The sequence below is a fragment of the Allobosea sp. BE125 genome (assembly GCF_031456075.1).
Classification (GTDB): domain Bacteria; phylum Pseudomonadota; class Alphaproteobacteria; order Rhizobiales; family Beijerinckiaceae; genus Allobosea.
The window spans coordinates 1-57,340 of the sequence record NZ_JAVDTY010000012.1; the positions used below are offsets into that span (position 1 = coordinate 1).

Below are 57,340 nucleotides of genomic sequence, written 5' to 3' on the forward strand. Positions count from 1 at the left end.
TCCAGAAAACTCGGCTGCCCTGAAACCCGGTGCATCGCGATCAATCCCCTTTATCCAAAGGGAATCACGACACTGCCGGTTATGCAAAGGTCTCTTACAGGAGAGGGGTTCCTCGCGCCCTAATACCCCGACTACTTGAACCCACCCAGAAACGCATCGAGGCACCCGCCGATCGCCTCGATCGCGTAGCCGCCCTCCTGCACCACCAGTGTCGGCAGACCGAACGCCTTCACCTTCGCGCCGATCGTGCCGAAATCCGCCGCGTCGAGCTTGAGCACGCCGATCGGGTCGTCCTTGTGGGCGTCGTAACCGAGCGCGATCACCAGCGCCTCTGCCCCAAAAGCCTTGATCGCCGCGCCGGCCTCGTCGACCGCCGCCGCCATCGCCTCTCCACCCGCGCCATGGGCCAGCGGCAGGTTGAGGTTGAAGCCCTCGCCCGGGCCGTTGCCGGTCTCGTCGGCATAGCCGGTGAAGAAGGGATAGTAGTTCACCGGGTCGGCATGGACCGAGATCGTCAGCACATCGTCGCGACGGTAGAAGATCTGCTGCGTGCCGTCGCCGTGATGGGCGTCGACATCGAGGATCGCGACCTTGCCGAATTTCGAACGCAGGCGCTGCGCCGCGACAGCGGTGTTGTTGATGTAGCAGAAGCCGGTGGCGCGGTCGGCGCGGGCATGGTGGCCCGAGGGGCGGCAGAGCGAATAGACCGCGCGCTCGCCGGACAGGATGGCGTCGGCGCCGGCGACCGCCGTCTCGGCCGAACGCAAGGTCGAGGTCCAGCAATGCTCGCCGACCGGGACCGAGAGGTCGCCGAGATACCAGCCGAGCTGGCCCATGATCCCGGTCGGCCGGCAAGGCGGCCGGACGGATTCGTCGGTGCGCCCGCTCCAATAGGGGAAGGTGTTGGGCCAGGCCTCCGGCCCGCGCTCGGGCAGTTCCAGCCAGCGCGGCCAGAGCGTCTCGAGGAAGCGCACGAAGCCTTCGCTGTGAACGGCGAGAATCGGGTCGGTGCCGCTGGCGGCCGGCTGCTCGGGCGTGACGCCGTGCTTCTTCAGCGCGCCGAGCAATTGCGCCGTGCGCTCGGGCAGGTCCTTGGGCGCGACGATCTGGCCGAAGCGCATATATTGCTGCGGGTCATGGAGCGACTGGTCGGGGTGATAGAAGGCGCGCATGCGTGAGACGGTCCCTGGAACGAACGAAGGCGGTATAGTTGAGCAGAGGGAACGGATGCTAGCAAAGCCTGCGCCGCGCCGTCAGGCCGCAGCGACGCTGCCCCGCCCTGCATCAGTCGAGGGGGCCGCCGGCATCAGGCTTAGCCTATTGACGAGCCAGGGCGCGCCGCAGCCATGACGCCCCGCAGGAAGCCTTGCTCCCGCCGAACACCTCGAGAAGCACCGCGCAGAGCGCGGCCAAGCCATCAGGACGTGGTTTTCGGCGCGATCAGCGCCGCGAATTCGGCGGCGAGCTCGGCGACCTCGTAGCGGCCGGGGCGATACCAGTCGGTCGAGCCGTTCAGCGCGCCGAGCAGGAAATTGCGCAGCGCCTCGGGCGCGCGCTCGGCCGGCAGCACATCCGCCGCCTGCATCTCGGCGACAAGGTCGCGCCAGACCTCCTCATAGGCGCGGCGCACCCGGCGCACGCTGTCGGGCGCGGGCGACGCCCCGAAGGTGAAGGTCTTGATGCTGGCCGAGGTGTAGTCGCCATGGCCGTGGAGCGCGGTGAGATGCGCGCCGATCGCCGCCTCGAGCCGCTCGCGCGGCGTGGCCTCGGCATGCCCGGCCAGGGCCGCGACGACCGCCTCATGGACGAAGCGGACGCCGTCATTGACCACCGCCTCGACGATCTCCTCCTTCGAGGCGAAATGGTAGTAGAGACTCGCCTTGCGGATGCCGACGGCCTCGGCGATCTCGCGCAACGTCGTCTGGTGGTAACCGCCCGAGCGCAGCAGGCGCGCGGCGGTGTCGAGGATGAGCCGGCGCGAACCGCCTTCGGCGGGCTCGCGGGCGCCCTTTTCTACCGCCACCATCACCGCGTGTCGTCCCGGACAAGCGGCAAAGCCGGGCCGATCCGGGACCCATGCCTGAACCTTTCAAAAAAGCGTTCTGGCATGGGTCCCGGGTCTCCGCGGAGTTTATCCTTGGGCCGATCGAAGATCGGACCCGGGGGCTGCGCCCGGGACGACGGCGCGCGTGACAGAAAGGAAGAGCGCCTGCTCACAGCCGCTTCGCGACCTCTTCCAGCATCACCTCGGTGGCACCGCCGCCGATCGACTGGACGCGCGCGTCGCGGGTCATGCGCTCGATCGTGCTCTCGCGCATGAAGCCCATGCCGCCATGGAACTGCAGGCATGCATACATCACCTCGTTGACCAATTCGCCGCAATAGGCCTTGACCATCGAGACCTCCCTGGTCGCGTCAAAGCCCTGCATGTCGAGCCAGGCCGCGTGATAGACGAGCTGGCGGCCGGCCTCGACCTTGCCGGCCAGCGTCGCCAGCTTCTGGCGGATCGCCTGCTTGTCCCAGAGCGGCGCACCGAAGGCCTTGCGGGTCTTGACGTAGTCGAGGGTGAGATCGATCGCGGCCTGGGCCTCGCCGATCGCCATCGCGCCGATCACCGTGCGCTCGTTCTGGAAGTTGCTCATGATCGCGTAGAAGCCACGCCCCTCCTGGCCGAGCAGGTTCTCGGCCGGGATGCGGCAATCCTCGAAGACCAGTTCAGCGGTGTCGGAGGAGCGCCAGCCATGCTTGTCGAGCGCGCGCGAGACGCGGAAGCCCGGCGTGCCCTTCTCGACCAGGAAGATCGAGACCGATTGCGACGGCTTGGCCGCAAGGTCGGTCTTGGCCGCGACGCAGTAGAGATCGGCATGGACGCCGTTGGTGATGAACATCTTTGCGCCGTTGAGCACGTATTGGTCGCCCTCGCGCCGGGCCGTGGTGCGGATACCCTTCACGTCGGAGCCGGCATCGGGCTCGGTGACGGCGACCGCGACGATCTTCTCGCCGGCGATGATGTCGGGCATGAATGTGTCGCGCTGGGCCTGGCTGCCGGCATTGAAGATATGGACCGAGGCCATGTCGGTGTGGACGAGCGCCGTGATGGCTACGCCCGAGAAGGTCGAGCGGCCGAGCTCTTCGGCCAGCACCACGGTCGCCAGCGTATCCATCTCCGAGCCGCCATATTCGCCGGGATAGCGGATGCCGAAGAAGCCGAGCGCGCCCATGCGCTTCAGCACCTCGCGCGGCACGAAGCCGGCTTCCTCCCAGGCCAACCCATGCGGCTTGATCTCGGTCTCGACGAAGCGGCGGACCTGGTCGCGCAGCGCTTCATGCTCCTCGGTGAAATAGGGCGAGCGGCGCGGGGCTTCGCTGCCCGCCTTGATCGTCTCGGCTGCCGTCATGGTCTGTTCTCCCGCGCTTGACCTGTGCGCTTCAATCCGCCTACCTAACGGACGGTAGGTGAATTTGCGACGACGTTCAACCCGTCATTGCGAGCGCAGCGACGCAATCCAGGAGGTCTCGCTCGATCCCCTGGATTGCTTCGTCGGCTTCACCGCCTCGCAATGACGGTTGACGGCGGCGCGACAGGAACAGAGCCATGAACGACACCAATCGGGTGGAAACAGCCAGCTCCCCTCCCCCGCTCGCCGCGATGCTCGACACTCTGCGCGAGCGCCATGCGCTGGTCGCAGCAGGCGGCGGCGACAAGATGCGCGCCCGCCACGAGCAGCGCGGAAAAATCATGGTGCGCGAGCGCATCGATCTCCTGCTCGATCCGCAGACGCCCTTCCTCGAACTCTCGCCGCTCGCGGCCTGGGGGCTCTATGGCAACGAGGTGCCGGGCGCCGGCATCGTCACCGGCATCGGCATGGTGCAGGGCCGCGCCTGCATGCTGATCGCCAATGACGCGACGGTGAAGGGCGGCTCCTTCTTCGCCGAAACCGTGCGCAAGCATCTGCGCGCCCAGGAGATCGCAGAGGAGCATCGCCTGCCCTGCCTCTATCTCGTCGATTGCGGCGGCGCCTATCTCCCCGAACAGGACCGCGTCTTCCCCGATCGCGATCATTTCGGCGGCGCCTTCTACAACCAGTGCCGGATGTCGGCGGCGGGCATCCCGCAGATCTCGCTGGTCTTCGGCGGCGCGACGGCGGGCGGGGCCTATATCCCGGCGCTGTCGGACGAGGTCATCATGGTCAAGGGCACCGGCCGCATCCATCTCGGCGGTCCGCCGATCGTGAAGGCGGCGATCCATGAGGTGGTGGACGGGGAGACGCTGGGCGGGGCCGAGATGCACACGCAGGTCTCGGGCGTGGCCGACCATCTCGTGCTGACGGAGATGGAAGGGCTCGCCAAGCTGCGCGAGATCGTCGGCTCGCTCGACGGTGCAGGCAGGCTGGTCGAGCCGCCGCATGAACCTGCCCCGCCCAAGCTCGACCCGGCGGACCTCGTCGACCTCGTCCCGACCGACCTGCGACGCCCTTACGACGTGCGCGACGTCATTGCCCGCATCGTCGACGACAGCGCCTTCAACGTCTTCAAGCCCGACTATGGCGCGACGCTGGTGACGGGCTTCGCCCGCATCCACGGCCACCCCGTCGGCATCATTGCCAATAACGGCGTGCTGTTTTCTGAAAGCGCAGTGAAAGGCGCGCATTTCATCGAGCTCTGCGACCAGCGCCAGATTCCGCTCATCTTCCTGCAGAACATCACCGGCTTCATGGTCGGCACCGAGGCCGAGCGCGGCGGCATCGCCAAGCATTCGGCCAAGCTGGTCTATGCCGTCTCGAATGCCCGCGTGCCGAAATATACTGTGCTGATCGGCGGCTCCTATGGCGCAGGCAATTACGGCATGTGCGGACGCGGTTTCCGGCCGCGCTTCCTGTTCTCCTGGCCCAATGCCCGCATCGCCACGATGAGCCCGGAGGTCGCGGCCAATGTCGTGACGGAGCTGCGCCGGCAGTCGCTCAAGGGCGCCACTGACGAGGCCGCCATCGCTGCGCTCGACGCCAGGACCCGCGCCCAGTTCGAGGAGCAGAGCGACCCCTATTACGCCACTGCCCGGCTCTGGGACGACGGCATCATCGAACCGGCGCAGACGCGCGACGTGCTCGGCCTGTGCCTCTCGCTGGCAGCAGGCGAGCCGCGCGATACCTCGCCCCGCCCTGTGTACCGGATGTGATCGCCGCCATGTTCGACACCATCCTGATCGCCAATCGCGGCGAGATCGCCTGCCGCATCATCAAGACCTGCCGGCGGATGGGCATCCGCACCGTCGCGGTGCATTCGCAGGCCGACCGCGATGCGCTGCATGTGCGCCTTGCGGACCTGGCAGTGGATATCGGCCCCGCACCTGCCCGCGAGAGCTATCTGCGCGCCGACAAGATCATCGCGGCGGCGCTCGCCACCGGCGCGCAGGCGATCCATCCAGGCTACGGCTTCCTGTCCGAGCGGCTCGACCTGATTGCCGCCTGCGAGGCCAACGGCATCAGCTTCATCGGGCCCTCCAGCGCGGCGATCGACGCGATGGGCGACAAGATCCGCTCCAAGCAGATCGCGCGTGACGCCGGCGTGCCCGGCGTGCCCGGCTATGACGGCGCCGACCAGTCGCCTGAGGTCTTGCGCAGGGAGGCACTGCGCATCGGCCTGCCGGTGATGGTCAAGGCCTCCGCCGGCGGCGGTGGCAAGGGCATCCGCAAGGTCGAGCGCGAGGACGAGCTCGACGGCGCCATCGTCGCGGCCGCGCGCGAGGCGCAAGCCGCCTTCGGCGACGGCCGGCTGCTGATCGAGAAATTCGTGACGCGGCCGCGCCATGTCGAGGTGCAGGTCGCCGGCGACAGGCACGGCACCATCGTCCACCTGTTCGAGCGCGACTGCTCGGTGCAGCGCGCGAACCAGAAGCTCCTGGAGGAAGCGCCTGCGCCCAATCTGCGGCCGGAGACGCGCGCGACCCTGCACGAGCACGCGCTCAGGCTCGCGCGCGCGATTTCCTACGACAATCTCGGCACGGTCGAGTTCCTGGTCGATGCGGCGACGCAGGCCGTGTTTTTCCTGGAGATGAACACCCGCCTCCAGGTCGAGCATCCCGTCACCGAGGCGATCACCGGGCTCGACCTGGTGGAATGGCAGATCCGGATCGCGGCCGGCGAAACGCTGCCGCGCAAGCAGGGCGAGATCGCCTACACCGGCCATGCGATCGAGGCGCGCTTGACGGCCGAACGCGCGGATGAAGGGTTCCGGCCCGATACGGGCACGATCCGGCTCTGGCGCGAGCCCGCGGGCCTGCGCATCGACAGCGGCGTTGCTGCAGGCAGCGAGGTCTCGCCGCATTACGATTCGCTGCTCGCCAAGCTGATCGCGCATGCGCCCGATCGCCTGGCCGCCATTCGCAAGCTCGCTGACGGCCTCGACCGCCTGAGCGTGCTCGGCGCCGGCACGATCCGGCCCTTCCTCGCGGATGCCTTGCGCCAGCCCGCCTTCGTCACGGGCGAGGCGACGACCTTGTTCATCGCCGAGACCTGGCCCGGCGGCTGGACGCCCCGGCCTGTCGACGAGGCCATGCGCAACGCCGTCGCCGCGGCAATCTGGCTCACCGCCAGCAGGCCGGCACATGGCTGCGGGCCCTGGAACGCGCTCGCCGGCTTCAGGCTGCTTGCTCCGGCGGGACGCCCCGCCACCGCGCATCTGTCAATCCAGCTGGGAGGAGATGCGGTGCTGCTTGCCGTCGAAACCCATGACGGCTTCCTGCGCGTTGCCAGCCCCGGCAGCGTGCATGACGTCGCCGTCAGCAAGGCCGGGCCGGATCGCTGGAGCGTCACCGTCGATGGCGTGAACTCAGCGGCGGACGCGATCTGCGATGCGGAGGGTGGGTGGCTCCGCCATGGCGGGTTCGAAGGCCGGATCGGGATCGCGTTGGCCGCAGTCGCCGCAGCGGCGCAGCGCGGTGCGAGCGGCGAGACCGGCGACACGCTGCGCGCCAGCATGCCGGGCACCGTCGTCTCGCTTCATGTGGCGGAGGGCGACAGCGTCGAAGCCGGGCAGATCGTCGCCGTGCTGGAATCGATGAAGCTGTTCATGGAGCTGAAGAGCCCGGCTTCGGGCACGGTCAGGCGGCTGGGCATACGGGCCGGCGCCACCGTCGCGGCCGGCGATATGCTGATCGCGGTGGAGAGCACCTGACCGGCATGGAGGCCAAACGGGGCCGCCCATAAAAGACGGGCCGTTCAGGAGCGACCAAGATCGGCGAGGCGACGCTCGAAGGCTCGCTCTCGCCGTTTCGCGCCATCTTCCCCGAGAAAGAGTTCGGGACCGTCAGCGAACTGCTCTACACGGCCAAGGCGCGCATTCCCTATGGTGCGCTGGCGTTCGAATTCGCATCGAGCCGGACGGTCGAGGACACCACGCTGCCCTTCTCCGCCATCGACCTCGTGACGGCCCATGAGATCAAGCTCACCGCCAAGATCAATGAGGCGAACGCGGTGGCGCTGAGCCTGCGCCGCAAGACCGACAATTATCTCGGCCTCGAGGCGCTCTCGGACCAGAAAAGCATCGGCATCGACTATCAGGGCGCCCTTGGCGACGGCCTGACTGCAACCGCCTCCGCCTCGCTGCGCAAGACCAAGGAAACCGGCCTTGAGCCGGTCACCTCCTTCAGCCTGATGCTGGGGCTGCAAAAGCAGATCGATTTCAGCAAGCCCGGAAAGCCGGAGAAGGCGGGGGGCTGAGGACGCGGGGGCGAGGTACGCGCCATCCGGGCGGCCAGAGCCGGATGCCTGCGCCGCAACTCAAGCTCTTGCAAATTTCCCTCGATTCCCGGGTCTGTCAAAACAGCTTGCCGAATCACGGCGCTACCTGAGATTGCAATGAGACTGGCCTGATATCGAGGTTAACCATGCAGTTTCGCGCGCTTGCTATCGTAGCAACCTTGGGGGCTTTGGGAGGCTGCGTGACCGCTGAAGAGCGTCAGGCTATGTATTCGACGCCCGCCCCACCTCACCATGCGACTGCGGGAGCGCGCAAAGCTGTTGCCGTGATGGCGATACGCACAAATAAATACCCTCCCAAGGTGCTCTTAGTTGCCGTCAAGGAAGCCAAATACAGTGTTTTTCATGTGGCCGATCCAAAAATCGGGAGCGGAGCGCGCACGATCTACTGCGTTTGGGCGCCGATCACGCCAATGATTTTTGGCAAGGAGGTCAACGTTCCCATAGGCGACGTTTTCTCGGCGTCGGTCAGGGTTATGGACAATGAGAAGGGGGGCCTCAGCACATGGGCCGTTGGCGGCGGCTCATGCTCGAAAGCAGCCACGGAGCCGTTTCCCGAATTGTTTGAAGTCGCGCGGGCACTCGTAGAGGCGGAAAAGAACCGCCCTCCCCCACCACCACCGCCGGAAAAGTAGCGCTGACGTCTGACTGCCGCCGGTCGCAATGCACGCCAACTACAACTGCTCGATGAGCTTCGCAGGCCAAACCGGCTTTTCCAAGCGCTTGCCGAACGCGACCTGGCGATCCTTAGGATCACCTTCCGGGCTCACCAATTCCCGATTTGGAGGGCTGGTTCCGGCAGCACCATACGCAACGCCTTGGACCGCCCCTTTGTGCCAAGGCGCGGCTTCCGATCGATATTGGCTGGGATGATCAACAACCGCGAAGGGTTGGATGGTGCCGCTTGAGGGATTCGAACCCCCGACCCCCTCATTACGAATGAGGTGCTCTACCAGCTGAGCTAAAGCGGCGACACGCGAGGCGTCTACCAGCCCTGCCGATTCTTGGCAAGGCGAAGCGGGCGATGCGAGAGCAGGATTCGAAAAAGTGGGTACCGGTTTTTCGCATTGATCCTGCTCTCACTCTTAGATGAGAGACGGATTCAGATGTCAGATGGGATCACTCCGTGATTCCATCTGACATCATCCGGCTCTAGCGCCCGGTTCAGGATTTCCGCAGTTTTTCCGTCTCGGGCTTTTCCTGGCCGAGCGCAACGATGCCGCGGCGGATGGCGCGGGTGCGGGTGAAGTGCTTGTGCAGCGTCTCGCCATCGCCGAAGCGAATCGCCCGCGTCAGCACCGAGAGGTCCTCGCTGAAGCGGCCGAGCATCTCCAGTACCGCCTCCTTGTTGTGCAGGAAGACGTCGCGCCACATCGTCGGATCGGATGCCGCGATGCGGGTGAAATCGCGGAAGCCGCCGGCGGAGAACTTGATCACCTCCGACTGCGTCACCGCCGCCAGATCCTCGGCCGTGCCGACGATGTTGTAGGCGATCAGATGCGGCAGATGGCTGGTGATCGCGAGCACGAGGTCGTGGTGCTGCGCGGTCATGATCTCGACCAGCGCGCCCATGCCCTCCCAGAACTGGCGCGTCCGGGCAATCGCCGTCGCGTCCGTGCCCTCCGGCGGGGTCAGGATGCACCAGCGGTTGAGGAACAGGCTGGGGAAGCCGGCGTCGGGGCCGGAATTCTCGGTGCCGGCGACGGGATGGGCCGGAACGAAATGCACGCCCTCGGGCAGATGCGGCATGACCGCCTCGACCACCGCGTTCTTGACCGAGCCGACATCGGAGAGGATCGCGCCGGGCTTCAGCGCAGGCGCGATCTCGACCGCGACAGCACCGCAGGCGCCGACCGGCACGCAGAGGATGATGTGGTCGGCATCGCGGACGGCGTCAAACGCCGTTTCCGCGATCTCATGGCCGAGACCGAGCTCGCGCGCCCGGGCGCGCACGGCCTCGTCGCGATCGGACAGCACGATCCGACCGGCGAGGTTGAGCTCCTTGGCGGCATGCGCGATCGAGGAGCCGATCAGGCCGATGCCGATGATGGCGAGGCGGCCGAAGATCGGCTCGCTGCGACGCGGCGCAAAACTCTCGGACGGGGTCGTCATGCTTTGTCCGCGACGACAGGCTGGCCCGCGAGGAAATCGGCGAGCGCCGCGACGACGAGGCGGTTGGCCTCCTCCGAGCCGATCGTCATGCGCAGCGCGTCGGGCAGGCCGTAAGCTGCGACCGCGCGCAGGATCAGCCCGCGCTGGGTCAGGAAGGCGTCGGCCTCCTTGGCCGTCTTGCCAGATGTCGCCGGGAAATGGATCAGGATGAAGTTACCGACGGAGGGCGTGACGGAGAGCCCGAGCTTCTCCAACTCGGCCGTGGTCCAGGCGAGCCATTTGTCGTTGTGCTCGATGGCCGAGGCGACATGGGCCTCATCGGCGATCGCCGCAGCGCCGGCCTCGATCGCCGCGCCGTTGACGTTGAACGGGCCGCGGATCCGGTCGAGCGCATCGACGACATGGGCCGGCCCATAGAGCCAGCCGAGCCTGAGATTGGCGAGGCCGTAGATCTTGGAGAAGGTGCGCGTCATCACGACGTTCTCGCTCTCCGCGACCAGTTCGAGCCCCGAGGCATAGTCGTTGCGGCGGACATATTCGGCGTAGGCGGCGTCGAGCACCAGCAGCACATTGCCGGGCAGGCCGGCATGCAGGCGCTTGACCTCGTCGAAAGGCAGATAGGTGCCGGTCGGGTTGTTGGGGTTGGCGAGGAAGACGATCTTGGTCTTCGGCGTCACTGCCGCCAGGATGGCGTCGACATCGGCAGTGAAGCTCTTCTCCTTGACGACGACCGGCTTGCCGCCCGCGGCCAGGATCGCGATGCGATAAACCAGAAAGCCGTGCTCGGTGAAGACGCCCTCATCGCCATCGCCGAGATAGGCCTTGGTGACGAGCTGCAGCAATTCGTCGGAACCGGTGCCGCAGAGGATGCGGTTGGCATCGAGCCCGTAGCGGCCCGCAATCGCCTCGCGCAGCTTGGTCGAGGAACCATCGGGATAGAGCTCGAGCTTGCCGCTGAGCGAACCATAGGCCGCGACCGCCTTGGGGCTCGGGCCGAGCGGGGTCTCATTGGAGGAGAGCTTGTGCAGCTTCACGCCGGCAGGCGCTGCGGACTTGCCCGGCACATAGGCCTGGATGTCGAGAACGCCGGGGCGGGGCACGGGGCGGGAGGCGGCATTGGCCATGATCGTCGGGACCTTGCGAAAGACGGCTTTTAAATCAGCGGACGGATTTGACGGCGAAGCGGGCGGCGTGGCTGCCGATCTCGGAAAAATCGCTGAGGCCGGCGGGCTCCAGCGCCTTGCGGATCGCGCTCTGGTCGACCTCGCCGGAGGCGGCGACCAGGAGCGAGAGATGCGAGCCGTCAGCGGCCGAGGCCGAGACCTCGGCCAGATGCTGGGCGAGGCCCGAACGCAAGGCCTCGGACCAGCGCTCGACACGCGCCGCATAGAGCACGATCTCGCGCACCGCAGCATCGGCCAGGGGCTTGGCGACACAATAGACCGGCGTGCCGGCCGGATGGTCCGGCCGCTCGATGAAGGGCAGGCGCGCGATGATCTTGGGTGCGTCGCTGCCGATCAGATCGCGCCACCAGATGCCGGCGCTGGCGCCCTGGTCCATGCGGAAGATACCGAGATCGCCGGCCGAGTCGGCAACCGCCTTGATGACGGCGCGCGCATCTTCATGCGTGACGAAAGGCACCGTGAAACCGAAATGGAAGCGGGCGGAATCGCGCATCGCGGCGTCGCCGCCCGAGACATCGGCATGGACGGAATAATTCGCCTGCACATAGGTGAAGGTCGCGATGATGATGCGCCAGATACCCTCGATCGTGTCGAGCGGCAGCAAGCCCTTATGGCGCAAGGCGAGGCGCTTCATCATGTCGGCCTCGCGGCCGGGGCGGAAGGCCGAGCCCGAGACTTGCGTGTTCTTGATCGCGATCAGCGTCTCGATGATCGAGGAGCGCTCCATCAAGAGCGCATGCATCTCGCTGTCGATGCGATCGATCTCGGCGCGCAGATCGGCAAGGGTGGTCGGAGCGGCTTCGGTCATGATGGCTGCGCGATCGGAGGGACAGCCCTCATCCTGAGGAGCCGCGAAGCGGCGTCTCGAAGGATCGTTCCAGCAGGCACTGGAGCATCCTTCGAGACGCAGCCTGAAGGCTGCGCCTCAGGATGAGGGCTTTAGGTTCTGCTTAGGCTCTTAGCGCCGTCGCGGGGCCTTGGCAAAGCCGTCGCGCGCATCCACGCATTGACAGAAAGCTTGCGCGCATTGACAGAACGCTTGCATCGCGGCATCGCTAGAGTTCGATCTTTCGAACAAGTTGACCGGCAAGACAAATCATCCTGTCAAAGCGGACGATGATGAGCGATCTCTCCCCCAGCCTTGCAGATCCGTTGAAGGAGGCCAACGAGCCTTCGAGCCTGGTTGCGCGCTTCGGCCCGGACACGCCGTTGCTGATGGATTGCGGCGTCTCGCTGGACCATTGGCAGATCGCCTACCAGACCTATGGCTCGCTGAACGCAGCCCGGTCCAACGCCATCCTGGTCTGCCACGCTTTGACCGGCGACCAGCATCTCGCCAGCCGCAACCCGATCACCGGCAAGGGCGGCTGGTGGACGGCGATGATCGGACCGGGCAAGCCGATCGACACCGAGCGCTTCTTCGTGATCTGCTCCAATGTCATCGGCGGCTGCACCGGCACGACCGGCCCGGCCTCGACCAATGCCGCGACCGGCAAGCCCTGGGGCCTGCAATTTCCCGTCGTCACCATTCGCGACATGGTGCGCGCCCAGCGGCATCTGATCGACTCGCTCGGCATCGAGAGCCTGTTCTGCGTCGCCGGCGGCTCGATGGGCGGCATGCAGGTGCTGCAATGGGCGGCGAGCTATCCCGAGCGGGTGTTTTCGGCGCTGCCCCTGGCGACCGGCGCCAAGCACTCGGCCCAGAACATCGCCTTCCACGAGGTTGGCCGGCAGGCGGTGATGGCCGACCCCGACTGGCGGGGCGGGCGCTATCTCGAAGAGGGCACACGCCCCGCCAAGGGCCTGTCCGTCGCCCGCATGGGCGCGCATATCACCTATCTCTCGGAGCCGGCGCTGCACCGCAAATTCGGCCGCAAGCTGCAGGACCGCGAGGCGCCGACCTTCTCCTTCGATGCGGATTTTCAGGTCGAAAGCTATCTGCGCCATCAGGGCGTCAGCTTCGTCGAGCGCTTCGATGCCAATTCCTATCTCTACATGACCCGCGCCATGGATTATTTCGACCTCGCCGACGACCATGGCGGCGTGCTGGCAAAAGCCTTCGCGGGCACGAAGACCCGCTTCTGCGTCGCCTCCTTCACCTCCGACTGGCTGTTCCCGACGGCGGATTCACGCGCCATCGTGCATGCGCTCAACGCCGCAGGCGCGTCGGTCTCCTTCGTCGAGCTCGAGAGCGACAAGGGTCACGACGCCTTCCTGCTCGAGGAGCCGAACCTCTTCGCCACGACGCGCGGCTTCATCGGCGCAGCGGCGCGGGCAAGGGGGATTTGAGACGATGGCCCTGACCGATCTCCACACCAACCGCATCGACCTGAAGCTCGTCGCCGAGATGGTGACGCCGGGCTCGCGCGTGCTCGATGTCGGCTGCGGCGACGGCGAATTGCTGGCGCTGCTGGCTGAGAGCCGCCATGTCGATGCCCGCGGCATCGAGCTCTCGCGCGAGGGCGTGGCCGGCTGCGTTGCGCGCGGGCTCTCCGTGATCCAGGGCGACGCCGACACCGACCTCGCCGATTACCCCGACGACAGCTTCGACTATGTCATCCTGTCGCAAACCATCCAGGCGACACGCAATCCGCGCCTCGTGCTGGAGCAGATGCTGCGGATCGGCCGCCGCGCCATCGTCTCCTTCCCGAATTTCGGGCATTGGCGGATGCGCACGCAGGTCTTCTTCATGGGCCGCATGCCGGTGACGGATTCCCTGCCCTATGCCTGGTGGGACACGCCCAACATCCATTTCTGCACGATCCGCGATTTCGTGACGCTCTGCGACACGATCGGCGCGGTAAAGGAGCGCGCCGTCGCCCTCGACGCCGCCGGCGGCAAGGTCGGCGTCAGCGCGCCCTGGTGGCTCTGGAACCTGTTCGGCGCCCAGGCGGTATTTTTGCTGAAGCGGGGATAAGGTCCGATGTGGTCGCATACGCCGCGGAGGACCGATGGCTTTCACCGTCTGGTACAATACGCGCTGCCCGGTCTGTAACGCCGGGATCGGCCGGCAGCAGCACCGCCTGATCGAAGCCGTCAAGGCCGGCACGATCGCGTTCCGCGACATCAACCTCGAGCCCGAAGCCCTGGCGGCGCACGGCGCCACCCTCGACGACATCAGACGACGCCTCCATGCAACCGACGATGCCGGCAGGCTGGTGGTCGGTGCCGACGTCGCCATCGAGACCTGGCGCCGCACCCCCGGTGAAGGCTGGCTCGCCACGCTGTTCGGCAATCGGCTGACGCTGCCGCTGACACGCTTCGCCTATGACCGTTTTGCCGATCTGCTTTACGCCTGGAACCGGCGAAAGGGACATTGGTAAGGCGGCAAAAAGGGTTGAAATCGTCATGCTCGGGCTTGACCCGAGCATCTCCTGCCCGAGATCCTCGGGTCGCCGCTACGCGGCGCCCGAGGATGACGCGGCTTTCGCCGCGTCAGTTCAACGCCACGCCGGCCGGCCGCTTCTCCTTCACGGCTGCGACGTCGCCCAGCATCAGGCTGGTCGGGCCGACCGTGACCGGCACGGTCTCGCCATCATGGACCTTCCCGGCCAGCAACAGCTCGGCCAGCGGATCCTGCACGGACTTCTGGATCACGCGCTTCAGCGGGCGCGCGCCATAGGCCGGGTCGTAGCCCTTCTCGGCCAGCCATTCGCGGGCCTGTTCGGACAGCTCCAGCACGATCTTGCGGTCGGTCAGGAGCTTGGCGAGGCGGGTCATCTGGATATCGACGATCGCGCCCATATCCGCCCGCTGCAAGCGGTGGAACAGGATGATGTCGTCGATGCGGTTCAGGAATTCCGGCCGGAAGGCCTGCCTGACCACGCCCATGACCTCGTCGCGGACCGCGTCTGAATCCTCGCCCTCGGGCTGGTTCACCAGATACTCCGAACCAAGGTTCGAGGTCATGATGATCAGCACGTTGCGGAAATCGACCGTGCGGCCCTGGCCGTCGGTCAGGCGCCCGTCGTCGAGCACCTGCAGCAGCACGTTGAAGACATCGGGGTGGGCCTTCTCGACCTCGTCGAACAGCACGACCTGATAAGGCCGGCGCCGCACGGCTTCCGTCAACGCCCCGCCCTCCTCATAGCCGACATAGCCGGGAGGCGCGCCGATCAAGCGGGCGACCGAGTGCTTCTCCATGTATTCGGACATGTCGAGGCGCACCATGGCGGTGTCGTCGTCGAACAGGAACGCCGCCAGCGCCTTGGTCAGCTCGGTCTTGCCGACACCGGTGGGGCCGAGGAACATGAAGGAGCCGATCGGCCGGTTGGGGTCCTGCAAGCCGGCGCGAGCCCGCCGGACCGCCGTCGAGACGGCTTCGACCGCCTCGCGCTGGCCGACGACGCGCGCCGCCAGGACCTCCTCCATGCGCAGCAGCTTTTCCTTCTCGCCCTGGAGCATGCGATCGACCGGCACGCCGGTCCAGCGGCTGACGATCTGGGCGACATGATCGGCCGTGACCGCCTCCTCGACCATGCCCGAGGTGTCGCCGATGGCCTCGATCTCGCCCAACAGCTTCTCGAGTTGCGGGATCTCGCCATAGGCAAGCTCGCCGGCGCGCTGATACTCGCCCTTGCGCTGCGCCTGCGCGAGTTCGTTGCGGGCGTTGTCGAGCTTGGTCTTGATCTCGGCAGCCTGGCCGAGCTTGTCCTTCTCGGCCTTCCACTTCGCAGTGATCGTGGCCGAGCGGGTTTCCAGGTCGGCAAGCTCGGATTCAAGCCGCTTCAAGCGCTCCTTCGAGCCGGCGTCGCTCTCCTTCTTGAGCGCCTCCTGCTCGATCCTGAGACGCACGATCTCGCGGTCGATCGTGTCCAGCTCTTCCGGCTTGGAATCGACCTGCATGCGCAGCCGCGCCGAGGCCTCGTCCATCAGGTCGATCGCCTTGTCAGGCAGAAAGCGGTCGGTGATGTAGCGGTTCGACAGCGTGACGGCCGCGACCAGCGCCGAATCCGTGATGCGGACGCGGTGGTGCTGCTCGTATTTCTCCTTCAGGCCGCGCAGGATCGAGACCGTGTCCTCGACGCTGGGCTCATCGACGAAGACCGGCTGGAAACGCCGCGCCAAGGCCGCGTCCTTCTCGACATATTTGCGATACTCATCGAGCGTGGTCGCGCCGATGCAATGCAGATCGCCGCGCGCCAAGGCAGGCTTGAGCAGGTTGGAGGCGTCCATCGCCCCATCCGCCTTGCCCGCGCCGACAAGCGTATGCATCTCGTCGATGAAGAGGATGACGCCGCCGTCAGCGGCCGAGACCTCGTTCAGCACCGCCTTCAGCCGCTCCTCGAACTCGCCGCGATATTTCGCTCCCGCGATCAGCGAGCCCATGTCGAGCGAGAGCAGTTCCTTGTCCTTGAGGCTTTCAGGGACATCGCCATTGACGATGCGCAGCGCCAAACCCTCGGCGATGGCGGTCTTGCCGACGCCGGGCTCGCCGATCAGCACGGGGTTGTTCTTGGTCCTTCGCGACAGCACCTGGATGGTGCGGCGGATCTCCTCGTCGCGGCCGATGACCGGGTCGAGCTTGCCCTCGCGCGCCGCGGCGGTGAGGTCGCGGGCGTATTTCTTCAGCGCGTCATAGCTCTGCTCGGCCGAAGCGGAATCGGCCGTGCGGCCCTTGCGGATCGCCTCGATCGCCGTGTTGAGCCCCTGCGGATTGACGCCCGCCTTGGCGAGCGCCTTGCCGGCCTCGGAATCCTTCTCGACGGCGAGCGCCAGCAACAACCGCTCGACCGTGACGAAGCTGTCTCCTGCCTTCTCCGCCGCCTTCTCCGCCGTGTCGAAGACACGGGCCAGGCCCGGCGTCAGATGCGGGCCCGAGGCACCGCCGCCCGAGACCTTCGGCAGCTTGGCGAGCGCCGTGTCGGTAAGCTGCAAGGCAAGCTTCGCGTCGCCGCCGGCGCGCCCGATCAGGCCCGCCGCCATGCCTTCATTGTCGTCGAGCAGCGCCTTGAGCAGATGCTCCGGCGTGAATTGCTGGTGGCCCTCGCGCTGCGCAATGGTCTGCGCCGCCTGCAGGAAGCCCTTGGACCTGTCAGTGTATTTCTCGATATTCATTCGGTTTTCTCCGCCCGCCGGTTACGCCCCGTAGCGACGCTGTCCGGCTGCCTTTCGTCAGGATAGGGCTCCCTCAGGGACGCCCTTCCCGACAGAGATAGGTGTGGCATCCGCGCAACGTAAGAGGGGATGAGACGCAAAGCATTGACGGCGATCAAATCGCGAGGGCAGCTTTCGCTCATGGCGGGGACAAAACGGCAGCAGGCGATTCGCAAGGCGCTGCGGGCGCTCGCGCCCGGCATCCCATTATCGGACGCCGAGGCTGTCCTGGCGCTTGCCGAGCGCCGCCACATGAAGGACCTGCCGCCCGCGACCGCGCTCTGGCTCGCACTGGGCAGCCATGTCCGCCATGTCCATACCGATTACGAGCAGCTGCTCGCCGACGGTTATGAGCGCGAGGCGGCTCGCTTCTTCATCGCCGACGAGACCGACGCGGTGCTTGCGGGCTGGGGCTGCCAGCGCTCCGTGAGCGAGACTGGCGAGGCGGAGGAGGAGGCGCTCAAGGCGCATCTGCAGCGGTGATGATCGAACCGATGCAAGGATTTCATCGATCATCCCACTCTAAGGCCGCTATCTTGCCTATCCCGGCCATCCTGCGGACATAGACTCCATGCGCATCGCCTCGCTTTATCGCTATCCGGTCAAGGGGCTGTCGCCCGAACGCCTGTCCCGCGCCGCGCTGACCAGGGGCCAGTATTTTCCGGGAGACCGCCTCTTCGCGATCGAGAACGGCCCCTCCGGCTTCGACCCGGCGGAGCCGGTCCATCAGCCGAAGATCAAATATCTGATGCTGATGCGCAACGAAGCGCTGGCGCGCCTGCGCACGCGCTATGACGACGCCAGCGGCGACCTCGTCATCGATCATGAGGGCAAGCAGGCGCTGCGCGCCAGCACGGTCACCACTGAGGGGCACCAGCGGATCACGGCCTTCTTCGAAGCCTTCATGCCCGACGAATTGCGCGGGACGCCGCGCTGGCTCGGCGCACCGACAGGCTACCGCTTCACCGATTCGCCCAAGGGCTTCGTCTCGATCATCAACCTCGCCAGCGTCGCCGAGCTGGAAAGCCGCGTCGGCGCGCCTCTCGATCCCCTGCGTTTCCGTGGCAATGTCATGGTCGAGGGGCTGGCGCCCTGGGCCGAGTTCGACCTCGTCGGGCAGGAGCTCGCGACGAGCTCGGGCGCGCGGCTGCGCGTGACCAAGCGGATCGTGCGCTGCGCCGCGACCAATGTCGATCCGCAGACGGGCTTGCGCGACCAGCAGATCCCCAAAGCCCTGATGGACGCTTATGGCCATGCCGATTGCGGCGTCTATTGCGAGGTCCTCGAAGGCGGCACGCTGGCGGAAGGCGAGGCGCTGAACCATGCGCCTGCTCCCGTGCAAACGGCCCTCGGCATTGCCTGACGACATGAAAAAGGGGCCCTCGCGGGCCCCTCATTTCTTACAGCGCAGTGAGGGCAAACCTCACTCCGTGATGTTGTCTGCGTCCGATCCGAGCGCATCCATGACCTCGCGCGGCGAGCGGCGACGGCCGCGCGGGCGCTTGGCGGCGGCCTCGACGGCCGGAGCCTCTTCCGTATCCGCAGGCGCCTGCGCGGGCGCTACGGTGACAGGCTCCTCGACAACCGCGACCGGAACCCTGACCGGCGTTGTCAGGAAGGACGGCAGCGCGCCCGAGACATCGTCAGCCGGCTCGGCTTCGACCTCGCGGCGGGGGCGACGCTCGGGGCGCGGTGCGCGCTCGGGACGATCCGTACGCTCGGGACGCTCCGCGCGCTCGAAGCGACGCTCGCTTTGCGCGGGAGCCGCGACCACCTCGGGCTGCTCGGACGACACGACCGGGATATCGGAGCGCGGCGCATCGGGACGGGGCGCATAGCCACCCTGGTTGTTCTGGCCGCCCTCGGGACGGTCGAACCTGCGCTCGCCACGATCATTGCGATCGTTCCGGTCGAAGCGGCGATTGCCGTTCCGATCGTTGTTCTGGCGGTCGTTATTCGGGCGGTCCTGGTTCGGACGGTCCTGCTGATTGCGAGGCTGCCGATCGAAGCGCTGGCCGTTGTTCTGCTGGCCGTCGCCTGAATCGCCATCCTGGCGCGGCGCGCCATTGGCGGAGTAGCCGTTGCCGTTGCCGTTCATGCCGCCATTGCGGAAATCGGGCTGCTGGCCACCTGGCTGGAAGGACTGGCCATCGTCATCCCCCTCCTCTTCGCCTTCCTCGGAATCATCGACGAAGCCGCGATTGGGCGGGAAGCTGTGACCGAACTGCTGTGACATCTGCTCCTGGGCCGCCAGCAGGATGCGGTAATAATGCTCCGCATGCTGGAAGTAGTTCTCGGCCGCCACCGGATCCCCGGAGGATTGCGCGTCGCGCGCCAGCTGCAAGTACTTCTCGGCAACATGCTGCGCAGTGCCGCGAACCTTGACGTCCGGCCCGTTCGACTCATAGCCGCGCTGCAGCGGATTGGGAGTTTTCCGATTGCCGTTGTTGTTGCTGTTATTATTGTTGTTGTTACGGCCGCGCATACGCCGGTTCTGACCTGGTCTCATTCGCGTCTGTCTCGCGCTCTATGTTCAAAGCAACCGTTGGATCGTCATGCGCGCTCCGGTGCACAGCGGGTTGCGACGCTGCACCGGGTGGAGTTGACCTGAAGGGGCGATACGCCGTTCCTGGTCTTCACGCGCTCTTTCCAAAAGGGCCTCTCCGCCCCATGAGCCGATTGGCGTCTTAACGCCTTCGGATGTCTAATCTGGTCTGTCAGTCACGTCGATCGTCGGACGCTTCCGGAAGCTAGGCCTTGCCACTGAGGGGGCTGGCCAAGGCTCGGTTCTGACAACACCAGCTTCGGCTGCGATCTACATAGCGGTTTTCCTGCCCGCCTCCAAGCAAATTCGCACGAATGCCTGTGCATATCATTCAAGCGTGAAGATCAGGGCGCGCGGGTGCCCGCCAAGATCGCGCCGCGAGCCGCGATGGATCAGCCCGACCGCTGTCATGATCGCGACCACATCCGCCTCCTGACCCGCTCCGATCTCAAGCACGACCGCACCTCCCGGAGCGATCCGGGAGGGCAGGCCCGCGGCGAGCGCCCGGTAGGCGACGAGCCCGTCCGCCCCGCCATCGAGCGCGCGCAACGGGTCATAGTCCCTGACGGCGGCATCCAGCCCGGCGATGTCTCCGGCCGGGATATAGGGCGGGTTCGAGACGATGAGGTCGAAGCGTTCGCTCAAACCGGCCATCCAGTCACCCTGGCGGAAGTGCGCGCGCGCGCCGACGCCATTGCGCTCGGCATTGCCCGCAGCCGTGTCGCACGCCTCCTGCGAGAGATCGACGCCGACGCCGCGCGCCGCCTTGCATTCGCTCAGCAAGGCGACCAGCAGGCAGCCCGTACCGGTGCCGAGATCGAGAATCGAGATGGCCTGGTCGCGGCGCTCTGCGAGCACGCCAAGCGCTGCCTCCACGATCGTCTCGCTGTCGGGACGCGGCTCCAATGTTGCCGGCGACAGGCGAAAGGGCAGGCTCCAGAACTCCCGCTCGCCGAGAATGCGCCAGACAGGCTCACCCGCCAGCCGCCGCGTCGCGAATCCATCGAGCCTGCCGAGCATGGCGCCGTCGAGTGGCTCGAGCGGATCGAGATCCGCATTCTCGCCCATCGCCGCCTCGACCAGGATGCGCGCATCCAGCGCCGCGGTCTCGACACCGGCCGCGCGAAGACGCGCGGCGAGATTTCGCCGCGCGTCGAACATGCTGGGTATTTTGTCGTCTGCGCCAGAGGCGTCCGAGTTCACATACCTTCCATGCGCTTGCGCATGCAGATCGCCATCTTCTGGCGGATTGCGGAGCGGCTCTCGCGCGTGCCGCGCATTTCCATCTGGCAGAGTCGGCGCGCCTGGCTCTGCGTCATGGATTTCCCGAGCGGAGCCGAGGGGCCCGCCGTGATGCGCCGGAACGTGCGCTCCTGCGCCTGCACCGTGCTCGCCACTGTCAGCATCATCATGCCCGCCAGTGCTATGCCCGAAACGAGTTTGATCATGGTCGCCTCCCGCCTTTTGTTGATTTGACACAGGATCAACGCCCAAAGGCCGCGGAGGTTTCATCGCCATGCTCAGGCGCCGTTTTCGGTGGCGAGCAACCTCGCCTGCTGCTCGGCCGTCAGCGCATCGATGATCTCGTCGAGCACGAGCCCCTGCATCATTTCGTCGAGCTTGTAGAGCGTCAGGTTGATGCGGTGATCGGTGACGCGCCCTTGCGGGAAATTATAGGTGCGGATGCGCTCGGAGCGGTCGCCGGAACCGATCTGGGAACGCCGGTCGGCGGCACGGTCGGCATCGGCGCGGCTGCGCTCGATGTCGTAGAGCTTTGCCCGCAGCAATTCGTAGGCGCGGGCCTTGTTCTTGTGCTGGGAGCGCTCGTCCTGGACCACGACCGCGATGCCGCTGGGAAGATGGGTCAGGCGGACAGCCGATTCCGTCTTGTTGACGTGCTGGCCGCCGGCGCCGCCGGCCCGCATCGTATCGATGCGGATTTCGTCGTCCTTCAGGACGATGTCGACATCGCCGGCGAGCGGCAGCATCGCCACCGTCGCCGCCGAAGTGTGGATGCGCCCGCTCGTCTCGGTATCGGGCACACGCTGGACGCGGTGCACGCCGGATTCGTATTTCAGCTTCGCATAGACGCCCTTGCCGGCGATTTCGGCAATGACCTCCTTGAAGCCCCCGACCGTGCCCTCGCTTTCGGACATGAGGTCGACGCTCCAGCCCTTCTGGGCGGCATAGCGCTGATACATGCGCAGGAGATCGCCGGCGAAGAGGGAGGCCTCGTCGCCGCCGGTGCCGGCCCGGATTTCGAGGATGACACCGCGCTCGTCGGCGGCGTCCTTGGGCAAAAGCGCGATCAGGATCTCGCGGGCGCGGGTCTCGATCTCGCTGCGCGCGGCGTCGCGCTCCTCATAGGCCAAGTCGCGGAATTCGGAATCTGTGGCAGGATCCTCGATCAGCGCCTGCGCCTCGTCCAGTGTCGTGAGCGCCTGCCGCCAGGCGGCGATGGCTGTCACCACCGGATCGAGCTCGGAGAGCTCCTTGGCGAGCTCGACGGTCCGCACCGCATCGGTCGCGCTGTTGATCTCGGCCATGGCGGCGGCATGGCGCGCCACGATGGCATCGAGACGATCTTGTGGAAGCTGAAGGGACATAACGGAACTCGGACAGATGACATCGTGAGGGTTCGGGCAGCGAAGCGCGCGTCGCTAGAGCAGGAGCGTCGCTAGACCGGAACCTTGAATTCGGCGGCGAGCGCCGCCAGTTGCGGCCGCAGGCTGGCGACACCGTCCGGCGAGGCCAGCATCCAGTCGAGCCGCTCGCGCAGCCTCTCCACGTCGAGCGCGCGCAGCATCGCCTTGACCGGGCCGACCGAGGCCGCCGACATCGAGAAGGCGCGGTAGCCGAGGCCGATCAGCGCCATCGTCTCCAAGGGCTTGCCACCCATCTCGCCGCAGACCGTGACCGGGCATTTCGCCTCGGAGGCGGCCTCGACGATGCTGCGCAGCGCCCGCAAGGCGCTCACGCTCAGCGGATCGAAACGGTCGGCGACGCGCTTGTTCTCGCGGTCCGCCGCGAACAGGAACTGCATCAGGTCATTGGTGCCGATCGAGAGGAAATCGGCCTCGCGCGCGATCTCCGCCAACTCGAAGAGCAGCGAGGGCACCTCGACCATGACACCGAGCTGGAGGCTGAGCGGCGGCGCATGGCCCTGCTTGGCCAGCATCGCCTGCTCGCGCTGGACAATCATGCGGGCGCGCTGAAACTCGTCGACGGTCGCGATCATCGGCAGCATGATCTTCATGTCGCGGCCGGCGCCGGCGCGCAGTAGCGCGCGCAGCTGCGCGCGCAGAAGCCGCGGCTTGTCCAGACCGATGCGGATGGCGCGCCAGCCCAGGGCCGGGTTCTCCTCCTCGACGCGCTCCATATAGGGCAGCACCTTGTCGCCGCCGATATCGAGCGTGCGGAAGGTCACGGGCCGGCCTTGCGCCTGGTCCAGCACGGCGTTGTAGAGGGCCTGCTGCTCGCTGGTCGTCGGCATGTGCTCGGCGACCATGAATTGCAGTTCGGTGCGGAACAGGCCGATGCCCGAGGCTGCCGTCGCCTCGATATTGGGCATGTCGACGAGGAGCCCGGCATTGATCTGGAGCAGGATCGGGACGCCGTCCTTGGTGACGGCGGGCATGCTCTTGAGCTTGCGGTACTGCTCCTGCTTGCGGGCGCGCAGGCGCGCCTTGTCCTTATAGGCGTTCTCGACGTCGGGCTGCGGCCGGATCTGGACCTCGCCGGCCTGGCCATCGACGATGACGGCATCGCCCGCCTGGACGAGCGCGGTCGCGTTGACGATCTCGCCGACGGCCGGGATGCCGAGCGCGCGCGCCACGATGGCGATATGGCTGGTGGGGCCGCCCTCCTCCAGCACCAGGCCGCGCAGATGGGCGCGGTCATAGTCGAGCAACGCGGCAGGGCCCATCGAGCGCGCGATCAGGATGGCGTTCTCGGGCAGCTCCTCGCGGGCGACGCCGTTGGCCTTGCCCATCAGCGTGCGCAGCAGGCGGTTGGCGAGGTCGTCGAGATCGTGCAGGCGCTCGCGCAGATAAGGGTCGGTCTGGCGCAGCATCTTCGCGCGCGTGTCGGACTGGACGCGCTCGACGGCTGCCTCTGCCGTCAGGCCGGTCATCACGACCTCGCGCATGCGCCTGAGCCAGCCCTGGTCATGGGCGAACATGCGGAAGGTCTCGAGCACCTCCCTGTGCTCGCCGGTATGGGCGACGTCGCCGCGCTCGAGCAATTCATCGATCGAGGCCCGCATCTCGGCGATGGCGGCTTCGAGACGCTTGACCTCGCCCGCCGGATTCTCGGCGATCAGGTTGGTGATGGCGACGCGCGGCTCGTGCAGCACGGCATGGCCAAGACCGACGCCATCGGCAAGCGAGACGCCGATGCCATGGATCGGGCGGTCGAGGCCGATCGAGGCGCCGGGCGGCGCGAGCGATTTCAAGCCGCCGGCCGCGATCATCTCCGCCATGATCATGGCGGTGGTCTGCAGCGATTCGATCTCCTCCTCGCTGTAGAGCCGCGTCGCGCGGTTCTGGATGACGAGGACGCCCATGACCGCGCCGCCGCGCAGGATCGGCACGCCGAGGAAGGAGCGGTAGATCTCCTCGCCCGTCTCGGGGCGGTAGGAGAAGGCCGGGTGGTTTTGCGCGTCAGACAGCGCCAGCGGCTCGGCCTCGCGCGCAATCAGGCCAACGAGGCCCTCGCCGGCGCGCATCAAGGTGAGATGGACCGCCTCGCGGTTGAGGCCCTCGGTGGCGTAGAGTTCGAGCGAGCCGTCCTCACGCAGGACGTAGACCGAGCAGACCTCGGCGACGAGATTGCCTGCGATCAGGACGACGAGCCGGTCCAGCCGTTCCTGCGGGCTGATCGACGCTGCCATCACCTCGCGGAGGCGGCGCAGCAGAACGCCTGGTCCTCCGAGAGCGCCTCGCATCAATCCCAGCCCTCCGCCCGCCTCCTCAGCCATTGCGGCCGATGTCCATCGCAGACCTGACACCTGTCGTGGCCGAGTCGCAAGCGAACCTCGGTTCCAGCCGCTTCTAGCGAGGCAAGGGCCTGTTCGGCAAGGGCTGTGCGCCGGGGCCAGGCCTTATCTTCGGCAAATCGTCAGTTCCGCGGCAAGAGCAGGATGCGAAAAAGTGGGAACCGGTTTTTCGCATTGGTCCTGCTCTCACTGTTGTATCCGTCTCTAGGCCGGTCCAAGCGCGGCGCCGTTGCGCGCCGGCGTGGCGGCGACAGCGGGTTTCACCGAAGCCCGGCCTTTCGGCTTCGCTGCCGGCAGAGCCGCTTCCCGAGCCGTCTCCCCCTGGCCTTGGCCCTCCATGTCGGGCTGGGCCGCCGGCCTCACGACCTGGAGCCGGGGCGCGGCTTTTTTCGACGCGCTGCGCTTCGGTCCGGATTCCGGCGCATTGTCCTGGACGGGCGCCTCGATGCCCGAGAGCGCATCGAGATAGCACTGCGTCCACCAGCCGATATCGGTCGCGTCGATGATGTCGTAGAGGCGCTCGAACCGACGAATGCGCTCGGATTTGGGCATGGCGAGCGCGGTGCGGATCGCCTCGGCGACCTCATGGGTGTCGTAGGGGTTGACGATCAGCGCCTCGCCCATCTGCTGCGCCGCGCCGGCAAAGCGCGACAGCACGAGCACACCGGGGTCGGCTGGATCCTGCGCGGCGATATATTCCTTGGCGACGAGATTCATGCCGTCGCGCATCGGCGTCACCAGCCCGACCTGGGCACGCCGGTAGAACCCCGCCAGCGCATTGCGCGAATAGGCCTTCTTGACCACGCGGATCGGCGTCCAGTCGAACTCGCCGAGCGCGGCGTTGAGACGGCCCGCGGTTTCGTCCGACTGGCGGTCGAGCTCGGCATATTCGGGCACGTCGGTACGCGAGGGCGGCGCGATCTGCAGCATGCCGACCCGGCCGCGATGCTCGGGATGGCTGCGCAGGAATTGTCCGAAGGCCTCCAGGCGCTGGACGATGCCCTTGGAATAGTCGAGCCGATCGACGCCGATGACGAGCTTGCGGGCGCCAAGCGATTCCCTGGTGGCCTTGATCGGACGCGTCGCAGCCCGCTCGGAGGCCGCAGCGAGCTTGCGGAAGGCCTCGACATCGATGCCGATCGGGAAGGCCTGCACTGTGGTTTCGCGGCGGCCCATCCTGACCTTGGCGCCTTCCACCCTCGCGCCGCAGAGCGAGACCAGGCCACTGATCAGATTGCGGACATCGACCTGCGTCTGCACGCCGACGAGATCATAGGCGCCCATCGTGCTGATCAGCGTGGCGCTGAAGGGCAGCGCGCCGAAAACCTCCGCCGGAGGCCAGGGAATGTGATGGAAATAGCCGATCCGGTTGGTCACGCCGCGCCGGCGCAGCTCCGCGGCCAGCGGGATCAGATGGTAATCGTGGATCCAGATCAGATCATCGGGCTTCAGCAGCGGGATCAGCGCCTTGGCGAAGCGGCGATTGACCGCGAGATAGCCGGCATAATCCGTGCGCGAGAACTCCGTCAGGCCGAGCCGATAATGCATGTTGGGCCAGAGCGCCCGGTTCGAGAAACCGAGATAATAGGTCTGGCGCTCGCTCTCGCTGAGATCCGTGACCGCGTAGGTCACCTTGCCGCGCTGGACCGTGCGGACAGCCTGGCCACTGGGGGCGTCGCTGATATCGCCGCTCCAGCCGAACCAGAGCCCGCCCCGTTTCTCCAGCGCCTCGCGCAGCGCCACCGCCAATCCACCTGCCGCCGCTTTCTCGTGACGATCTGGAATGGTGACGCGATTCGAGACGATGACGAGACGCATGGCGCGACAGCTCTCCTTTTGAATTGCGACCGGTCGCCAGAATTTCGACACCAGTGGCAGGAACAGAACGCGGCTGAGCACGTAATGTTTCCGAGGCCTCCGTTTTCGCCGATGGCGAAGCGGTGGCAACGTCACGTCGAGAACGTGACGGCAATGGGAAGCTGGACAATAAATGTGGCAAGTTCGCGAACAGAGTCACGATCCGGGAGGCATGCCGGCGCTTCGGCACAAGGAATGCTCAAGGTGAAGGGCCGTGTTTTCGCCCGACTCATGGCTCAGACAGACAAAGGTCTGGCTCAGATAGACAAAGATGATGGCACTGATCGAAACTGAATTGCCCCACGATATCCGCGACATCGCTCCCATGGAGTCCGAGATCGCCCTGTTTCTCGACTTCGACGGCACGCTTGTCGAGATCGCGCCCGTGCCCGACGCCGTGCAGCTCGACCGACAGGTCGCTCCGGCGCTGGAATCCTTGCGCGCTTCGCTCGGCGGAGCGCTGGCGCTCGTCTCCGGCCGGCCCGTCAGCTTTCTCGACGAGGTTCTGGCGCCCTATCGATTCGACGCCGCAGGGCTGCATGGCGCGCAAATTCGGGTCGATGGCGAAATCCGTTCGCAGTCCGCGGTCCCCGACGCGATGCGCGAGGCGACACGCGATCTGGTGCGCTTCGCCAACAGCCATGTCGGCATCATCGTCGAGGACAAGCACATTTCCATCGCCGTGCACTGGCGGCTCGCGCCCACGCTGAAGGACGAAGCACTGGATCTGATCCGCACGATTGCCGCCCGTATGGGACCGGCCATCCGGCTCCAGGAAGGCAAGTCGGTAGCCGAACTGGTTCCCGCCGGCGCCAGCAAGGGCGGCGCCATCGTTCAATTGATGCAGAGCGCGCCCTATGCCGGACGCAGGCCCGTCTTCATCGGCGACGACATCACCGACGAGGCCGGCTTCAAGGCCGTGAACGCATTGGGCGGGCTCTCGATCCGCATCGGCGACGGCGAGACCTGTGCCGCGCACCGCATTGCCTCGCCGACCGCCCTGCGCACTATCCTTCTCGCTGCGGCCGAACACGGCCGTCTGACCGCTTCCAGCTTCTCATAAGGTTACGGATGACAGTTTCGACGACGATCGCGGGACGGAACTCCGTCTCGCTCGACCTCGGCGTGATCGGCAATTGCACGATCGCCGCGCTGATAGACCGGCGCGCCCGCATCGTCTGGGGCTGCTTCCCGCGCTTCGACCGCGACCCGGTGTTCAGCGCCCTGATCGACAACCAGCCGGACGATGACGGAGCGATGCCGACGAAGGGCGTCTTCGCGATCGAGCTGGTCGGGATGACGCTCTGCGAGCAGAGCTATCTCGACAACACCGCGATCCTGTCTTCCGTCCTGTCGGACGATCAGGGCAACGCCATCGAGATCCTCGATTTCGCGCCGCGTTTCGTGCGCTATGAGCGCTTCTTCCGGCCGCCGCAGCTGGTGCGGCGCGTCAGGCGAATCTCGGGCCGGCCGCGCATCCGCGTCGTACTGAAGCCGAGCCTGGGCCTCGGCGAGGAGCCCGACGAGATCACGCGCGGCTCCAACCATGTCCGCTTCGTCGGCGCCGACCAGACCATTCGCCTGACCACCGACGCGCCGGTCTCCTATGTCGTCGACAGCATCCCCTTCGCGGTCGACCGGCCGTTCTCCTTCTTCATCGGCTCGGACGAGGCGCTGCGCGCCGAAATCGAGACGACCTCGCGCGAATTCCTGGACAAGACGACCGATTACTGGCGCGACTGGGTGCGCTCGCTCTCGATCCCGTTCGACTGGCAAAAAGAAGTAATCCGCGCCGCGATCACGCTGAAGCTCTGCTCCTTCGAGGAGAGCGGCGCGATCGTCGCGGCGCTCACCACCTCGATCCCCGAGGCGCCCGGCACCCAGCGCAACTGGGACTATCGCTTCTGCTGGCTGCGCGACGCCTATTTCGTCGTCCATGCGCTCAATCGCCTGGGCACGACGCGGACGATGGAGGATTATCTCGGCTTCATCACCAATATCGTCGACACCTTCACCGAAAGCGGGGTCGAGCATCTGCCCCCGCTCTACCCGATCACGCGCGGCGGCACGCTGGACGAGTTCGAGGCGCCCAATCTCTCAGGCTATCGCGGCCACCAGCCGGTGCGCTTCGGCAATGGCGCGGCGACGCAGATCCAGAACGACGGCTACGGCGCCGTCGTGCTCGCCGCGACGCATTCCTTCTTCGACCAGCGCCTGATCCAGCCCGGCAAGGACGCGCTCTTCGCCCAGCTCGAGCGCATGGGCGAGCTCGCCATCGCCTATTTCGACAAGCCCGACGCCGGCCCCTGGGAGCTGCGCGAAAGGCAGGTGGTGCACTCCTTCTCCAGCGTGATGTGCTGGGCGGCCTGCGACCGCCTCGCCCGCATCGCCGGCACACTCGGCCGGGCCGACCGCAAGGAGTATTGGCGATCCGAGGCCAAGCGCCTGAAGGGCATCATCGGCGAGCGCATCTGGAACGAGGAGAAGGGCCATTTCGTCTCGACCTTCGATGGAACGGAACTCGACGCGACGCTGCTGCTCTTCGCCGAGCTCGGCTTCGTCAAGGCCGACGATCCGCGCTATATCGCGACCGTCGAGGCGATCGGCCGTGATCTCACGCGCGGCGACCTGCTGCTGCGCTATGCGACGCAGGACGATTTCGGCTTCATGCACACCGGCTTCCTGATCTGCGCCTTCTGGTATGTCGATGCGCTGGATGCGATCGGCCGACATGACGAGGCGGTCGAGCGCTTCAACCGCATCCTGCAACGGCGCAACAGCTTCGGCCTGCTCTCAGAGGATGCCGACCTCACGACGGGCGAGCTCTGGGGCAATTTCCCGCAGACCTATTCGATGGTCGGGCTGATCAACTCGGCGATGCGGCTCAGCCGCAACTGGGAAGAGGCGTTCTGAGGAGGCTTGCCGTCTGAGAAGGCTTGCCGTCATTGCGAGGAGCGCAGCGACGCGGCAATCCAGGGGCGCGGAGCGAGACCTCCTGGATTGCTTCGCTGCGCTCGCAATGACGGCTGGTCGATGCGCTCACTCCATCCTGGCCGCGGTCCGCATCACCGCCAGCGCCAGCACCTGCGCGGCCGGGACGATGCTCTCGACCTCCAGGAACTCATCGGGCGTATGGGCGAGGCCGCCGATCGGACCGACACTGCACAGGGTCGGGCAGCCCTGCGCCGCGGTGAAGCCCGAATCGGCGCAGCCGCCGGTGAACTCGGCGGCGACGCTGATGCCGAAACCCGCCGCCGCATCGCGATAGGTCTCGAACAGGACAGCCGATTCGGGCGAACGCTCCAGCGGCACGAACTCGCCCTTGATGGTCAGGGCTCCGGTTGCACCCGGCACCACCGGCGTCTCGACGATGGTTCGGATCGCGCCGACCAACTCGTCGCGCTGGGCGGCCGTGACATAGCGCAGGTCGATCTCGCACCAGGCATGGGGGGCGATGGTGTTGACGGTCTGGCCGCCGCCGATCAACCCGACATTGACGGTGACGCCGCGCTCCAGATCGGTGAGGCCCTGGAGCCTGGGGATCTTGTGGCCGAGATCGACGATGGCCGAGACGCCCTTGTCGTAATTCGCGCCGGAATGGGCGGCCTTGCCGGTGAATTCGGCGCGCATGAAGACGCCGCCCTTGCGACCCGAGGTGATCGACTGCTTCTGGTCGCGGCTGAATTCGGTGCCGGCCGGCAGGCGGCTCGGCTCGGCGTTGAAGACGCAGCGCGCCTCGCGGGCGGCGGCCTCGATGATCGGCCGCGAGGATGGCGAGGCGATCTCCTCATCGCTCGTCGTCAGCATCAGAAGCGGTGCGGAAAGCCCGCCGCATTCGGCAAAGGCCGCCGCCACGAAAGCCTCGATGACGAGGCCGGCCTTCATATCGGCAACGCCCGGCCCATAGGCCCGGCCGCCCGTGATGGTGAAGGGCCGGCGCGTCGGTTCGCCTTGCGGGAAGACGGTATCGCGATGGCCGAGCAGCAGCACCGGGCGCTGGTCATTGGCCGAGGGGTTGGGCAGGCGCGCCTTGACGGCGTCGCCATAGCGCGCATCCGGCACGATCTCGACAGACAGCCCGTTCGCCTCATGGAAGCGCGCCAGCACCTGCCCTGCCCGGTCGACGCCGGCCTTGTCATAGGAGCCTGAATCGGTGTCGACCATCTCGCGCAGCAGCGCGACCATCGCCTCCTTGCGGCTGGCGAGCCAGGCCGTGACCTTCGCTTCCTCAGGCGTCAAATCGCTCATCGCGTGCAGCTCTCATCGTTCCAAACGGGACAATGCTGCGAGCATAGCCTGAAGAGCCGGCGTGGCGGTAGCGCGTCCGCGATGCGTACCCCTTGCGAAAACACAAGGCGAAGCCCCTATTTCGGCGCGGCCATCTTCCGGATCAGCGCGTCGCGGGCGGCACGCGCTGCGACTTTCAGCGTCTCGTCTTCCGGCTTGTAAGCCGGCAGCTCCAGCACCTTGGCATAGTAGCCCAAGGCAAGCTGATCCGAGGCGATACCGGCATAGAGGTCACCGAGGCGTTTGTTGGCAGTCAGCGCGGCGTCGGGTTTGGCCACGGCCTCCTCGAAGGCGCCGATCGCACCAGGCGCGTCACCGTTGCGAGCCTTCAACTCCGCCAATGCGAGCAGAATCCTGGAGTCGCCGCCATTGCTGGCCCGTGCCGCTTCGGCGTCGGCGAGCGCATCCTTGAGGTTGCCCTGCCCTGTCCTCGCCTCGATCCGCACCAGCAGGGCCTCAGCGTCCGATGGCGTCACGGCCAGCCGCGCCGCGGCGTCCTCGAGCGCCGGACCGAACTTGCCCAGGGCGAGCCGCGCTTTGGCGCGCAGCAGCATGAGGTCGGGATCGGCGGCTTTTGCGGCAAGGGCCTCGGTTGCGAAGCGCTCGGCGGCGGCCATATCGCCGGTCGCCAGGTTGATGCGGGCCGCCAGGGCAAGCCAGCGCGGTTCGGCGGGCTCGATCCTCAGCGCCATGGCGATATCGGTCAGCGCCGCCGGGCTGCCCGCCATGAGGGCGAGACGCGCCCGCTCGGCATAGGGCCGGGCGCGATCAGGCGCCAGCCTGATCGCCTCAGTGAAATCGACGCGCGCAAAGTTGACCTGGCGCAGCTGCAGGCGCGCCAATCCGCGATGAAGCGCGAGGTCGGACATGAAACCAGGAGTCAGCCCCTCATAGCTCGCTTGCGTGCGATCCTTCCCGATCCCTTCGAGCGCGCCGTCGATGTCGGAAATGGCGGCGAGCCCATTGCCGAGCCTTGCCTGCGCGATACCGCGCACCGCCTGCGCGCCGATATCGATCCGGCCTGCGGCCAGCACGGCATTGGTCAGGTCGAGCGCCCCGGCATTGTCTCCGCGCGCCAGAAGCGCACGGGCGCGCATCACCTCCTGCGATCGGGCCTGCTCCGGGCTGCGCGCACTCCAGGCCTCGATCTCGGCCAAAGCCGCATCGACCTGTCCGGTCTCGATCAGCGGGAGAACGAGGTCGCGGCTGCCGAATATACGCTTCTTGTCGTCCGGCATCAGCCGGTCGGCTTCGCGCGCCGCGACCAGCGCCTCGGACGGCCGGCCCAGCATCAGCAGGGATGTCGCTCGGTAGGACTGAAGCCAGACGGCGCTGTCTGGCTCGATCTGCAACAATTTCGACCAGTCGGCGAGGGCTTCTTCGTGGCGACCAAGCGAGGTCGCAACCAGGCCACGCGTCGTCAAGGCCCGGCGCAGCTCCTGCGAATCCGGCGTGGCCCGGCGCACGACGCTGTCGGCATCGGCCCAGGCCCGCTCGAACGGAGCGATGTTGCCGTCATAGCCATAGGACGAGATGTGGCCGCTGGCGCGCGCCAAGGCCGCCTCGAGATAATCCGGCACCGTTGCCACGGCGAGATCGAGATCGGCGATCTGCTGGCCATAGGGCCGCGCCCGCGAACGCAGGATCAGCATGTCCGCCTTGACTTGGGGCGTCGGCGCCGTCTCGACGAGGCGATCGCAGCTCTGCATCCGGAGCGGGTCGTCGCGCTTCTCGCAGCGGGCCTTCAACTCCGTTTCGTCGAGGTCGGCGACGATGATCGGCGGCGGTGCGTCGAGTTCGATGATCCAGGCCGCCGCAACGTTCCGCGAGGTCTTGTCATAGGCCATTTTCGCGTCGGTGCGGGCGGCCGATTGCGCATAGAGCGCCCGCGCCCCGGCCTTGTCGCCGGTCGCCAGCAAGATCTCGGCCTTTACCTGATTGGCGTCGAACAGCTTGGGATCGAGTTCGATTGCCTTGTCGGCGTCGGCCCGGGCGGCGTCGAGGTCCTTCATGGCGAGCTTGACCGCCGCGCGCGTCGCATAGGCGCGGCCGTATTTCGGCGCGGCCAGGACCACCGCATCGGCATCGGCGAGGGCCTCGGCACTCTTGTTCTGCGCCAGTCGCGCCCGCGCCCGGACCTCGCTCAGGTCATAGACGGTTGGGAAACTCGCCAGGCCTTCCGAGGCTTCCTTTTCGGCGAGACCGTAGGCATTGAGATAGAAATGGCTGCGCGCCTTGGTGATGAAGCCCTCATTGCCCTTGAAGCCCAGCGTACGCGCCTGCTCGATCGCTGCGACCGCCTCGCGATACCGACCGGTCGAGTAATGCAGCAGCCCCATCATGTAGTGGCTGCGCGGATGGTCCTTCTGCCAGAACAGGCCCTGGCGCAGATCCTCGCGCGCGCCCTCGAAATCATATCCCAGCAGCTTGAGATAGCCACGATTGGCGTGGTTGTCGGCGTTGAACGGTTCCTTGTCGATCGCGACCGTGAAATCCTCCATGGCGCCGACGCTATTGCCGAGGCCGAAGCGGATCTGGCCCCGGTCGCGGTAGAGCGCTGCGAAGTTCGGCGCGAGCTTGATCGTCTCGCTATAGTCCTTCTCGGCCTCGACCAGGCGTTTCAGCGCCCAATAGATCTGCGCCCGGCTCAAAAACGCAGAGGCCTTGGTCTTGCGGTCGCCGCGGCCTTTCAGGACGGCAGTGCAGGCGGCGATGCCCGCATCGGTCCTGTCGGCCTTGCAGACCGCGGCAGCATCGACCTTCTGGGCCAGGCTCGGCGACAGCCAGAAGCCCGCGACGATGGGGATCAGACAGGCCCGAAACGCTATCCGCGACAGTGAGCAGGCCATTTTGCAACCTCCCGCACAAGCTCGCCTTACGTTGGGACAAGCGTAACATATCCCCTGCGGCAGCGGTCAACCGGTCGGCGCTAGAGCATTTTCGAGCGAAGTGGACACCGCTTCGCGTGAAGAAAATGCGATAAAACAAGGAGCGCGAGTGCGGACTCACGACGAAAAGACCCGCTTGCCGAAACAAGCGGGTTTGGGTTCGTCATTTCACGTTCGTCATCGTGAGGCGCGGCGACAGCGCCGCACCCATGGCGGATGAGGGCTGTATGGGCGGCTCCAAGGCCTCAGCGCCGGGCTTCCATCGCCATGCGCAGGGCAAAGCCCGCGAGCACGGCGCCCATCAGCCAGCGCTGCACCAGGGACCAGAACGGCCGCGTCCGCAGGAACAGCGCGATGCTGCCGGCGGCAAGGGTGATCAGCGCGTTCACGCTGAGGCTGACCGCGATCTGGATGAAGCCGAGCATGATCGACTGCGCCAGCACGCTGCCGGCGGCGGGATCGATGAATTGCGGCAGCAGCGCCAGGTAGAACACCGCGATCTTGGGATTGAGCAGGCTGGTCAGGAAGCCCATCGCGAAGAGCTTGCGCGGACCGTCGGGAGCGAGCTCGCGGACATGAAAGGGCGAGCGGCCACCGGGCTTCAGCGACTGCCAGGCGAGATAGAGCAGATAGGCGACGCCCGCGAGCCGAAGCGCGTCATAGGCGAACGGCACCGCCAGGACGAAGGCGGTGATGCCGAAGGCGGCGCAGAACACATAGAAGAGAAAGCCGAGCGCGATGCCGCCGAGCGAGATCAGCCCGGCGCCGGGCCCCTGCGAGATCGAACGCGAAATCAGGTAGATCATGTTCGGGCCAGGCGTCAGCACCATGCCGAAGGCCAGGAGCACGAAAGCAAGCAGGTTGTGAATCTCGGGCATGAAACCGCTCCAGCAATGCTGCGTACCATGCCCGCATCCAGCCATCCTCGACAATCATCCGGCGACGCGCCCCTCTCATGTCGGGCAAGCGTAGCTCTGCCGCGCAAGCGTGGGTCGCGCCGGCGCGTCATCGCAAGTGACACGCCGAAATCCGCTCAGTTGGGTTTGGCTGGGCAGTCGATCGCGCCCGCGCCGGCCGGCAGGCGCAGCAATGGCAGGCGGGAGCCGACCTCGCCGGGAAACAGGCCGGCACTGACGAAGCCGCCGGCGGCGTCGGGATCGAGCGAAGCGACAACGAGGCCGACCAGAGGCTGCTCGACCGGGACATAGCTCGAGCCGGCCGGCAAGGTGACGGGCGCAGCGTCGCGTTCGCTCTTCGTCGAGACGCCGCCTTCCGGATTGATGGCGCGGCGGTCGACCTGCCGGCGCGCGGTCACGGTGAAGGCTTCCGCGCCCGACACCGTCGCGGGCATTGTGAGGATGCAGGAGCGGATGCCGCGCCGCGCCAGCGCCTCGCGCACCGGCGCCGTCGCCTCGCCATCCGCGAGCCAGTAGCCGGCCGGCCGCGGGCGCACCACGGTCGGCTCGATATGGCGGGCATCGATGAAAGGCACCGCGGTCGGGCGCGGCGCCGCCGTCACCGGATCGACCAGCGGCACGAAGCCCTGGACCACCGGGACGCGATGCGCGACGACGAGGTCCGCATGCGAACGCGCCGCCTCCTGGCGGCCCTCGGCAACGGCACGCCGCAGCCGGGCAGGATCGGCAGCCGCGGCCCGCAAGGCGCCGATGGCGGCGAGATAATGTGTGGCGACGCGGCGCTGGAAGCCTTGCGTGCCGATGCCGACGCCGCGCGTCTCCAGCAGGATCGAGACCGCGCCCATCAACCCGAAGGCGTTGCGCGCGATGCCCGCCGCATTGCCGCCGGTCGCGACGGTCTTGTCCTCCGGCCTGGCGTTCGGCGAGGTCTGATAGACATAGGCCGTCAGGCCGGCGCTTGCGGCCGCGGCTTCGATCGCGGGCAGGAAAAGCTGGTCGGCCAGCGCCGTGGCGCGCGCCGGCACCAGCGGATGGGTCGCGCGCATATAGACGAAGTCCGTCGCATGCAGCGCCTCGAACTTGGCGAGCCAACGCCCCCCGACCGTGAACTCATGCGCGTCGATGACGAGATCCGGCGGCAGCGTCGCAGCCGCCATCTGCAGGACGCGGGTCTCGGGCAGGGTCAGGAGCAGGTGATCGCGGTTCGGGTCGGCCTTGGCGGCGGTGTCGCGCGTGAAGGCTGCGGCGCCGTCGGGATTGGAGCGCGGCACGATGACGATGGTCAGCCCCCGCGTCAGCTCGGCGAGCTCGCCGCCCGAGGCGAGGTCCTTCGCCAGGGCCAGCATCGCCTCACCGCCGGCGGGTTCGTTGCCGTGATGCTGGCCGATCAGCCAGACGACCGGTCGGTCGGCGGGCTGGTTCCTGGCCGCCTCCTCCAGGCTGCGGGCGCCCTCGGCCGTGAACAGGAGATAAGGGATGTTGCGGCCTTCGAGCGAGCGCCCAAGCGAGCCGATGCCGAGATTGGCGGCGTTGCCCAGAGCCGCGATGAAGGCCTCCATCTCGGCCTGGGTGGTGAAGCCGGCAGCCTCCCGCCCCGGATCATAGCTGCGGGCGCGCGCCTCCGCGAAGAAGGGCGAGCGCAGGGTCACCGGCACATCGGCATAGCGTGCGAGCAATGCCGGCGCCTGCCGAAACTCGCCCTTTGCTGGGGCCTCCTGCGCCAGCGCGGCGCTAAAGACAAGTCCGAGCCAGAAAGCCCCCAGGATACGAAGCACGGCTAAAGCCTCCGCAAGCGCCCGCGACCAAGCGGGCGGCCGTCATCCTGCCGAGTTGGCGGGCGACTTCAAGCGAAGATCGAACTGATCGCGCGCGCTCTGGATCGGAGCGCGAGGGCTGTCGCCGCCTTAGATCTTCCCGTCATATGCGCGCCGCGCGATGCGGCAGGCCAGCACGGTGAATGCAGCGCGGCTCAGCGCGGCTTCGACTTCCCCCGCGAGCGTGCCGGCATCGTCGACCCAGCGGCCGACGCCACCGAGCGCCTGCGCCACGGCCGGGAAATCGCTGCCGGAGAAATCCACCGCCGCATTGGGGCGCTGGCTGGAACGTTGCTTCATCTCGATCAAAGCGAGGCTCTCATCGACCAGGACGACGATGACGATGGGCAAGCCCAGTTCGCGCGCGGTCGCGAGCTCGCCCAGCCCCATCTCCAGCCCGGCATCGCCGACGAAGGCGACGACCGGTGTCGCAGGCGCGGCGAGCTTGTAGCCGAGCGCCAGCGGCACGGCACAGCCCATGGTGCAAAGCCCGGTCGATTGCAGGATCGCGTGGGGGATATCGGTCTGCCAGATCTGCGAGAGCAGGATGCGATGGGCGCCGGAATCGATGGTGATGACGGTGTCTGCCGGCGTTGCGGCGCGCACCGTCTCGAAAACGACATCGGGCCCCCAGGCGGCCGAGGCGGCGAAGCTTTCGCGCAGCGCCTGCCGCGCCACTGTGGGCTCGCCGCCCGGCCAGACATGCGCCTTGGCCGGCGCGACGCTCAAGCCCGACAGGCTGGCGGCGATGTCGCCGACGATGAGATGGTCGCTGCGATGCACGCCATGGGGCATCGCCTCGGCGACGATGTCGATGATCTGCGCTCCAGGAGAGAAGGGGTCGCGCCAGTTGAGGCGCATCTCGATTGGATCATAGCCGGCGAGCACGATCATATCCGCGGCCTTGACCAGCGGCAGCAGCAGCTTGTCCGCCTTGGGCGAGAGCCCCGCTCCGCCAAGCGAGAGCGGATCGCTCTCGGGCAGCACGCCCTTGGCCTTGTAGGTGGTGATGACGGGGATGTCGCGGTCGCGCGCGAAATCGGCGACCACATCGGCCGCGCCCTGGTTGACGACATCGAGACCGACGATGATCAGCGGCCGCTCGGCATTCGCCAGAGCCCCGCGAGCCGCCTCCAGGCCATGCCCCTCGGCCGGCCGCACCGGCAGGGGTAGCGGAGCCGGCGGACGCATGGATGCCTTGGCAGCGCCTTCCGCCACGCCGATCGGCACGTCGATATGGACCGGGCCGGGCCGACCCGACAGCGCAATGGCGAGCGCTTTCTCGACGACGAGGGCGGCGGTCTCGGCCGTGGCGCGGAAGCTCGCCTTGACGATCGGGCGCAGCAGCGCCTGATGGTCGAAGACCTGATGGGTGTAGCTCTCGGCCTCGGCCGCATCGACGCAGCCGGTGATGAAGATCAGAGGTACGCGGTCCTGCAATGCGTTGGCGACGACATTGGCCGCATTGGCCACGCCGGGGCCGAGCGTGGCGTAGAACAGGCCCGGCGCGCCCGTGGCATGCCAGACGCCTTCGGCCATGAAGCCGGCCGCGTTCTCATGCTTGACCAGAACGGGCTCGATGCCGGCCGCACTGAAGGCCTCGACCAGCGCCAGAACCTCGCCGCCGGGAATGCCGAAGGCGTGGCGAATGCCGGCTCGCGCAAGGCCTTGCGCGATCAGATCCGCGCCGGTGGTGATCGTCTCTGAGCTGGGCATGCAGGGCCATCCGTCTGCGGCGCCGGCGAGGACGCCCGCGCAAAGGGTTTTCCAAATCGGGTTCTACGCCATCAATGGCACATCAAATCTGTGTGACCGCAAATCTGCGTGACCGATTGCGAGCCGCGTTCAGCGCAGCTCATCGACGAGGAAGAAGTCGGTATCGTCCGGCTTGGTTCCGGCCGCGGTCAGCATCGCGTGAATCTGGCCGCGATGATGCGTCTGATGGTTGAAGAGATGCGCCACCACGAGTCCGCGGGGCTTGCCCATCTCGCGACCGGCCACGCCCGAATACCAGATCAGGGTGCCGCGCAGCCAGTTCGCTTCGACATTGGCCGCCCAGGCCTCGATCGCAAAATCGCGCTCGCGGCGCCGGAAGCGGAACTCGGCCCAGTCCTCGACATAGATCGCCGAATCGCGACCGCTCACGGACGGCTTCGGCGAGCCGGTCAGGCGATGCAGCCAGACCTCGTCGGCCCAGAGGATGTGACTGAACGTGCCCTGGATCGATTTGAAGAAGGCGCCCCGGTCGCGCCGGCGCCCTTCATCGTCGAGCGTGTCGGCCGCTGCTATCAGGCTTCGGTTCTGCCAGGCATTGTAGCGCGCCATGGCCTGGACGAAGGCCGTATCGACCATGCGGCCACCTCCTCAAATGATGTTGGCCTCCTTGAGAGGCTTGCCGGCAACGATGCGCGCATGGCCGAGATCGGCAAGGTCGAGCGTGCGATAGCCGCCATGCAGGATATGCTCGGCAAGTCCCCGCCCGACTGCCGGCGACTGCTGCAGGCCATGACCGGAGAAGCCGTTGGCGAGATAGAGATTGGGCACGCCGGCAGCCGGGCCGATGATCGCGTTGTGGTCGAGCCCGTTCATGTCATAGGGCCCCGCCCAGGCGCGGCCGGGCCTGATCTGCTCGAAGGCCGGGATGCGATGCGCCAGCGCCGGCCAGACCGTCTCCTCGAAGAAGGACCAGTCGACATCCTCGACGCCCGGATCGCTCTCGAGCCATTCCTGGTCGGCCTCGCGCGTCGGCGAGGAGCCGCCGATGAAGAGCTGGCCCTCGCTGCCGCGCTTGCCCTCGGGCCGGCACCAGACACCGGTGGTGTCGATCAGCAGCGGGCAGTTGTCGACCTCGCTTTTGCAGGTGAAGGAGAAGACATAGCGCTTCATCGACTTGACCGGGATCGCGACGCCGGCCGTGGCGGCGAGCCGCGCGCCATGGGTGCCCGAGGCGTTCACCACCGCGCCGCAGGCGATGCGGCTGCCATCAGTGAGCGCGACGCCGGTGACGCGGCCGCCTTCGACGCTGTAGCCGGTGACCTCGCCCTGCCGGTATTCGACGCCGAGCGAGCGCGCCTTCCTGCGGAAGGCCTGCAGCAGCGCCCAGCCGTCGAACCAGCCCTCGCCGCTGACGCCATAGGTGCCGCAGACGAGGTCCGATGTATTGAGCCAGCTGAATTTGCTGCGCAGCATCTCTGCAGCATAAAGCGCGATATCCGCACCCTCGGCGGCCTGAAGCGCCTGGTTCGCGGCGAGGCTCGGAGCGCCCTCGTCGCCCCCGAGATAGAGATAGCCGCCCTCATGCAAATCGATGACGGGCGTCTCGCCGTCGACCGCGAGATGGGTGCCGAGATTGCGCAGGAAATCGATGCCGAAGAGCGAGATGCGGATATTGACCGCACTGGAATATTGCTGGCGGATCGAGGCCGCCGAGAGCGCCGAAGCGGCCAGGCGATAGGTCGGGTCCTTCTCGATCACCACGACCTTGCCCTTGAAGCCGGGATCGGCGGCGAGATGATAGGCGACGGAGGAGCCGATCGCGGCGCCGCCGCAAATCACGACATCGGCGCTTTCAGACGAAGACGACATGGCGGTCCCGCAGAGCATGGCCGCGATGCGTCGCGACCGAGGTTGGTGAATTCAGCGCATGAATGACGCGGCAATGGCGCCTTGTCGAGGGCTGTCGTCGCGAGACCTCGCGAAGCCATCCCGATGCCATCGCGCAAAACCTTGGCGGCCTCTGAGCGCAGATGCGCCGCCCCCCGGTCAGCTCACGCGCCGCATTCGCCGAGCAGCCAGTCGCGGAAGGCGATCACCGCCGGCAATCCGGCCTTGGCCTCGGGATAGACCAGGTAATAGCCCTCGGAGCCGGTCACCGGGCGATCGACGGGGATGACGAGCGCGCCCAGGCGCAGCTCCTCCTCGACGAGGAAACGCGGCACGATGGCAAGTCCCAATCCGGCAACCGCGGCCTGCGAGACCATGGCGAACTGCTCGAAGCGCGGCCCCATCAAGGCGCGCTCGGGAGGCAGGCCCTGCTGCTCCAGCCAGTTGGCCCAGGCGCGCGGCCGCGTCGATTGCTGCAGCAGGGGGGCGCGCAGCATGTCCGCCGGCTCCGCCAGGCCCAGGCGCGCCACCAGGGACGGCGCGGCGACGGGGATGATCTCCTCGCCCATCAAGCGGTGCAGCCTGGCGCCGGCCCAGACGGGATCGCCGAAATGGATCGCGGCATCGACCTGCTCGCGAGCGAAGTCGAAGGGCACCAGCTTGGTGGTGAAGTTGATCGTGATGCCGGGATGCGCCTCGATGAAGCGCGACAAGCGCGGGATCAGCCAGCGCGTGCCGAAGGTCGGCAGGATCGCCAGATGCAGCACGCCGGCCGCGCCGCGAAAGGCCATGGCCGAGACGGTGGCCGCGGCCAGCCGCGACAGACCGTCCCGGATCTCGGCCGCATAGGCGCTGCCCGCCGGCGTCAGGCTGACACGCTGCCTGACACGCTGGAACAGGCCGACGCCGAGAACCTTTTCGAGATGCGCGACCTGCCGGCTGACAGCGCCTTGCGTCAGGTTCAGCTCCTCGGCGGCACGCGTGAAGCTGCCATGCCGCGCCGCCGCCTCGAAGGCGGCGAGCGCCGAGAGCGAGGGTACCGAAAGCCGGCCCGGGATGATGTCAAAGTCCATGAGACTTCCAAATTCATGAGAAACTCTCATCAAGTCGTGAGAACATATCGATTGCCCATGCGGGGTGGAAGAGGGCATTCTTCGCGCTTCCGGCGCGGCGGCTCCAAGTCCCGCGCCGCTTGGCGTGTTTCGCTAGGGCAGGATGCGGAAAAGTGGGCACCGGTTTTTCGCATTGATCCTGCTCTGACTTTTAGATGAGAGCCGGATTCAGCTGTCCGGTTCCTGCGACGGGTTTGGAATTCACAGATGGCTTCATCTTTGCCGCAAGACGCGCTGGCGCTGCTCAAGCGCCTCGGCGTAACCGACGCCGCCTTCGCCAAGGCCGGCCTTCCCGCCCATTCGCCGATCACCGGCGAGGCCGTCGCCACGCTCCGCGAGACGAGCCCCGCCGAGGCCGAGGCCGCGATCGGCCGGGCCCAGAGCGCTTATCTCGCCTGGCGCAAGGTGCCGGCGCCGCGCCGTGGCGAGTTCGTGCGCCTGCTCGGCGAGGAACTGCGCGCTGCGAAAACCGATCTCGGCCTGCTGGTGACGCTCGAAGCCGGCAAGGTCGTTTCCGAGGGCCTCGGCGAGGTCCAGGAGATGATCGACATCTGCGATTTCGCCGTCGGCCTCTCGCGCCAGCTCTACGGCTTGACCATCGCGACCGAGCGCCCGAACCACCGCATGATGGAAACCTGGCACCCGCTCGGCGTCTGCGGCGTGATCTCGGCCTTCAACTTCCCGGTCGCGGTCTGGTCCTGGAATGCCGCACTCGCCTTCGTCTGCGGCGACAGCGTCGTCTGGAAGCCCTCGGAGAAGACCCCGCTAACCGGCATCGCCGTGCAGGCCATCGTCGAAAAGACGATGAAGCGCTTCGGTCCCGAGGCCCCGGTCGGTCTCTCCGAGATCCTGATCGGCGGCCGCGAGATCGGCGACCTGCTGGTCAGCGACCATCGCGTGCCTGTCGTCTCGGCCACGGGCTCGACGCGGATGGGCAAGGAGGTGGGCCAGAAGCTCGCCGCGCGCTTTGCCCGCGCCATCCTCGAACTCGGCGGCAATAATGCCGCGATCGTCGCGCCCTCTGCCGATCTCGACATCGCGCTGCGCGGCATCGCCTTCGCGGCGATGGGCACGGCCGGCCAGCGCTGCACCACGCTGCGTCGCCTGATCGTGCATGAGAGCGTCTATGACGCGCTGATCCCGAAGCTGATCAAGGTCTATGGATCCGTGAAGATCGGCGATCCGCGTGAGGCCGGCGTGCTGGTCGGACCGCTGGTCGACGAAGCCGCCTTCAAGGGCATGCAGACCGCGCTCTCCGAGGCCAAGGCTGCCGGTGGCACGGTTCATGGCGGCGAGCAGGTCACGGTCGGCGCGGGCGGCTTCTATGCCCGCCCTGCCCTGGTCGAGATGCCCTCGCAGACCGGCCCGGTCGAGCGCGAGACCTTCGCGCCGATCCTCTATGTGATGAAGTACAAGACGCTCGACCAGGCGATCGCGCTGCAGAACGCGGTCGGCGCCGGCCTGTCCTCCTCGATCTTCACGCTCGACATGCGCGAGGCCGAAATCTTCGTCTCGGCCGAGGGCTCCGACTGCGGCATCGCCAACGTCAATATCGGCCCGTCCGGCGCCGAGATCGGCGGGGCCTTCGGCGGCGAGAAGGAAACGGGCGGTGGCCGTGAGGCCGGCTCCGATGCGTGGAAAGCCTATATGCGCCGCGCGACGAATACGCTCAATTACGGCACGACATTGCCGCTGGCGCAGGGCGTCAGCTTCGATGTGGATGCGTGACGATTTGAGCTGAGGAAACACGCCGTCATTGCGAGCGTAAGCGAAGCAATCCAGGAGCGGCAGCGCTCCACGACCCCCTGGATTGCTTCGTCGCTTCGCGCCTCGCAATGACGGTGAACAGCGAACAAGAGGGAGACACACCATGGCCGAAGCCGCTCGCAGCCACTCCACCAGCCACAAGCTGGCCGAGTTCACCTGGGACGACGCCTTCCTGCTTGACGAGCAGCTGAACGAAGACGAGCGCCTGATCCGCGACACCGCGCGCAGCTACGCCCAGGAGAAGCTTCAGCCGCGCATCTCGGAAGCCTATCTCGACGAGAAGACCGACCGCTCGATCTTCAACGAGATGGGTGAGCTCGGCCTGCTCGGCGTGACGGTGCCCGAGGAATATGGCTGCGCCGGCGCGAACTACGTCTCCTACGGGCTCGTCGCCCGCGAGGTCGAGCGCGTCGATTCCGGCTATCGCTCGATGATGTCGGTGCAGTCCTCGCTGGTGATGTACCCGATCTATGCCTATGGCGACGAGAACCAGCGCAAGAAGTACCTGCCCAAGCTCGGCTCGGGCGAATGGGTCGGCTGCTTCGGCCTGACCGAGCCCGATGCCGGTTCCGACCCCGGCGGGATGAAGACCCGCGCCGAGAAGGTCGCCGACGGCTACAAGCTCACCGGCTCGAAGATGTGGATCTCGAATTCGCCGATCGCCGATGTCTTCGTCGTCTGGGCGAAATCGGCCGCGCATGACAACCAGATCCGCGGCTTCATCCTGGAAAAGGGCATGAAGGGCCTGTCTGCCCCCAAGATCGGCGGCAAGCTCTCGCTGCGCGCCTCGATCACCGGCGAAGTCGTGATGGACGGCGTCATCGTTCCCGAGGAGAACCTGCTGCCGAACGTCTCCGGCCTCAAAGGTCCGTTCGGCTGCCTGAACCGCGCCCGCTACGGCATCTCCTGGGGCGTGATGGGCGCCGCCGAGGATTGCTTCCAGCGCGCCCGCCAATACGGGCTCGATCGCAAGCAGTTCAACAAGCCGCTGGCCCAGACGCAGCTCTACCAGAAGAAGCTCGCCGACATGCTGACCGAGATTTCGCTCGGCCTGCAGGGCTCGCTGCGCGTCGGGCGCCTGCTCGACGAGGGCAAGATGGCCCCGGAGATGATCTCGCTGGTGAAGCGCAACAATTGCGGCAAGGCGCTCGACATCGCCCGCCAGGCCCGCGACATGCATGGCGGCAACGGCATCTCGATCGAGTACCAGGTGATGCGCCATGCGGCCAATCTCGAGACGGTGAACACCTATGAGGGCACGCATGATGTGCATGCGCTGATCCTCGGCCGGGCGATCACTGGCTTGCAGGCGTTTTTCTGAGATCAGGCAGCATGCGCGGAGATCGGCCTTGAAAGCCATTGAGCGTATCGGCATTCAAGGCTTAGCGGTGGCGCTACTGGCATGCTTTTCTGTTGCCGTAGCTGGGGCAGACTTACCTGTTCGAGGAAAAACACCATTTGTCCTCGACCCGTTTGGAGCTTCGACCGAACAACCGCTATATATTAAAAGCTTGCACTTGAAAGACTGGATGCCTGGTGACGAGGTTTTTTCTTATCAACGTCCCGGAATGACATACGGTTATTATAGTTACAAATTTATCTGCCGTAGAAATGTGAACATTTGTCCAGACGCCGACGAATTACCTTGCCATGTAACGACTTACGGGAAGCCCGACATAATAAACGGAGAGCGGGTTATTTTGGCTGACGAGAATACGTCTCAAGAATGCGTACATGTCGAGATTCTGAAGCGATTTCGTGGCTCACAGCACGACACGCTAATTTTCGAAGACGTCGAGCAATTTAACGGCACTGACCCACTGCCCGTTCCTAAATTTCCTCCGTTCAGCCTGAAGCTCCCATGACCCCTCCCCTTGCCGGCCTGCGCGTCCTCGAACTCGCGCGCATCCTTGCCGGTCCCTGGATCGGCCAGCTTCTGGCCGATCTCGGCGCCGATGTCGTCAAGGTCGAGGCGCCCGAGGGCGACGACACCCGCAAATGGGGGCCGCCCTTCGTCGAGGGCGTCGGTGACGAGCATCTCTCGGCCGCCTATTTCCACTCTGCCAATCGCGGCAAGCGCTCGATCACGGCCGATTTCCGCAGCTCGGAAGGCCAGGCGCTGGTGTATCGCCTCGCCGCCCATGCCGATGTCGTGGTCGAGAACTTCAAGGTCGGCGGCCTCGAGAAATATGGGCTCGACGCCGCCGCGATGCGCGCGGCCTTCCCGCGCCTGATCTATTGCTCGGTCACGGGCTTCGGCCAGACCGGCCCCTATGCGCCGCGCGCCGGCTACGACTTCCTCGTGCAAGGCATGGGCGGGCCGATGTCGGTCACTGGCGAACCGACGGGCGCGCCGATGAAGGCGGGCTATGCCGTCGCCGACATCTATACCGGGCTTTACGCCTCGGTCGGCATCCTCTCGGCGCTGCGCCGGCGCGACGCCACCGGCGAGGGCGCGACGCTCGACATGGCTCTGCTCGATGCGCAGGTCGCCGTGCTCGGCAACCAGGCGATGAACTATCTCGTCTCCGGCAATCCGCCACCGCGGCTCGGCAACGCGCACCCCAACATCGTGCCCTATGACGTCTTCCCGGTCGCCGATGGCCACATCATCATCGCCACCGGCAATGACGGGCAGTGGCGCAAGCTCTGCGACGTGCTCGGAGGCGCCGAGCTCGCCAGCCACCCCGACTATGCCGACAACAAATCCCGCGTCGCCAATCGCGCGCCGCTGACGATTGCACTCCACGCCCTGACCCAGCGCTACGGCAAGGCCGACCTGCTGGCCGCGCTCGAGGCGGTCGGCGTGCCGGCGGGGCCGATCAATTCGGTCGACGAGGTCTTCGCCGATCCGCAGATCATGGCGCGCGGCGTCAAGGTCGACCTGCCCAGCGCCGCCGCCAAGGGCGGGACGATCCCGACCGTTGCCTCGCCGATCGTGATCGACGGCGTCAGGCAAGTGGCGGGGCGGCCGAGCCCCCGGCTCGGCGAACATCACGACGACATCCTGAACGACCCGGCCTGGGGAGGGCCGCACCATGGCTAATCGCACAGGCGGGCAGATCCTCGTCGACCAATTGCTGATCCACGGCGCGACCGACGCCTTCTGCGTACCGGGCGAGAGCTACCTTGCCGTGCTCGACGCGCTGCATGATGCGAGCCTGAAGGTCACCATCTGCCGGGCCGAAGGCGGCGCCTGCATGATGGCCGAAGCAGCCGGCAAGCTGACGGGCAAGCCCGGAATCTGCTTCGTGACGCGCGGCCCGGGCGCCACCAACGCCTCACCCGGCATCCATATCGCCGACCAGGATTCGACGCCGCTGATCCTCTTCGTCGGCCAGATCGAGCGCGGCATGCGCGAGCGCGAGGCCTTCCAGGAGCTCGACTACCGCGCCGTCTTCGGCACCATGACGAAATGGACGACCGAGATCGACGATGCCGCGCGCATTCCCGAGATCATCAGCCGCGCCTTCCATGTCGCGACCGCCGGCCGGCCCGGCCCGGTGGTGATCGCGCTGCCCGAGGACGTGCTGACCGACCTTGCCGACGTGGCCGATGCGCAGCCCTATCAGGTCACCGAGACGCATCCGTCCCTGCTCCAGACCATCGATCTGCAGAAGCGGCTCTGGGCGGCGAAGTCGCCGGTCGCGATCCTCGGCGGCTCGCGCTGGAGCCCGCAGGCGATCGAGCGCTTCACCCGCTTCGCCGAGCGTTTCGACCTGCCGGTCGCGGTCTCCTTCCGCCGGCAGATGCTGTTCCCGGCCAACCATCCGAACTTCGCCGGCGATCTCGGCATCAGCCCCAATCCCAAGCTCTTGAAGCGGATCAAGGAGAGCGATCTCGTCCTGCTCGTCGGCGGGCGGCTCTCGGAAATGCCGAGCCAGTCCTACACGCTGTTCGGCATCCCCGAGCCCGGCCGGCCCTTGGTGCATGTCCACCCCGATGCCGAGGAACTGGGCCGCGTCTACCGGCCATCGCTAGCGATCAACGCCTCGCCGACCGCCTTCTGTGCCGCGCTGGAGACGGTGCATCCGCCGCAGGAGATTCCCTGGGCGGGTGCTGCTGCGGAAGCCCATGAGGCCTATCTCGGCTGGACCGAGCAGCCCGCGCCGGTGGCCGGCGCCTTCCACCCCGGCGAGGCCGTGACCTGGCTGCGGCGCTACCTGCCCGACGACGCGATCCTGTGCAACGGCGCCGGCAACTACGCCACCTGGGTGCATCGCTTCCATCGCTTCACCAAATTCGCGACGCAGCTCGCACCGACCTGCGGTTCGATGGGCTATGGCGTCCCCGCCGCCATCGGCGCCAAGCGATTGTTTCCTGACAGGACAGTGGTCGCCTTTGCCGGCGATGGCTGCTTCCTGATGAACGGGCAGGATTTCGCGACGGCGGTTCAGTACGATCTGCCCGTCGTCGTCGTGGTGATCGACAATGGCATGTACGGCACCATCCGCATGCATCAGGAGCGCGACTATCCCGGCCGCGTCTCGGCCACCGAGCTGAAGAACCCGGATTTCGCGGCCTATGCCAGGGCTTTTGGGGGCCATGGCGAACGTGTCGAGACCACCGCCGAATTCGGCCCGGCCTTCGAGCGCGCGGTCGCGAGCGGCAAGCCTGCGATCATCCACTGCCTGCTCGATCCGGAGGCGATCACGCCGGCGAAGTCGCTCTCGACGATCCGGGCCGAGGCCTTTGCCGCTCAGGCGCAGAAGGGCGCCTGAGCCTCAACGGCCTGCTAGCCCCTGAACCACATCCGGCGCAGCAGGCCATCGCCCCAGACCAGGCGGTGGAACAGGACCGCGCCGAGATGGATCAGGCCGAGCACGATAAGCAGGTCGAAGACCCGCTCATGCAGGGATAGCATCATCTCATAGGTCGTCTTGTCCGGACCGATGAGATGGGGCACCGCGAACCAGCCGAAATACAAGGTCGGGATCTGGATCGGCGCAGCCGAGACCATCAGCATCCCGGTCAGCGGCAGTGCGGCGAGGCAGAGATAAAGCCCGCCTTGAACAGCGCCGGCGGCAAGGCGCTGCCACGGCTCGGGGCGCGTCGGCGGCGGCGCCGGCAAGGCGAGACGCAAGCCAAGCCGCAGCAGCACGAAAACCGCGACCGTCAGGCCGATGGATTTGTGCAGTTGATAGAGTTCGAAGCGGCCGACGAGATCGCGCGTCTCATCGCCCATCAGCCTGGCGAGCAGGAACTGGAGCGCGATCAGCAGCAGGGTCAGCCAGTGCAAGACGATGAGCGCGGGGTGCCACCGCGCTGGCCGGCCTACCTCGGCAGCGGTCATCGCGAAAGCTGCCCCTTGATCGCGATCTCGACCAGGTCGTCGACGACATTGACGTCCCGGCCGATGCCGAAGGCGGGACGCATGAACGAGCCGCTGGCGTGGAAGGGCAGCTTTTCGCCGCGGCGCGCCTTGTCGAGATCGCCATCCACCACGGCATTGACTAGGATGGGATGGGTGACGGAGCGGATGGTGAGCTGGCCGCTGATCTGCAGGCTGCGTTCGCCGGTTCGGGTCACGCTGACGGAATTGAAGCTCGCCGTCGGGCTATGCCCGGAATCCAGCATGCTCTCGCCGGTGATGAAGCCGTCCATCAGCGCCGAGCCCGCCTTGATCGAACCGGTTTCAATCGCAACCCTGATCCGGCTCTTCTCGGGCTGGTCGAAATCCAGCGCCAGCGTGCCGTCATAGTGCTCGAAACGGCCCGTGGCGACGACTGCGCCGAAGCGGCGTGCAACGAAGCTGATCTCGGTCGAAGCACGGTCGAAGCGCCATGTCGCCTGCGCCGCGGCAGGTCCGGCGAGGAACAGTGCGAAGATCACAAGGGATAAGCGGTGCAGCATGGCGGCGATTTATCGCGCCCATGATGGCCGCGCCATGGTGGCGAACCACCGCACACGCAAAGGTGATGCTAGAACCGTTTCCGATCCGATTGGATCGTTCAACAGCTCCAGCTCTTTGTTTAACGCGTTTTCTTCACGCGAACCGGTGCCCACTTCGCTTGAAAACGCTCTACACCTCCACCGCCGCCCGCTTGGCGATGACGCCATCGAAAGTCGAGCGGATCGCCCGGGCCAATGCGATGCAGGCCCAGCCCTGGAAGATCAATTCCACGGCGAGGAAGGTGCCGAGCACCCAGAGGCTCGATGCCGGCCATCGCAGCAGGATCAGCGCGCCCAGCGCGAGCGACAATAGCCCGGAGACCAGCACCCAGATCCAGACCGGCATCGGCCGCGTCTGGAACGCGACGACGATCCGCAAGACACCCGCCACGACCAGCGCGGCGCCGGCGAACAAGGTCAGCGACACCGTCGCCGCGACCGGATTGACGAAGACCATGGCACCGACGGCGAGATAGAGCAGGCCGATCAGGATATGCATCAGCCGGCTCTTCCAGCCGCCATGCCGGAAGGCGTCGATCAGCATGATCACGCCACCGGCGAAGATCATGGCGCCGAACCAGATCGTGCTGGCAATGCTGAGCAGGCCGACGGCGCCGAGGCCGAGTATGCCAAGGATCACCAGGGCAATGCCGGCTGCGAGCAACCAGGCCCAGTTGCGGCGCAACGGCACCAGATGCGTGCCGAGCGAGGGCGGATGATGCGCAGGTGTCGGGGCTTGCGACATGGCTTCATCTCCGGCGGGAGCTAATGCAAGCTCTCACCCCAAGCGAGAGCCGTCAATATTGCGCAAGCGGCCATATGGAGCAGCCTCCGGCACAGCCAGCTAGAACTGATTGCGAGCTCTCAGCCCAGCCTTGCCGCCACGAGCTTCCTGAGTCCGCGCAGATCCTTGACGAAGCCGCGGATACCCTCGGCCAGCTTCTCCGTGCCCATGGCGTCCTCGTTCATGGCGAAGCGGAAGGCCTTCTCATCGAGGACGATCCTGCTTCCGCCGGGAGCGGCCACCTGCGGCGAGGAGGCCGGGGACAGCTTGCGCGGCAGATCGCCGGTCGCCCCGGCCAATTCGTCGAGCAGGCCGGGCCCGATCGTCAGCCGGTCGCAACCGGCCAGCGCCTCGATCTCACCGGTGTTGCGGAAGGAGGCGCCCATCACCACCGTCTTGATCCCGAACGCCTTGTAATAGGCGTAGATGCTCTTCACCGAGACGACGCCGGGATCGGTCTCGGCCGTGTAGGGACCACCTCCCGCCTTGACGTGCCAGTCGAGGATGCGGCCGACGAAAGGCGAGATCAGGAAGGCTTTTGCGTCCGCGCAGGCGACCGCCTGAGGCAGGGCGAAGAGCAGCGTCAGATTGCAGTCGATGCCCTCGGCCTGCAGCACCTTGGCGGCCTGGATGCCTTCCCAGGTCGAGGCGATCTTGATCAGGATGCGGTCGCGTTCGATGTCGCGCTCCTGATAGGCGGCGATGATGGCGCGCGCCTTGTCGATCGTCGCCTGCGTGTCGAAGGACAGATCGGCGTCGACCTCGGTCGAGACCCGCCCGGGCACGATCTTGGTCAATTCCGCCCCGAAGGTGACGGCGAGCCGGTCGCAGACCGCATGAACAGCCTTCTCGCCACCGCCAGCCTTCTTGCCCCAGCTGATCGCCTCGTCGACGAGATGGGCATAGGCCGGGGTTTCCACCGCCTTCAGGATCAGCGTCGGGTTGGTGGTGCAATCGACGGGCTTCAGCCGGCGGACCGCCTCGATATCGCCGGTGTCGGCGACGACGGTCGTCATCTCGCGGAGCTGGTCGAGCTTGGAAGCGGTCATGATGGTCCTGCTATGGTCCGTATCGAAAGAACACCCGAACCTGCGGCGCTGTTCCCGCGCGGTCAAGCAAGCCGGCGACAGGGCCGGCCTGCGCGGTTGGCGAAGGCTCAGCTCTTGACGGCGCCCGCGGTCAATCCGCCGACCATGTTCTTGCGGAAGCCGTAATAGATCACCGCCGGAGGGATGGCATAGAGCAGGCCCGCCGCCATCAGCAGGTTCCAGGGCGCGTCGTCGGCCGAAAGGAACAGCCCCAGGCCCACGGCGAGCGGAACCGCCTTCTCGTTGGACAACAGCAGGAAGGCGTAGAGATATTCGTTCCAGGCGAGCAGCAGCGCATAGATGCCGATGACCACCATCGAGGGCTTCATCAAAGGCAGATAGACCAGCCGGAAGAGCTGCAGCGAGGTTGCGCCGTCCATGATCGCGGCCTCGTCGAGCTCCTTGGGAAGCTTGTCGGAGGCCTGTTTCAGCACCCAGATCGCATAGGGCGAGGCCAGTGCGACCATGGCCAGGATCAAGGCGGCCTGCGTGTTCAGCAGGCCGTAGGAGCCCATCGCCTTGTACATCGGGATGGCGAGAAAGGCGGCCGGGATCAGATAGGTCGCCAGAGCGAGGTTCATGATCGTGCGCCCGCCCTTGACCTTGAGGCGGGAGATGGCGAAGGCGGCGAAGGTGGCGATGAACAGCGTGAGCAGCCCGGTCGTGATCGCGATGAAGAAGCTGTTGAACATCTGCCGCCAGAAATTCGTCAGATAGTAGTGCTGCTGCTGGAAGACGATCTGGAAATTCTGCAGCGTCGGCTTGGCCGGCCACAATGTGCCCGCCAGCATCGCCTCCTGGCTGGAGATCGAGAGCACGAAGAGGTGGTAGATCGGCAGCAGCGTCCAGATCAGGACGGGAATGGCGATCAGGATCAGCTTTCCCTCGTCGAGAGCCTTTTTCATCATTCGGCTCCCTTCGAGAGACGCTTCACCATGAAATAGACCATCGGCAGGATCAGCGGCATGGCGACGATGATCGAGGCGATGCCGAGATCGAGATTGTTGTTGCGCATATAGCGGATGCCGAGCGTCGAGAGCACGTGGTTCAGATCGCCCGGACCGCCGCCGGTGAGCAGGTAGACGCTGTTGAAGTCGCCCAGCGTCCAGATCATCGAGAGCATGGTCGAGGTGACGTAGAGCGTCGCCAGCGAGGGCCAGGTGATGAATTTGAACTGCTGCCATTTGTTGGCGCCGTCGACGCTGGCGGCCTCATAGAGATCCTGCGCGATGGCGAAGCGCCCGGTGATCAGGATCAACGTCCAGAACGGCAGCGACTTCCAGATATGGACCATGATCGAGCTGGCGAAGGCCAATGTCGGGTCCGTCAGCCAGCCCGGCCCTTCGACGATGCCGAACAGGTGGAAAAGCTGCTGGTTGATCATGCCGTTCTCGGGGTTGAGCATGACCCGGAACGAGAGAATGGTCGGAATCGACGGCACGGCCCAGGGCAGGATGAAGATCACCAGGACGATGCGAACCCAGGCGCGCTGCGCCACGAAGAAACCCGAAAGCCAGAGCGCGATCAGGAATTTCAGGTTCACCGCGATGAACAGGAAGACGATGGTGTTGACCACCGTGCGAATGAAAATCGGGTCGGCGAAGAGCGCGCGATAGGAATTCCAGTTGAGGCCGAGCCAGAGGCCGTAAGCGACGGGGTAGACCACCATCACGAGGAAGACGAGGACATAGGGCGCCAGCATGATCGCGCCCCAGAGCGCGCGGTCGCGGGTATGTCCCGAGACCGCATCGCTGGGTACCGCGACCGGCGCGGCCATCGTGGTCGCTGTCATAACCTACTCCCTCGGTCTCGCCGTCATGTTGGGACGGGTCGGCGCCCCGCGGCTCTTGCGGCCGCAGGGACGCCTTTTCGTTAGGATCGGCGGCGTCAGCCGGCGATCTGCTTGATGCGGGCGATCATCTCGTCCACTGCGACGTCAGGCGCGATCTTGTCCTGAACCACGCGATTCACCGCCTTGGCCCAGACGTTCTCGGCGTTCACGGTCGTGAAGTTGTAGTTATAGACGAATTGGAACGGCACGGTGCCATCCGTGTACTGCTTATGGACGATCGCGCGATGCGGGTCCTTGCCGTCAGTCCAGAACGGGCTCTTGGCGCCCTCGATCGTCGTCGGGAACCAGCGACCGACCGAGCCTTCGACGAAGGGCCGCAGATTTTCGTCCTTGAGCATGAACGCCATGAATTCCTTGGCGCGCTTCTTGTTCTTGGCGTCGGCGAAGATCACGGCCGTCTTCACCGCAGCGAGGTTCGGCATGACGCCGCCATCGGGCTTGAGCGGGAATTCGGCGGTGCGGATGTTGTCTTCGTAGTTCTTCTTGGCCTGGGCGCGCTGCTCGGCGGTGAGCGCAGGGTTGTTCATGTCGTCGAGATGCTTGGCGGCGATCGAGATCGTCGCGTTATGCGTCAGCACGGTCGTGCGGTTGTGGAAGGCGACGTTGTTGTCGGGATCCAGCCAGTTGACCGAGGATGGTGGTGTGCAGCCGCGCTGGAAGATGTTCGCATAGGACTTCACCGCTTCGATCATCGCCGCCTTGTTCTTGGGCTGGTCGAGCACGATCTTGCCGTTCTCGTCGACCACCTGCGCGCCATAGGCGTTGGCGAAGGTCAGGAAGCTGTAGAATGTGTCGGACGCGGCGATGCCCATGGGATGGCCGACGCCGTAGATGCGCTTGCCCTTGGCGCGCAGCGAGCCCTGGACCTTGTCGCACCAGAAGTCCCAATAGCCGTTCCAGCCCTTGGGGATATCGCTTTCCTTGAAGCCGGCTTCCTCCAGCATGTCCTTCCAGTAGGTGATGTGCATCATCTGCTGTTCGACGGGGAAGGCGTAATAGGACTTCTTGCCGGTTTTGTTGTTCATCAGGAAGGTCGTCGCCAGCGCCTGCGGCTGGAACTCGGCCTTCATCGGCTCGATCACGTCGGTGACGTCCTCGAGCTTGCCGTCGAAGGCCCATTTGCCGGTGGTGCGGAAATCGTAGGTCGTGCAGAAGCCGACATCGGGCGGCGTGCCGGCCTCGATGGCGCCGACCGATTTGGTCACGCAATCCTCGGTCGCGTAGAGCGAGAGATCGACCTTGACGCCGGTCGCCTTCTGGAACTTGTCGACGACGGCCAGCAGCGCGTCATCCTCGCCCTTGTAGAAACCCTTGGTGAACCAGACCGTGACGGTCTCTTGCGCGAGCGCCGCCCCGGACCAACCCGCGGCAATCGCCGCGAAGGCCGCACCGGTGACGAGATAACGAACCGATTTCATCGATAACCTCCCATTTAAAACGTTTAATGCCGACGATTTAGGACGTCTTGTCGAGGACACTAGTCGAAAAGCGCTGGGACAAACAAGCCAGTGCAATGCGGGAAATTCGGGCAGTTCACGTCGCCGGCGCGGCGCGGCGGAGGATCGCTGGCACTTTCATGGATATGTCATATAGGGGGCATAACGGCCCTAAGGGACCCTGCCGGGTCGAGGCCCATGGGAGGCGGCGATGCGCGCCAACATCTTGATCGTATTGGCAGCCGCGGGCGCGCTCGCCTCCACGACGGCGCTGGCCGCGGAGGGCAAGCTCGTCCTCTACACCAGCCAACCCAATACCGACGCGCAGCAGACGATCGATGCCTTCAAGGCGCTCTATCCTAAAGTCGAAGTGAGCTTCGTGCGCGACGGCACACCGCGCGTGATGGCGAAGCTGCGTGCCGAGATCGAGGCCGGCAGCCCGCAGGCGGACGTCCTGCTGATCGCCGATTCGGTGACGATGGAAGGCCTGAAGCAGGAGGGCCGGCTGCTCGCGCATGATGCGGCCGATGTCTCCGCCTATCCGGCTGGCATCCACGACCCGCAGAAGATGTGGTTCTCGACCAAGCTGATCACCACCGGCATCGTCTACAACAGCAAGGCTGCGCTGAAGCCGACGAGCTGGGCCGATCTGACGAAGCCCGAGGTCAAGAACCTGCTCGCCATGCCGAGCCCGTTGAATTCGGGCGCCGCGCTGATCCACACCATGACGCTGGCCGGCAATCTGTCTGGCGGCTGGCGCTATTACGAGCAGCTGAGGGACAATGGTGCGCTCGCGGCCGGCGGCAATGGCGACATCCTGCGCCAGGTCGCCACCGGCGAGAAGCTCTACGGGATGATCGTCGACTTCATGCCGATCCGCGAGAAGGCCAAGGGCGCGCCGGTCGAGTTCGTCTTTCCCAGCGAAGGCGTCTCCGCCGTCGGCGAGCCGGTCGCGATCCTGAAATCGACGAAGAACCCGCAAGCCGCGAAGGCCTTCGTCGATTTCCTGATCTCCCGGGAAGGCCAGGCGCTGGCGCTGCGCCAGGGCTATGTCGCGGCCCACCCCGATGTCGCGCTGCCGGCCGGCTATCCGACGCGGGACGCGATCAAATTGATGCCGTTCGACGCCGCCCAGGGGCTTGCCGGCGAGGCCGCGGCGCGCAAGCGCTTCAGCGCGATCTTCGAGTGAGCCCCGCGTGACGCGCACCCCCCCGCCCACGCAATGACGCTCATCGCCCGCCCTGGCTGGCAGCGCGACGCCGCGCGTCCGATCTGGCCGGGCGTGCATCGGCATCTGCGTCTGCCGGAGGGGCTTGGACTGCCAACTGCCGTCACGCTCACCGCCCTGCTGCTCGGCGCCCTGCCCTTCCTGCGGCTCGCCATCGCGGCCCTTGCACCGGGCTGGCAGTTCGCTCCCGAGGCCGCGCTCGAGCAGATCGGCAGCCGCGCGGCGGTCAATGCGACACTCCATACGCTGGAGACAGCGGGCTTCTCCGCGCTCGCAGCCCTGCTGATCGGCGGCGCTGTCGCGCTTGCGCTCAGCGTCACGGATCTGCGCCACAAGCGCCCCCTCGCCTTCTTCTTCGTGTTCTCGATGATGATCGCGCCACAGGTCGCGGCCCTTGCATTCCTGAGCCTGTTCGCGCCGCACTCGCCGATCCTGGGGGTGCTTGGCCTGTCGCCAGCGCCGGGCACGCCAAACCCGCTGCTCGGGCGCGGCGGCATCATCCTCGTCATGGCGCTGCATCATGCGCCGCTGGTCGCTATCACGCTCTGGACCGGCCTGCGCAGCGTGCCGCATTCACTGGTCGAGGCGGCGCAGATGGAAGGCGCGGGACCGGCGACGATCGTCGCGCGCATCCTGCTGCCGGTGCTGCGGCCGCAGATCATCGCCGCCGCGCTGATCGCTTTTGTCGCCGGCATCGGCAATTTCGGCATTCCGGCGCTGCTGGGACTGCCGGTGAACTATCTGACGCTGCCGACGCTGATCTACCGGCGGCTGGCGAGCTTCGGGCCGGCCGGATTGTCCGACGCCGCCGCACTCTCCCTGCTGGTCGCCCTGGTCGCCGGTTGCGGCATCCTGGCGAGCGTGCTGGCGACACGGCGTGCCGGCGGCAAGGTCGAGATCGAACGGCCGCTGCAACCGTTCTGGACGCTCGGGCGCGCACGGCCGCTGGTTGCCGGCGCGCTCTGGACGCTGCTGGCGCTGAAGCTCGGCCTGCCTTTCCTCGCGCTGCTTTGCGAAGCGCTGACGCCGGCGCTCGGCGTCGCGCTGTCCTGGCAGAGCCTGACGCTGGATAAATTCACCGAGGTGCTGCTGCGCCAGGATGTGACGATGCGGGCTTTCCGCAACTCCTTCCTGTTCGCCGGCTCGGCTGCCCTGCTGCTCGCGCTGATCTCGATCGGTTTCGCCTATGCGTTGGAGCGGCGCATGGGCAGGTTCAGGCGCGTCGTCGAGCTCGTCATCGAACTGCCCTATGCCCTGCCCGGCGTCGTGCTCGCCATCGCCTGCATCCTGCTCTTCCTGAAGCCCTTGCCGCTTCTGGGAGTGAGCCTCTATGCCACGCCTTTCATCATCCTCTTCGCCTATCTGGCGCGCTTCCTGCCGCTGGCGCTGAAGGCGCCCGTCGCCGCGATGGCGCAGATCGAGGCGCATCACGAGGAGGCGGCGAAGCTCGACGGCGCGAGCCTCTGGCAGATGCTGCGCTTCATCGTGGCGCCGATCCTGGCTCCGGCGGCAAGCGTCTCGGGCCTGATGGTCTTTCTCGTCGCCTTCAACGAGTTGACCGTCTCGGCGCTGCTTTGGTCCTCGGGCACCGAGACACTCGGCGTCGTGCTGTTCAGCCTGAAGGAGGCGGGGCTCGCCGGCGAGGCCGCCGCGGTCGCGATCAGCGCCTCCCTGATCATTCTCGCGGTGATGTTGGGACTTGACCTGTGCGGCAAGCGCTTGCCGCGGAACGTGCTGCCCTGGCGAATCTGACGGCGCCCCCGACCGTTCCACACGGCCCGAACCGGCCTCGTCCTGTCGAAGCGTTTCAGCGGGTGAAACAAGTGCGGTCGGCAACCACAGGTTAATCCGACCTTTACCCTGGTTGGCCAGTTTCGGCCGGAGCAGGAAAACGCCCTGCTCCCTGGACAACTGACCTGGCATGCCGCCTCGAACCATGACGAGTTGCCAGTACGCGTCGTAAGGATTCTGCGCCGATGAAGTACCGCGCCGCTGTTCGTCACAAATCCGAGCCGGTCGCCGATATGCGCAAGCTTCTCATCGTCGAGGATTCGAAGACCTTCTCGAAGGCGCTGCGCAAGCTCCTCGCCGAGGAGACGGGGCTATCCGTCGTCACCTGCGCGTC

The 57,340-nt window shown here is 66.3% G+C and carries 47 protein-coding genes and 1 tRNA gene (1 of these 48 cut by a window edge); 19 read left to right on the forward strand and 29 right to left on the reverse strand.

Annotation, left to right across the window (positions count from 1 at the left end; all coding sequences use genetic code 11):
* Positions 1-131 precede the first annotated feature (131 nt).
* From J2Y55_RS23340 to J2Y55_RS23350, 3 genes are all read right to left on the reverse strand, one after another.
* Positions 132-1,172, reverse strand: coding sequence for a histone deacetylase family protein (locus tag J2Y55_RS23340; protein WP_310158390.1), 1,041 nt, complete (start codon positions 1,170-1,172; stop codon positions 132-134).
* Positions 1,173-1,417: 245 nt separating this feature from the next.
* Positions 1,418-2,026: a TetR/AcrR family transcriptional regulator gene (locus J2Y55_RS23345; protein WP_310158392.1), complete on the reverse strand. Its 609-nt coding sequence runs from the start codon at positions 2,024-2,026 to the stop codon at positions 1,418-1,420.
* 187 nt (positions 2,027-2,213) lie between these two features.
* Entirely contained in the window at positions 2,214-3,398 is a 1,185-nt protein-coding gene (locus tag J2Y55_RS23350; protein ID WP_310158394.1) for an acyl-CoA dehydrogenase family protein, read from the reverse strand.
* A 197-nt stretch (positions 3,399-3,595) separates the two neighbouring features.
* On the opposite strand from J2Y55_RS23350, the gene J2Y55_RS23355 reads away from it, so the two are divergent.
* From J2Y55_RS23355 to J2Y55_RS23370, 4 genes are all read left to right on the forward strand, one after another.
* On the forward strand, positions 3,596-5,176 hold the full coding sequence (locus tag J2Y55_RS23355; protein ID WP_310158396.1) for an acyl-CoA carboxylase subunit beta: 1,581 nt from the start codon (positions 3,596-3,598) through the stop codon (positions 5,174-5,176).
* Positions 5,177-5,184: 8 nt separating this feature from the next.
* Positions 5,185-7,173, forward strand: coding sequence for an acetyl/propionyl/methylcrotonyl-CoA carboxylase subunit alpha (locus J2Y55_RS23360; RefSeq protein WP_310158398.1), 1,989 nt, complete (start codon positions 5,185-5,187; stop codon positions 7,171-7,173).
* A 248-nt stretch (positions 7,174-7,421) separates the two neighbouring features.
* Complete coding sequence (locus tag J2Y55_RS23365; protein WP_310158400.1) at positions 7,422-7,718, forward strand: hypothetical protein; 297 nt, start codon at positions 7,422-7,424, stop codon at positions 7,716-7,718.
* Between the two features lie 167 nt (positions 7,719-7,885).
* On the forward strand, positions 7,886-8,392 hold the full coding sequence (locus tag J2Y55_RS23370; protein WP_310158402.1) for a hypothetical protein: 507 nt from the start codon (positions 7,886-7,888) through the stop codon (positions 8,390-8,392).
* Between the two features lie 260 nt (positions 8,393-8,652).
* On the opposite strand, the gene J2Y55_RS23375 is transcribed toward J2Y55_RS23370, so the two are convergent.
* The 4 genes from J2Y55_RS23375 to J2Y55_RS23390 form a co-directional block, all read right to left on the reverse strand.
* Positions 8,653-8,728: transfer RNA gene (locus tag J2Y55_RS23375), tRNA-Thr, on the reverse strand.
* Positions 8,729-8,921: 193 nt separating this feature from the next.
* On the reverse strand, positions 8,922-9,869 hold the full coding sequence (locus J2Y55_RS23380) for a prephenate/arogenate dehydrogenase family protein (protein ID WP_310158403.1): 948 nt from the start codon (positions 9,867-9,869) through the stop codon (positions 8,922-8,924).
* Positions 9,866-10,993: a histidinol-phosphate transaminase gene (gene hisC, locus J2Y55_RS23385; RefSeq protein ID WP_310158405.1), complete on the reverse strand. Its 1,128-nt coding sequence runs from the start codon at positions 10,991-10,993 to the stop codon at positions 9,866-9,868. The genes J2Y55_RS23380 and hisC overlap by 4 nt, the downstream gene beginning before the upstream one ends.
* A gap of 34 nt (positions 10,994-11,027) precedes the next feature.
* Entirely contained in the window at positions 11,028-11,861 is an 834-nt protein-coding gene (locus J2Y55_RS23390; RefSeq protein ID WP_310158406.1) for a chorismate mutase, read from the reverse strand.
* A gap of 311 nt (positions 11,862-12,172) precedes the next feature.
* On the opposite strand from J2Y55_RS23390, the gene metX reads away from it, so the two are divergent.
* Genes metX through J2Y55_RS23405 form a run of 3 tightly spaced genes read left to right on the forward strand, consistent with a single transcriptional unit; the run spans position 12,173 to position 14,376 of the window.
* Positions 12,173-13,342, forward strand: a complete 1,170-nt coding sequence (metX, locus tag J2Y55_RS23395) for a homoserine O-acetyltransferase MetX (protein WP_310158407.1) — start codon at positions 12,173-12,175, stop codon at positions 13,340-13,342.
* Between the two features lie 4 nt (positions 13,343-13,346).
* Positions 13,347-13,970, forward strand: a complete 624-nt coding sequence (metW, locus tag J2Y55_RS23400; RefSeq protein ID WP_310158408.1) for a methionine biosynthesis protein MetW — start codon at positions 13,347-13,349, stop codon at positions 13,968-13,970.
* Between the two features lie 34 nt (positions 13,971-14,004).
* Entirely contained in the window at positions 14,005-14,376 is a 372-nt protein-coding gene (locus J2Y55_RS23405; RefSeq protein ID WP_310158409.1) for a thiol-disulfide oxidoreductase DCC family protein, read from the forward strand.
* Between the two features lie 112 nt (positions 14,377-14,488).
* Here J2Y55_RS23405 and clpB read toward each other — a convergent pair whose 3' ends face one another.
* Positions 14,489-17,110 (reverse strand): ATP-dependent chaperone ClpB, encoded by a 2,622-nt coding sequence (gene clpB / locus J2Y55_RS23410; RefSeq protein ID WP_310158411.1) that lies wholly within the window; start codon positions 17,108-17,110, stop codon positions 14,489-14,491.
* A gap of 180 nt (positions 17,111-17,290) precedes the next feature.
* Here clpB and J2Y55_RS23415 point away from each other — a divergent pair, with 180 nt between their 5' ends.
* Together J2Y55_RS23415 and J2Y55_RS23420 are read left to right on the forward strand one after the other, a co-directional pair.
* Positions 17,291-17,632 carry a DUF2293 domain-containing protein gene (locus J2Y55_RS23415; RefSeq protein ID WP_310158412.1) on the forward strand — a complete coding sequence of 114 codons (342 nt, stop codon included), beginning with the start codon at positions 17,291-17,293 and terminating at the stop codon, positions 17,630-17,632.
* A gap of 88 nt (positions 17,633-17,720) precedes the next feature.
* Positions 17,721-18,512: an MOSC domain-containing protein gene (locus J2Y55_RS23420; RefSeq protein WP_310158413.1), complete on the forward strand. Its 792-nt coding sequence runs from the start codon at positions 17,721-17,723 to the stop codon at positions 18,510-18,512.
* Between the two features lie 60 nt (positions 18,513-18,572).
* On the opposite strand, the gene J2Y55_RS23425 is transcribed toward J2Y55_RS23420, so the two are convergent.
* The 6 genes from J2Y55_RS23425 to otsA all read right to left on the reverse strand — a co-directional run bounded on the left by J2Y55_RS23425 (position 18,573) and on the right by otsA (position 26,508).
* Complete coding sequence (locus J2Y55_RS23425; protein ID WP_310158414.1) at positions 18,573-19,634, reverse strand: DUF4167 domain-containing protein; 1,062 nt, start codon at positions 19,632-19,634, stop codon at positions 18,573-18,575.
* A gap of 387 nt (positions 19,635-20,021) precedes the next feature.
* Entirely contained in the window at positions 20,022-20,855 is an 834-nt protein-coding gene (gene prmC, locus J2Y55_RS23430; protein WP_310158415.1) for a peptide chain release factor N(5)-glutamine methyltransferase, read from the reverse strand.
* 38 nt (positions 20,856-20,893) lie between these two features.
* Entirely contained in the window at positions 20,894-21,142 is a 249-nt protein-coding gene (locus J2Y55_RS23435; protein ID WP_139221215.1) for a hypothetical protein, read from the reverse strand.
* 72 nt (positions 21,143-21,214) lie between these two features.
* Positions 21,215-22,300 (reverse strand): peptide chain release factor 1, encoded by a 1,086-nt coding sequence (prfA, locus tag J2Y55_RS23440; protein ID WP_310158417.1) that lies wholly within the window; start codon positions 22,298-22,300, stop codon positions 21,215-21,217.
* Positions 22,301-22,371: 71 nt separating this feature from the next.
* Positions 22,372-24,639, reverse strand: coding sequence for a phosphoenolpyruvate--protein phosphotransferase (ptsP, locus tag J2Y55_RS23445; RefSeq protein ID WP_310158418.1), 2,268 nt, complete (start codon positions 24,637-24,639; stop codon positions 22,372-22,374).
* Between the two features lie 255 nt (positions 24,640-24,894).
* A complete protein-coding gene (gene otsA / locus J2Y55_RS23450; protein WP_310158420.1) occupies positions 24,895-26,508 on the reverse strand; it encodes an alpha,alpha-trehalose-phosphate synthase (UDP-forming) in 1,614 nt (537 codons plus the stop codon).
* A 313-nt stretch (positions 26,509-26,821) separates the two neighbouring features.
* Between otsA and otsB the strand changes: the two genes are divergently transcribed.
* On the forward strand, positions 26,822-27,610 hold the full coding sequence (gene otsB / locus J2Y55_RS23455) for a trehalose-phosphatase (protein ID WP_310158422.1): 789 nt from the start codon (positions 26,822-26,824) through the stop codon (positions 27,608-27,610).
* A gap of 8 nt (positions 27,611-27,618) precedes the next feature.
* Positions 27,619-29,460: a glycoside hydrolase family 15 protein gene (locus tag J2Y55_RS23460; protein ID WP_310158423.1), complete on the forward strand. Its 1,842-nt coding sequence runs from the start codon at positions 27,619-27,621 to the stop codon at positions 29,458-29,460.
* 126 nt (positions 29,461-29,586) lie between these two features.
* Here the strand turns inward: J2Y55_RS23460 and J2Y55_RS23465 are convergent, their stop codons facing one another.
* The 8 genes from J2Y55_RS23465 to J2Y55_RS23500 all read right to left on the reverse strand — a co-directional run bounded on the left by J2Y55_RS23465 (position 29,587) and on the right by J2Y55_RS23500 (position 41,129).
* Positions 29,587-30,795: a M20 family metallopeptidase gene (locus J2Y55_RS23465; protein ID WP_310158424.1), complete on the reverse strand. Its 1,209-nt coding sequence runs from the start codon at positions 30,793-30,795 to the stop codon at positions 29,587-29,589.
* 116 nt (positions 30,796-30,911) lie between these two features.
* Positions 30,912-33,683 (reverse strand): tetratricopeptide repeat protein, encoded by a 2,772-nt coding sequence (locus tag J2Y55_RS23470; protein WP_310158425.1) that lies wholly within the window; start codon positions 33,681-33,683, stop codon positions 30,912-30,914.
* A 284-nt stretch (positions 33,684-33,967) separates the two neighbouring features.
* Positions 33,968-34,600 carry a LysE family translocator gene (locus J2Y55_RS23475; RefSeq protein WP_310158426.1) on the reverse strand — a complete coding sequence of 211 codons (633 nt, stop codon included), beginning with the start codon at positions 34,598-34,600 and terminating at the stop codon, positions 33,968-33,970.
* Positions 34,601-34,755: 155 nt separating this feature from the next.
* A complete protein-coding gene (locus tag J2Y55_RS23480) occupies positions 34,756-36,414 on the reverse strand; it encodes a M14 family metallopeptidase (protein WP_310158427.1) in 1,659 nt (552 codons plus the stop codon).
* Positions 36,415-36,543: 129 nt separating this feature from the next.
* A complete protein-coding gene (locus J2Y55_RS23485; RefSeq protein ID WP_310158428.1) occupies positions 36,544-38,169 on the reverse strand; it encodes a thiamine pyrophosphate-binding protein in 1,626 nt (541 codons plus the stop codon).
* Between the two features lie 129 nt (positions 38,170-38,298).
* Positions 38,299-38,805: a DinB family protein gene (locus J2Y55_RS23490; RefSeq protein ID WP_310158429.1), complete on the reverse strand. Its 507-nt coding sequence runs from the start codon at positions 38,803-38,805 to the stop codon at positions 38,299-38,301.
* A gap of 12 nt (positions 38,806-38,817) precedes the next feature.
* Entirely contained in the window at positions 38,818-40,038 is a 1,221-nt protein-coding gene (locus J2Y55_RS23495; RefSeq protein ID WP_310158431.1) for an NAD(P)/FAD-dependent oxidoreductase, read from the reverse strand.
* A 182-nt stretch (positions 40,039-40,220) separates the two neighbouring features.
* Entirely contained in the window at positions 40,221-41,129 is a 909-nt protein-coding gene (locus J2Y55_RS23500) for a LysR family transcriptional regulator (protein ID WP_310158434.1), read from the reverse strand.
* Between the two features lie 246 nt (positions 41,130-41,375).
* On the opposite strand from J2Y55_RS23500, the gene amaB reads away from it, so the two are divergent.
* The 5 genes from amaB (at position 41,376) to J2Y55_RS23525 (ending at position 47,656) form a co-directional block, all read left to right on the forward strand.
* Positions 41,376-42,896, forward strand: coding sequence for an L-piperidine-6-carboxylate dehydrogenase (amaB, locus tag J2Y55_RS23505; RefSeq protein WP_310158435.1), 1,521 nt, complete (start codon positions 41,376-41,378; stop codon positions 42,894-42,896).
* Positions 42,897-43,038: 142 nt separating this feature from the next.
* Positions 43,039-44,256, forward strand: a complete 1,218-nt coding sequence (locus J2Y55_RS23510; protein WP_310158436.1) for an acyl-CoA dehydrogenase — start codon at positions 43,039-43,041, stop codon at positions 44,254-44,256.
* A 28-nt stretch (positions 44,257-44,284) separates the two neighbouring features.
* Positions 44,285-44,800: a hypothetical protein gene (locus tag J2Y55_RS23515; RefSeq protein ID WP_310158438.1), complete on the forward strand. Its 516-nt coding sequence runs from the start codon at positions 44,285-44,287 to the stop codon at positions 44,798-44,800.
* On the forward strand, positions 44,797-45,981 hold the full coding sequence (locus J2Y55_RS23520; protein ID WP_310158440.1) for a CaiB/BaiF CoA transferase family protein: 1,185 nt from the start codon (positions 44,797-44,799) through the stop codon (positions 45,979-45,981). The genes J2Y55_RS23515 and J2Y55_RS23520 overlap by 4 nt, the downstream gene beginning before the upstream one ends.
* Positions 45,974-47,656, forward strand: a complete 1,683-nt coding sequence (locus tag J2Y55_RS23525) for a thiamine pyrophosphate-binding protein (protein ID WP_310158441.1) — start codon at positions 45,974-45,976, stop codon at positions 47,654-47,656. The genes J2Y55_RS23520 and J2Y55_RS23525 overlap by 8 nt, the downstream gene beginning before the upstream one ends.
* Positions 47,657-47,670: 14 nt before the next feature.
* On the opposite strand, the gene J2Y55_RS23530 is transcribed toward J2Y55_RS23525, so the two are convergent.
* The 7 genes from J2Y55_RS23530 to J2Y55_RS23560 form a co-directional block, all read right to left on the reverse strand.
* Positions 47,671-48,228: a cytochrome b gene (locus J2Y55_RS23530; RefSeq protein WP_310158443.1), complete on the reverse strand. Its 558-nt coding sequence runs from the start codon at positions 48,226-48,228 to the stop codon at positions 47,671-47,673.
* On the reverse strand, positions 48,225-48,788 hold the full coding sequence (locus J2Y55_RS23535; protein WP_310158445.1) for a YceI family protein: 564 nt from the start codon (positions 48,786-48,788) through the stop codon (positions 48,225-48,227). Before J2Y55_RS23535 ends, J2Y55_RS23530 begins: the two co-directional genes overlap by 4 nt.
* A gap of 169 nt (positions 48,789-48,957) precedes the next feature.
* Positions 48,958-49,572 carry an HdeD family acid-resistance protein gene (locus J2Y55_RS23540; RefSeq protein WP_310158448.1) on the reverse strand — a complete coding sequence of 205 codons (615 nt, stop codon included), beginning with the start codon at positions 49,570-49,572 and terminating at the stop codon, positions 48,958-48,960.
* A gap of 119 nt (positions 49,573-49,691) precedes the next feature.
* Positions 49,692-50,660, reverse strand: a complete 969-nt coding sequence (gene tal / locus J2Y55_RS23545; RefSeq protein ID WP_310158449.1) for a transaldolase — start codon at positions 50,658-50,660, stop codon at positions 49,692-49,694.
* Positions 50,661-50,767: 107 nt separating this feature from the next.
* Positions 50,768-51,604: a carbohydrate ABC transporter permease gene (locus tag J2Y55_RS23550; protein WP_092171387.1), complete on the reverse strand. Its 837-nt coding sequence runs from the start codon at positions 51,602-51,604 to the stop codon at positions 50,768-50,770.
* Positions 51,604-52,476, reverse strand: a complete 873-nt coding sequence (locus tag J2Y55_RS23555; RefSeq protein WP_310158678.1) for a carbohydrate ABC transporter permease — start codon at positions 52,474-52,476, stop codon at positions 51,604-51,606. Before J2Y55_RS23555 ends, J2Y55_RS23550 begins: the two co-directional genes overlap by 1 nt.
* A gap of 110 nt (positions 52,477-52,586) precedes the next feature.
* Positions 52,587-53,969, reverse strand: a complete 1,383-nt coding sequence (locus tag J2Y55_RS23560; protein ID WP_310158450.1) for an ABC transporter substrate-binding protein — start codon at positions 53,967-53,969, stop codon at positions 52,587-52,589.
* Between the two features lie 229 nt (positions 53,970-54,198).
* Here J2Y55_RS23560 and J2Y55_RS23565 point away from each other — a divergent pair, with 229 nt between their 5' ends.
* From J2Y55_RS23565 to J2Y55_RS23575, 3 genes are all read left to right on the forward strand, one after another.
* Complete coding sequence (locus tag J2Y55_RS23565; RefSeq protein WP_310158451.1) at positions 54,199-55,176, forward strand: ABC transporter substrate-binding protein; 978 nt, start codon at positions 54,199-54,201, stop codon at positions 55,174-55,176.
* Between the two features lie 33 nt (positions 55,177-55,209).
* Entirely contained in the window at positions 55,210-56,967 is a 1,758-nt protein-coding gene (locus J2Y55_RS23570; protein WP_310158452.1) for an ABC transporter permease, read from the forward strand.
* Positions 56,968-57,191: 224 nt separating this feature from the next.
* Positions 57,192-57,340, forward strand: partial view of a diguanylate cyclase gene (locus J2Y55_RS23575; RefSeq protein ID WP_310158454.1) — the 5' end (the start) only. 1,156 nt of this gene lie beyond the right edge of the window; only the first 149 of its 1,305 coding nucleotides appear in the window; it begins with the start codon at positions 57,192-57,194; its stop codon lies beyond the right edge, outside the window.

Excerpts from the sequence above, each read along its gene's own strand:
- clpB (WP_310158411.1), bottom strand. The coding sequence starts at position 17,110 with ATGAATATCGAGAAATACACTGACAGGTCCAAGGGCTTCCTGCAGGCG.
- J2Y55_RS23490 (WP_310158429.1), bottom strand. The coding sequence starts at position 38,805 with ATGGTCGATACGGCCTTCGTCCAGGCCATGGCGCGCTACAATGCCTGG.
- J2Y55_RS23570 (WP_310158452.1), top strand. The coding sequence starts at position 55,210 with ATGACGCTCATCGCCCGCCCTGGCTGGCAGCGCGACGCCGCGCGTCCG.
- J2Y55_RS23340 (WP_310158390.1), bottom strand. The coding sequence starts at position 1,172 with ATGCGCGCCTTCTATCACCCCGACCAGTCGCTCCATGACCCGCAGCAA.
- J2Y55_RS23390 (WP_310158406.1), bottom strand. The coding sequence starts at position 11,861 with ATGACCGAAGCCGCTCCGACCACCCTTGCCGATCTGCGCGCCGAGATC.
- hisC (WP_310158405.1), bottom strand. The coding sequence starts at position 10,993 with ATGGCCAATGCCGCCTCCCGCCCCGTGCCCCGCCCCGGCGTTCTCGAC.
- J2Y55_RS23520 (WP_310158440.1), top strand. The coding sequence starts at position 44,797 with ATGACCCCTCCCCTTGCCGGCCTGCGCGTCCTCGAACTCGCGCGCATC.
- J2Y55_RS23550 (WP_092171387.1), bottom strand. The coding sequence starts at position 51,604 with ATGAAAAAGGCTCTCGACGAGGGAAAGCTGATCCTGATCGCCATTCCC.
- otsA (WP_310158420.1), bottom strand. The coding sequence starts at position 26,508 with ATGCGTCTCGTCATCGTCTCGAATCGCGTCACCATTCCAGATCGTCAC.
- prfA (WP_310158417.1), bottom strand. The coding sequence starts at position 22,300 with ATGTCCCTTCAGCTTCCACAAGATCGTCTCGATGCCATCGTGGCGCGC.
- J2Y55_RS23500 (WP_310158434.1), bottom strand. The coding sequence starts at position 41,129 with ATGGACTTTGACATCATCCCGGGCCGGCTTTCGGTACCCTCGCTCTCG.
- tal (WP_310158449.1), bottom strand. The coding sequence starts at position 50,660 with ATGACCGCTTCCAAGCTCGACCAGCTCCGCGAGATGACGACCGTCGTC.
- J2Y55_RS23370 (WP_310158402.1), top strand. The coding sequence starts at position 7,886 with ATGCAGTTTCGCGCGCTTGCTATCGTAGCAACCTTGGGGGCTTTGGGA.
- J2Y55_RS23495 (WP_310158431.1), bottom strand. The coding sequence starts at position 40,038 with ATGTCGTCTTCGTCTGAAAGCGCCGATGTCGTGATTTGCGGCGGCGCC.
- J2Y55_RS23555 (WP_310158678.1), bottom strand. The coding sequence starts at position 52,476 with ATGGCCGCGCCGGTCGCGGTACCCAGCGATGCGGTCTCGGGACATACC.
- amaB (WP_310158435.1), top strand. The coding sequence starts at position 41,376 with ATGGCTTCATCTTTGCCGCAAGACGCGCTGGCGCTGCTCAAGCGCCTC.
- J2Y55_RS23415 (WP_310158412.1), top strand. The coding sequence starts at position 17,291 with ATGGCGGGGACAAAACGGCAGCAGGCGATTCGCAAGGCGCTGCGGGCG.
- J2Y55_RS23525 (WP_310158441.1), top strand. The coding sequence starts at position 45,974 with ATGGCTAATCGCACAGGCGGGCAGATCCTCGTCGACCAATTGCTGATC.
- J2Y55_RS23435 (WP_139221215.1), bottom strand. The coding sequence starts at position 21,142 with ATGATCAAACTCGTTTCGGGCATAGCACTGGCGGGCATGATGATGCTG.
- metX (WP_310158407.1), top strand. The coding sequence starts at position 12,173 with ATGAGCGATCTCTCCCCCAGCCTTGCAGATCCGTTGAAGGAGGCCAAC.
- J2Y55_RS23475 (WP_310158426.1), bottom strand. The coding sequence starts at position 34,600 with ATGCCCGAGATTCACAACCTGCTTGCTTTCGTGCTCCTGGCCTTCGGC.
- J2Y55_RS23535 (WP_310158445.1), bottom strand. The coding sequence starts at position 48,788 with ATGCTGCACCGCTTATCCCTTGTGATCTTCGCACTGTTCCTCGCCGGA.
- J2Y55_RS23540 (WP_310158448.1), bottom strand. The coding sequence starts at position 49,572 with ATGTCGCAAGCCCCGACACCTGCGCATCATCCGCCCTCGCTCGGCACG.
- J2Y55_RS23360 (WP_310158398.1), top strand. The coding sequence starts at position 5,185 with ATGTTCGACACCATCCTGATCGCCAATCGCGGCGAGATCGCCTGCCGC.
- J2Y55_RS23380 (WP_310158403.1), bottom strand. The coding sequence starts at position 9,869 with ATGACGACCCCGTCCGAGAGTTTTGCGCCGCGTCGCAGCGAGCCGATC.
- J2Y55_RS23425 (WP_310158414.1), bottom strand. The coding sequence starts at position 19,634 with ATGCGCGGCCGTAACAACAACAATAATAACAGCAACAACAACGGCAAT.
- J2Y55_RS23530 (WP_310158443.1), bottom strand. The coding sequence starts at position 48,228 with ATGACCGCTGCCGAGGTAGGCCGGCCAGCGCGGTGGCACCCCGCGCTC.
- J2Y55_RS23560 (WP_310158450.1), bottom strand. The coding sequence starts at position 53,969 with ATGAAATCGGTTCGTTATCTCGTCACCGGTGCGGCCTTCGCGGCGATT.
- ptsP (WP_310158418.1), bottom strand. The coding sequence starts at position 24,639 with ATGCGAGGCGCTCTCGGAGGACCAGGCGTTCTGCTGCGCCGCCTCCGC.
- J2Y55_RS23345 (WP_310158392.1), bottom strand. The coding sequence starts at position 2,026 with ATGGTGGCGGTAGAAAAGGGCGCCCGCGAGCCCGCCGAAGGCGGTTCG.
- J2Y55_RS23565 (WP_310158451.1), top strand. The coding sequence starts at position 54,199 with ATGCGCGCCAACATCTTGATCGTATTGGCAGCCGCGGGCGCGCTCGCC.
- J2Y55_RS23485 (WP_310158428.1), bottom strand. The coding sequence starts at position 38,169 with ATGCCCAGCTCAGAGACGATCACCACCGGCGCGGATCTGATCGCGCAA.
- J2Y55_RS23350 (WP_310158394.1), bottom strand. The coding sequence starts at position 3,398 with ATGACGGCAGCCGAGACGATCAAGGCGGGCAGCGAAGCCCCGCGCCGC.
- otsB (WP_310158422.1), top strand. The coding sequence starts at position 26,822 with ATGGCACTGATCGAAACTGAATTGCCCCACGATATCCGCGACATCGCT.
- J2Y55_RS23420 (WP_310158413.1), top strand. The coding sequence starts at position 17,721 with ATGCGCATCGCCTCGCTTTATCGCTATCCGGTCAAGGGGCTGTCGCCC.
- J2Y55_RS23405 (WP_310158409.1), top strand. The coding sequence starts at position 14,005 with ATGGCTTTCACCGTCTGGTACAATACGCGCTGCCCGGTCTGTAACGCC.
- prmC (WP_310158415.1), bottom strand. The coding sequence starts at position 20,855 with ATGTTCGACGCGCGGCGAAATCTCGCCGCGCGTCTTCGCGCGGCCGGT.
- metW (WP_310158408.1), top strand. The coding sequence starts at position 13,347 with ATGGCCCTGACCGATCTCCACACCAACCGCATCGACCTGAAGCTCGTC.
- J2Y55_RS23355 (WP_310158396.1), top strand. The coding sequence starts at position 3,596 with ATGAACGACACCAATCGGGTGGAAACAGCCAGCTCCCCTCCCCCGCTC.
- J2Y55_RS23510 (WP_310158436.1), top strand. The coding sequence starts at position 43,039 with ATGGCCGAAGCCGCTCGCAGCCACTCCACCAGCCACAAGCTGGCCGAG.
- J2Y55_RS23465 (WP_310158424.1), bottom strand. The coding sequence starts at position 30,795 with ATGAGCGATTTGACGCCTGAGGAAGCGAAGGTCACGGCCTGGCTCGCC.
- J2Y55_RS23470 (WP_310158425.1), bottom strand. The coding sequence starts at position 33,683 with ATGGCCTGCTCACTGTCGCGGATAGCGTTTCGGGCCTGTCTGATCCCC.
- J2Y55_RS23460 (WP_310158423.1), top strand. The coding sequence starts at position 27,619 with ATGACAGTTTCGACGACGATCGCGGGACGGAACTCCGTCTCGCTCGAC.